The organism is Vibrio sp. Hal054 (assembly GCF_037162405.1).
Taxonomy (GTDB): Bacteria; Pseudomonadota; Gammaproteobacteria; order Enterobacterales; family Vibrionaceae; genus Vibrio; species Vibrio diazotrophicus.
In genome coordinates, this window is the sequence record NZ_JARLUT010000001.1 from 1,326,445 (window position 1) to 1,384,115 (window position 57,671).

The 57,671-nt window shown below is 41.2% G+C and carries 48 protein-coding genes and 4 pseudogenes (2 of these 52 only partly in view); 35 read left to right on the forward strand and 17 right to left on the reverse strand.

Annotated elements, in window-relative coordinates; translation table 11 throughout:
• The 4 genes and pseudogenes from P4S58_RS06150 to P4S58_RS06165 form a co-directional block, all read left to right on the forward strand.
• Nucleotides 1–213 carry the end of an alcohol dehydrogenase catalytic domain-containing protein gene (locus tag P4S58_RS06150; RefSeq protein ID WP_237292730.1) on the forward strand. It extends 729 nt beyond the left edge of the window, so the window shows 213 of its 942 coding nt (coding positions 730–942); the start codon falls outside the window, past its left edge; it ends in the stop codon at nucleotides 211–213.
• A 227-nt stretch (nucleotides 214–440) separates the two neighbouring features.
• Nucleotides 441–736 (forward strand): annotated as a pseudogene (locus P4S58_RS06155) (Dabb family protein).
• A 29-nt stretch (nucleotides 737–765) separates the two neighbouring features.
• The gene (locus P4S58_RS06160; RefSeq protein WP_237292729.1) at nucleotides 766–1,200 is read left to right on the forward strand and encodes a putative quinol monooxygenase; all 435 of its coding nucleotides are present in this window, start codon (nucleotides 766–768) and stop codon (nucleotides 1,198–1,200) included.
• 474 nt (nucleotides 1,201–1,674) lie between these two features.
• The gene (locus tag P4S58_RS06165; protein WP_337164525.1) at nucleotides 1,675–3,225 is read left to right on the forward strand and encodes a sensor domain-containing diguanylate cyclase; all 1,551 of its coding nucleotides are present in this window, start codon (nucleotides 1,675–1,677) and stop codon (nucleotides 3,223–3,225) included.
• Between the two features lie 714 nt (nucleotides 3,226–3,939).
• On the opposite strand, the gene P4S58_RS06170 is transcribed toward P4S58_RS06165, so the two are convergent.
• Nucleotides 3,940–5,601, reverse strand: a complete 1,662-nt coding sequence (locus tag P4S58_RS06170; protein WP_337163191.1) for a methyl-accepting chemotaxis protein — start codon at nucleotides 5,599–5,601, stop codon at nucleotides 3,940–3,942.
• Between the two features lie 147 nt (nucleotides 5,602–5,748).
• Here P4S58_RS06170 and P4S58_RS06175 point away from each other — a divergent pair, with 147 nt between their 5' ends.
• On the forward strand, nucleotides 5,749–7,065 hold the full coding sequence (locus tag P4S58_RS06175; protein ID WP_337163193.1) for a ferredoxin reductase family protein: 1,317 nt from the start codon (nucleotides 5,749–5,751) through the stop codon (nucleotides 7,063–7,065).
• Here the strand turns inward: P4S58_RS06175 and P4S58_RS06180 are convergent.
• Together P4S58_RS06180 and P4S58_RS06185 are read right to left on the reverse strand one after the other, a co-directional pair.
• Nucleotides 7,062–7,784, reverse strand: coding sequence for a GntR family transcriptional regulator (locus P4S58_RS06180; RefSeq protein ID WP_180980071.1), 723 nt, complete (start codon nucleotides 7,782–7,784; stop codon nucleotides 7,062–7,064). The two genes, P4S58_RS06175 and P4S58_RS06180, sit on opposite strands and share 4 nt — an antisense overlap.
• A 235-nt stretch (nucleotides 7,785–8,019) precedes the next feature.
• Nucleotides 8,020–9,639, reverse strand: a complete 1,620-nt coding sequence (locus P4S58_RS06185; RefSeq protein WP_337163196.1) for a PTS fructose transporter subunit IIC — start codon at nucleotides 9,637–9,639, stop codon at nucleotides 8,020–8,022.
• A gap of 380 nt (nucleotides 9,640–10,019) precedes the next feature.
• On the opposite strand from P4S58_RS06185, the pseudogene P4S58_RS06190 reads away from it, so the two are divergent.
• The 5 genes and pseudogenes from P4S58_RS06190 to P4S58_RS06210 all read left to right on the forward strand — a co-directional run.
• Nucleotides 10,020–10,481: pseudogene (locus P4S58_RS06190) on the forward strand (fructose PTS transporter subunit IIA); the annotation flags it as partial.
• Nucleotides 10,482–10,644: 163 nt separating this feature from the next.
• Nucleotides 10,645–13,290 (forward strand): mannosylglycerate hydrolase, encoded by a 2,646-nt coding sequence (mngB, locus tag P4S58_RS06195; RefSeq protein ID WP_337163198.1) that lies wholly within the window; start codon nucleotides 10,645–10,647, stop codon nucleotides 13,288–13,290.
• Nucleotides 13,291–13,351: 61 nt separating this feature from the next.
• Nucleotides 13,352–14,512: a glycerate kinase gene (locus tag P4S58_RS06200; RefSeq protein ID WP_337163199.1), complete on the forward strand. Its 1,161-nt coding sequence runs from the start codon at nucleotides 13,352–13,354 to the stop codon at nucleotides 14,510–14,512.
• Nucleotides 14,505–15,697: pseudogene (manA, locus tag P4S58_RS06205) on the forward strand (mannose-6-phosphate isomerase, class I). The gene P4S58_RS06200 and the pseudogene manA overlap by 8 nt, the downstream one beginning before the upstream one ends.
• A gap of 1,500 nt (nucleotides 15,698–17,197) precedes the next feature.
• Nucleotides 17,198–18,118, forward strand: a pseudogene (locus tag P4S58_RS06210) (IS5 family transposase).
• An 880-nt stretch (nucleotides 18,119–18,998) separates the two neighbouring features.
• On the opposite strand, the gene P4S58_RS06215 reads toward P4S58_RS06210, so the two are convergent.
• Nucleotides 18,999–19,199 carry a helix-turn-helix domain-containing protein gene (locus P4S58_RS06215; protein ID WP_242506669.1) on the reverse strand — a complete coding sequence of 67 codons (201 nt, stop codon included), beginning with the start codon at nucleotides 19,197–19,199 and terminating at the stop codon, nucleotides 18,999–19,001.
• A gap of 126 nt (nucleotides 19,200–19,325) precedes the next feature.
• Between P4S58_RS06215 and P4S58_RS06220 the strand changes: the two genes are divergently transcribed.
• The 8 genes from P4S58_RS06220 (at nucleotide 19,326) to P4S58_RS06255 (ending at nucleotide 23,840) form a co-directional block, all read left to right on the forward strand.
• The gene (locus tag P4S58_RS06220) at nucleotides 19,326–19,562 is read left to right on the forward strand and encodes a hypothetical protein (RefSeq protein WP_042482750.1); all 237 of its coding nucleotides are present in this window, start codon (nucleotides 19,326–19,328) and stop codon (nucleotides 19,560–19,562) included.
• Nucleotides 19,555–20,766, forward strand: coding sequence for an Arm DNA-binding domain-containing protein (locus P4S58_RS06225; RefSeq protein ID WP_337163201.1), 1,212 nt, complete (start codon nucleotides 19,555–19,557; stop codon nucleotides 20,764–20,766). Before P4S58_RS06220 ends, P4S58_RS06225 begins: the two co-directional genes overlap by 8 nt.
• On the forward strand, nucleotides 20,763–21,101 hold the full coding sequence (locus P4S58_RS06230; RefSeq protein WP_337163203.1) for a hypothetical protein: 339 nt from the start codon (nucleotides 20,763–20,765) through the stop codon (nucleotides 21,099–21,101). The genes P4S58_RS06225 and P4S58_RS06230 overlap by 4 nt, the downstream gene beginning before the upstream one ends.
• Nucleotides 21,102–21,109: 8 nt before the next feature.
• Nucleotides 21,110–21,580 carry a hypothetical protein gene (locus tag P4S58_RS06235; RefSeq protein WP_337163205.1) on the forward strand — a complete coding sequence of 157 codons (471 nt, stop codon included), beginning with the start codon at nucleotides 21,110–21,112 and terminating at the stop codon, nucleotides 21,578–21,580.
• On the forward strand, nucleotides 21,577–22,266 hold the full coding sequence (locus tag P4S58_RS06240; RefSeq protein WP_337163207.1) for an ATP-binding protein: 690 nt from the start codon (nucleotides 21,577–21,579) through the stop codon (nucleotides 22,264–22,266). The genes P4S58_RS06235 and P4S58_RS06240 overlap by 4 nt, the downstream gene beginning before the upstream one ends.
• A gap of 75 nt (nucleotides 22,267–22,341) precedes the next feature.
• Nucleotides 22,342–22,509 carry a hypothetical protein gene (locus P4S58_RS06245; RefSeq protein WP_337163209.1) on the forward strand — a complete coding sequence of 56 codons (168 nt, stop codon included), beginning with the start codon at nucleotides 22,342–22,344 and terminating at the stop codon, nucleotides 22,507–22,509.
• Nucleotides 22,510–22,701: 192 nt separating this feature from the next.
• A complete protein-coding gene (locus P4S58_RS06250; RefSeq protein WP_337163210.1) occupies nucleotides 22,702–23,193 on the forward strand; it encodes a hypothetical protein in 492 nt (163 codons plus the stop codon).
• A 509-nt stretch (nucleotides 23,194–23,702) separates the two neighbouring features.
• Entirely contained in the window at nucleotides 23,703–23,840 is a 138-nt protein-coding gene (locus tag P4S58_RS06255; protein ID WP_337163211.1) for a hypothetical protein, read from the forward strand.
• Nucleotides 23,841–24,035: 195 nt separating this feature from the next.
• Here P4S58_RS06255 and P4S58_RS06260 read toward each other — a convergent pair whose 3' ends face one another.
• The 7 genes from P4S58_RS06260 to P4S58_RS06290 all read right to left on the reverse strand — a co-directional run bounded on the left by P4S58_RS06260 (nucleotide 24,036) and on the right by P4S58_RS06290 (nucleotide 32,919).
• Complete coding sequence (locus tag P4S58_RS06260; protein WP_337163212.1) at nucleotides 24,036–25,913, reverse strand: tyrosine-type recombinase/integrase; 1,878 nt, start codon at nucleotides 25,911–25,913, stop codon at nucleotides 24,036–24,038.
• Nucleotides 25,862–27,211, reverse strand: coding sequence for a hypothetical protein (locus P4S58_RS06265; RefSeq protein ID WP_337163214.1), 1,350 nt, complete (start codon nucleotides 27,209–27,211; stop codon nucleotides 25,862–25,864). The genes P4S58_RS06260 and P4S58_RS06265 overlap by 52 nt, the downstream gene beginning before the upstream one ends.
• Nucleotide 27,212: 1 nt before the next feature.
• Entirely contained in the window at nucleotides 27,213–29,078 is a 1,866-nt protein-coding gene (locus tag P4S58_RS06270; RefSeq protein WP_337163216.1) for a hypothetical protein, read from the reverse strand.
• Nucleotides 29,006–29,710 carry a hypothetical protein gene (locus P4S58_RS06275; protein ID WP_337163218.1) on the reverse strand — a complete coding sequence of 235 codons (705 nt, stop codon included), beginning with the start codon at nucleotides 29,708–29,710 and terminating at the stop codon, nucleotides 29,006–29,008. The genes P4S58_RS06270 and P4S58_RS06275 overlap by 73 nt, the downstream gene beginning before the upstream one ends.
• Nucleotides 29,711–29,730: 20 nt before the next feature.
• On the reverse strand, nucleotides 29,731–30,300 hold the full coding sequence (locus tag P4S58_RS06280; protein WP_337163220.1) for a hypothetical protein: 570 nt from the start codon (nucleotides 30,298–30,300) through the stop codon (nucleotides 29,731–29,733).
• A 688-nt stretch (nucleotides 30,301–30,988) separates the two neighbouring features.
• Nucleotides 30,989–31,249 carry a hypothetical protein gene (locus P4S58_RS06285; protein ID WP_337163221.1) on the reverse strand — a complete coding sequence of 87 codons (261 nt, stop codon included), beginning with the start codon at nucleotides 31,247–31,249 and terminating at the stop codon, nucleotides 30,989–30,991.
• A 26-nt stretch (nucleotides 31,250–31,275) separates the two neighbouring features.
• A complete protein-coding gene (locus P4S58_RS06290) occupies nucleotides 31,276–32,919 on the reverse strand; it encodes a KAP family P-loop NTPase fold protein (RefSeq protein ID WP_337163222.1) in 1,644 nt (547 codons plus the stop codon).
• A 212-nt stretch (nucleotides 32,920–33,131) separates the two neighbouring features.
• Between P4S58_RS06290 and P4S58_RS06295 the strand changes: the two genes are divergently transcribed.
• From P4S58_RS06295 to P4S58_RS06315, 6 genes are all read left to right on the forward strand, one after another.
• On the forward strand, nucleotides 33,132–34,526 hold the full coding sequence (locus tag P4S58_RS06295) for a hypothetical protein (RefSeq protein WP_337163223.1): 1,395 nt from the start codon (nucleotides 33,132–33,134) through the stop codon (nucleotides 34,524–34,526).
• A gap of 5 nt (nucleotides 34,527–34,531) precedes the next feature.
• Nucleotides 34,532–36,922 (forward strand): hypothetical protein, encoded by a 2,391-nt coding sequence (locus P4S58_RS06300; RefSeq protein WP_337163224.1) that lies wholly within the window; start codon nucleotides 34,532–34,534, stop codon nucleotides 36,920–36,922.
• A 455-nt stretch (nucleotides 36,923–37,377) separates the two neighbouring features.
• The gene (locus tag P4S58_RS23680; protein ID WP_443089016.1) at nucleotides 37,378–37,581 is read left to right on the forward strand and encodes a GGDEF domain-containing protein; all 204 of its coding nucleotides are present in this window, start codon (nucleotides 37,378–37,380) and stop codon (nucleotides 37,579–37,581) included.
• Between the two features lie 194 nt (nucleotides 37,582–37,775).
• Nucleotides 37,776–38,102 carry a PilZ domain-containing protein gene (locus tag P4S58_RS06305; protein ID WP_146742601.1) on the forward strand — a complete coding sequence of 109 codons (327 nt, stop codon included), beginning with the start codon at nucleotides 37,776–37,778 and terminating at the stop codon, nucleotides 38,100–38,102.
• A gap of 438 nt (nucleotides 38,103–38,540) precedes the next feature.
• Nucleotides 38,541–39,452: a response regulator gene (locus P4S58_RS06310; protein WP_337163225.1), complete on the forward strand. Its 912-nt coding sequence runs from the start codon at nucleotides 38,541–38,543 to the stop codon at nucleotides 39,450–39,452.
• Nucleotides 39,355–40,311 carry a sensor domain-containing diguanylate cyclase gene (locus P4S58_RS06315; protein ID WP_269349863.1) on the forward strand — a complete coding sequence of 319 codons (957 nt, stop codon included), beginning with the start codon at nucleotides 39,355–39,357 and terminating at the stop codon, nucleotides 40,309–40,311. Before P4S58_RS06310 ends, P4S58_RS06315 begins: the two co-directional genes overlap by 98 nt.
• Nucleotides 40,312–40,380: 69 nt before the next feature.
• Here P4S58_RS06315 and P4S58_RS06320 read toward each other — a convergent pair whose 3' ends face one another.
• Nucleotides 40,381–41,283 (reverse strand): DMT family transporter, encoded by a 903-nt coding sequence (locus P4S58_RS06320; RefSeq protein ID WP_102967957.1) that lies wholly within the window; start codon nucleotides 41,281–41,283, stop codon nucleotides 40,381–40,383.
• Between the two features lie 226 nt (nucleotides 41,284–41,509).
• On the opposite strand from P4S58_RS06320, the gene pxpB reads away from it, so the two are divergent.
• The 4 genes from pxpB to P4S58_RS06340 all read left to right on the forward strand — a co-directional run bounded on the left by pxpB (nucleotide 41,510) and on the right by P4S58_RS06340 (nucleotide 47,564).
• Nucleotides 41,510–42,199, forward strand: coding sequence for a 5-oxoprolinase subunit PxpB (pxpB, locus tag P4S58_RS06325; RefSeq protein ID WP_269349867.1), 690 nt, complete (start codon nucleotides 41,510–41,512; stop codon nucleotides 42,197–42,199).
• Nucleotides 42,196–43,131 carry a biotin-dependent carboxyltransferase family protein gene (locus P4S58_RS06330; protein ID WP_337163228.1) on the forward strand — a complete coding sequence of 312 codons (936 nt, stop codon included), beginning with the start codon at nucleotides 42,196–42,198 and terminating at the stop codon, nucleotides 43,129–43,131. Before pxpB ends, P4S58_RS06330 begins: the two co-directional genes overlap by 4 nt.
• A gap of 276 nt (nucleotides 43,132–43,407) precedes the next feature.
• Nucleotides 43,408–45,648 (forward strand): EAL domain-containing protein, encoded by a 2,241-nt coding sequence (locus P4S58_RS06335; protein WP_337163230.1) that lies wholly within the window; start codon nucleotides 43,408–43,410, stop codon nucleotides 45,646–45,648.
• A complete protein-coding gene (locus P4S58_RS06340) occupies nucleotides 45,645–47,564 on the forward strand; it encodes a sensor histidine kinase (RefSeq protein ID WP_337163231.1) in 1,920 nt (639 codons plus the stop codon). Before P4S58_RS06335 ends, P4S58_RS06340 begins: the two co-directional genes overlap by 4 nt.
• 82 nt (nucleotides 47,565–47,646) lie before the next feature.
• Here P4S58_RS06340 and P4S58_RS06345 read toward each other — a convergent pair whose 3' ends face one another.
• Nucleotides 47,647–48,582, reverse strand: coding sequence for a DMT family transporter (locus P4S58_RS06345; protein WP_269349876.1), 936 nt, complete (start codon nucleotides 48,580–48,582; stop codon nucleotides 47,647–47,649).
• Nucleotides 48,583–48,968: 386 nt separating this feature from the next.
• Here P4S58_RS06345 and kduI point away from each other — a divergent pair, with 386 nt between their 5' ends.
• The 7 genes from kduI to P4S58_RS06380 all read left to right on the forward strand — a co-directional run bounded on the left by kduI (nucleotide 48,969) and on the right by P4S58_RS06380 (nucleotide 54,660).
• Nucleotides 48,969–49,805, forward strand: coding sequence for a 5-dehydro-4-deoxy-D-glucuronate isomerase (gene kduI / locus P4S58_RS06350; protein ID WP_102955410.1), 837 nt, complete (start codon nucleotides 48,969–48,971; stop codon nucleotides 49,803–49,805).
• A 30-nt stretch (nucleotides 49,806–49,835) separates the two neighbouring features.
• A complete protein-coding gene (locus tag P4S58_RS06355; RefSeq protein WP_373279107.1) occupies nucleotides 49,836–50,828 on the forward strand; it encodes a TRAP transporter substrate-binding protein in 993 nt (330 codons plus the stop codon).
• Nucleotides 50,829–50,903: 75 nt separating this feature from the next.
• Nucleotides 50,904–51,431 (forward strand): TRAP transporter small permease, encoded by a 528-nt coding sequence (locus P4S58_RS06360; protein ID WP_042482693.1) that lies wholly within the window; start codon nucleotides 50,904–50,906, stop codon nucleotides 51,429–51,431.
• Between the two features lie 9 nt (nucleotides 51,432–51,440).
• On the forward strand, nucleotides 51,441–52,748 hold the full coding sequence (locus P4S58_RS06365; RefSeq protein WP_042482691.1) for a TRAP transporter large permease: 1,308 nt from the start codon (nucleotides 51,441–51,443) through the stop codon (nucleotides 52,746–52,748).
• Nucleotides 52,749–52,942: 194 nt separating this feature from the next.
• Nucleotides 52,943–53,710 (forward strand): IclR family transcriptional regulator, encoded by a 768-nt coding sequence (locus tag P4S58_RS06370; protein ID WP_337163235.1) that lies wholly within the window; start codon nucleotides 52,943–52,945, stop codon nucleotides 53,708–53,710.
• Nucleotides 53,711–53,835: 125 nt separating this feature from the next.
• The gene (locus P4S58_RS06375; protein ID WP_042482686.1) at nucleotides 53,836–54,273 is read left to right on the forward strand and encodes a hypothetical protein; all 438 of its coding nucleotides are present in this window, start codon (nucleotides 53,836–53,838) and stop codon (nucleotides 54,271–54,273) included.
• A gap of 144 nt (nucleotides 54,274–54,417) precedes the next feature.
• Nucleotides 54,418–54,660: a hypothetical protein gene (locus P4S58_RS06380; RefSeq protein WP_042482683.1), complete on the forward strand. Its 243-nt coding sequence runs from the start codon at nucleotides 54,418–54,420 to the stop codon at nucleotides 54,658–54,660.
• Nucleotides 54,661–54,815: 155 nt separating this feature from the next.
• Here the strand turns inward: P4S58_RS06380 and P4S58_RS06385 are convergent, their stop codons facing one another.
• The 4 genes from P4S58_RS06385 to kduD all read right to left on the reverse strand — a co-directional run.
• Nucleotides 54,816–55,442 carry a bifunctional 4-hydroxy-2-oxoglutarate aldolase/2-dehydro-3-deoxy-phosphogluconate aldolase gene (locus P4S58_RS06385; protein WP_042482680.1) on the reverse strand — a complete coding sequence of 209 codons (627 nt, stop codon included), beginning with the start codon at nucleotides 55,440–55,442 and terminating at the stop codon, nucleotides 54,816–54,818.
• Between the two features lie 9 nt (nucleotides 55,443–55,451).
• Nucleotides 55,452–56,381, reverse strand: a complete 930-nt coding sequence (locus P4S58_RS06390) for a sugar kinase (RefSeq protein WP_337163236.1) — start codon at nucleotides 56,379–56,381, stop codon at nucleotides 55,452–55,454.
• A 211-nt stretch (nucleotides 56,382–56,592) separates the two neighbouring features.
• Nucleotides 56,593–57,231 carry an RpiB/LacA/LacB family sugar-phosphate isomerase gene (locus P4S58_RS06395; RefSeq protein ID WP_102963794.1) on the reverse strand — a complete coding sequence of 213 codons (639 nt, stop codon included), beginning with the start codon at nucleotides 57,229–57,231 and terminating at the stop codon, nucleotides 56,593–56,595.
• A 210-nt stretch (nucleotides 57,232–57,441) separates the two neighbouring features.
• Nucleotides 57,442–57,671 carry the 3' end of a 2-dehydro-3-deoxy-D-gluconate 5-dehydrogenase KduD gene (gene kduD, locus P4S58_RS06400; RefSeq protein WP_112404019.1) on the reverse strand. Its footprint extends 532 nt past the window's final position, so 230 of the gene's 762 nt are visible here — the last part of the coding sequence; the start codon falls outside the window, past its right edge — the gene reads right to left on this strand; it ends in the stop codon at nucleotides 57,442–57,444.

The window sequence follows — 57,671 nt, forward strand, 5'->3', positions numbered from 1 at the left end:
TCTTACCACGAAATAGCACTAGGAGCGTTACATGATTTTGGTGATAAAGAAGATTGGTATGTATTAATGCAAAACGGTGAAGCGTTACTTGAACGTATTTCAAAAGGTAGTGTTGAAGTTGGTTTACCAGTTACTTTTAAATTTGAACAATTGCTTGATGCATTGGAAAATAGCGAAGTTACTAAACAAAAAACGGTAATTACATTAAGCTAAGCTATATTGAGCACGTTCTTTTCATGGGGCAATTTCGTTAGGTCCCTTCAAGTTTGGTGTTAGTGCATTTAATGAACAGTGTATTTATCTCAATAAAACTAATTTAAGTTCTTATTATAAATATCTTATTATCCCCATTTTATTCGATGCTATATATTGCCAGTTAAATAGTCATATAAATCTTTTTTATAATCTAAAGAAGAGTTAGCTAATATCGAGGGATACATATGATTCGACACATTTTGCTTCAAAGGTTTAATCAATCATCAGAACTACCAGAAATAAATAGGTTAAAGGATGTTTTTGCTTCATTACCCAACAAGAACGAGGGCGTTCTCTCTGTTGAGTGGGGAGGAAATGATTGCCTTGAGGGCAAGAATCAAGGTACACACATTCTGTTTTGATGACGTTTGTTGATGATAAAGGTCGTGAAAATTATCTATATCACCCAGAGCATGATGCTCTCAAAAAAGTGTTTCGCCCATTACTTGATGAGATAGTTGTCTTTGACTTTACAGTCTAGTGCTTAAAAGTCAGCTATTTAAAATCAAAATGTCGCCTAATAAGGAGTCATGTCTGACCGGTGCTGACATCTCAAGTCATAAAAAAGAGAACCACTGTCCATTTGTTTTTAATGTTGTGTATTTTTTGCCGGATACGATTACCCGGCATTTTTCAATTGGTGATGTAATGATTCATGTATTAGTTAAATTGGTTGTAAAACAGGAAAGCGTGAGTGAGTTTTCCGATGCCCTAAAAAAACTAGTTACTGAGAGTAATAAAGAACTAGGAGTAATAAGATACGAAGCGTTTAAAGCAGATGAGGTGACATTTTTTATATTTGAGGAATGGGAATCTATTGAAGCATTGAATGAACATGAATCTTTGCCACACTTTTTGCACTTTGGTGAAATATCCAAAAAATGGTTGGATACCGTTGAGTTGTATAAAAATACATTACCTCTCAATTATTTTTTGAAAGAATAAGCTTAAACCATTTATCTAACTTATATCTTTTGAATATATAAGGGTTTTGGTCGTTGGAGTAGTACCACCTCGCTCAATTTTGAGTTGGTCGACCTGTAGTGCTAATAAGTACCACGTAAGTGTGGCAGATCCTCGGGAGGGGGAATCCATGTCATTCGTAATGAAAAAATAGGCGCTTTATATTGTATCTTTTGGGGAGAGAAGAATTTTGCCCAGCGTTTTAGCCATCAGGGTAGAAGACGTATCCGACTTTTGTCTATGGCGGGAATGTAGATGAAATGTTTCTCGATACTCCGTCACAATCATCAAGTAACGCTCAAGGCAAAATGCGATGATAGTTAGTCTGTTATACAGTTAGTCGCATTTTTTCATGAGTACGGTATAGTTACATCGTAATGCTTGTTATTACATATTTTTTAGTTCATTTAGAATGATTATTCTTCCCTTAAAAATAGGTACAGTAATTTGTCCAGAGTGGTTGATAAGTTGAATTTAAGAAAGTTGATACTTTTTTTATGTATGTTCAGTGTAGCTATTACTTTATTGAATGCCTTTTACACGGTTTATCGCGTTCAAAAAGAATTGATTCTTAGCAATACGATGGAATCCAATTGGGTTTATGCCGAAAAAATGGCGGACATGACCGATGCTTTTATTGATACCGCGATGTCTCAGTTGAACTTCAGTGCGAATATATTGAGTAAAAAGATTGGCGATACTCAAGTGTTAGACAATGAAGTGGAACGTTTAAGACTACAGACGAATGCATTCAATTCAGTGGTAGTAGTGGATTCTAAAGGCACTATCATTGCAATATCACCTGAAACATTGGCATTGAAAGGCGTTACATTAAAGCAAGACGCCGCTCGTCAATCTTTAAACGCAAGAGCGCCTCTCATTACGGACCCTTTTGTATCACCTTCTGGCAACTATATTACGAGTATCTCCCATCCGATTTATTCTGAAGCTGGCGAATACTTAGGGTATGTCAGTGGTACTTTGTATTTGGAACGCCAAAATATTTTGACAAGACTTTTGGGTAAACATAGTCATCAAGATGGTTCGTATATGTATGTCGTCGACCGTAATAAAACCATCATTTATCATCCCGATAAGAGGAGAGTCGGGCAAGTGATACTCAATAATGAGGCTATCAACGCGGTTGTTAACCGTGAAGATGGATATGGTGACATTGTCAATTCGCAAGGTGTTGATATGTTGGCTGGTTACGCGCCAGTAAAGAACTCTGGATGGGGCGTGATAGTCCAAAAGCCAAAGAATAATGCTTTAAACGGCCTTAATGAGTTAATGCTTCATGTTTTTTGGGAAGGTTTCCCGATAGGTGTGCTGACATTGATGTTTATTTGGGGAGCTTCAATTTTGATATCTCGACCACTTTGGCAGCTAGCCAGTGCTGTTACTAAAATTGGCAATCACAAGTCGACGATATCGGATTTAAACCGTATTCATGCATGGTACTTTGAAGCGTTGCACTTAAGACGGAGTTTTTTGAATGCTATGGGTGTCGTGTCAAATACCATTGATAAGCTCCATTCTGATACGTTAACGGATGCGCTTACTGGTATTTTAAATCGAAGAGGCTTAGATAAGGCGATTGAACAGTTTCAAGAGCAAAATAGACCATTTTCATTGTTGGCTTTGGACATTGACCACTTCAAGAGGGTCAATGATACATTTGGTCATCATATCGGAGACGAACTAATAAAAAGTTTATCCAAGATAATGAAAGAAGAAGCTCGAGCACAAGATGTTGTGTGCCGCTCTGGTGGTGAGGAATTTATTATTTTTCTTGCCAACACTAACCCGACTAGAGCATATGATGTAGCAGAGCGAATTCGCCGCTCAATAGAAGCCTATCATTTTGATACTGTCGGTAATGTAACAATTTCAATTGGTGTATCGCACTGGAAAGGACAAGAGGACTCTATACATGAGGCAATCAAAAATGCAGATAATGCGCTGTATAAAGCTAAGCGTAATGGGCGAAATCGCACTGAACTGTAATAGAAGGTCTTAGGTCATGGTTAGCCTCTCTTGTCAGACTATAAACTCTGGGGAGGTAAGTTCTGTCTGGTAGACTGGCTCTGTAAGATTTCTAATAGCTCAAATGATTGAAGTTTCGATTGCGCCTAGTTTAGCTACTTTGTTGTATCGAGAATCGCTATCTTCAGGGTTATTTAGCTATATACTAGGTAAGTGAACTATAGGTGACATAGGGTTCGTGAGAGTGGTTAATACAAATCTTAAAGAATATGATGATTTAGTAGATAAGTACTCAGGTGTTCTACTATCTGAATTAACAGAAGAGTTCGGAGATGAACAGACTGCACTATATGTAACAGTTTTGACTTTTGAAACTCTCTGGTTATTTCTGAAAAATAATGCTCCCCCTAACAACATTCTCAGGTGGCTACACATTCGCGCAAAATACATACAGGCGGGGAAAGTTAACAGCCACTAATCCTCTAGTCATTTGATTGTTCAAAGGTGCGACTACAAAGAATTGATGCCATATTTGGATAAACTCCCTACGCCTTCCCTTAAGATGTTGAATCGAGTTGTTAAGTAATGTATGACAATAAGTGAGCGCAGAGTTTCTGTGTAAGTGCATCATAATCAAAGACACAAAAAGTCAGCAATTTGGATTGCTGACTTTGCATACCCTATTTAGCACGAGGGAGCCGTCGTACTCCTATTTGGATTCATCGAGTTAGGGAGCTATACTTTGAAACGTTCAACCAAAGAGGATAACTCTTTAACCTTGATATTTAAGTCTTCGCTACCACGCTTATTGTCCTGAGCTAGCTTGGAAGCATCATCACTTTGTTCTGATATAACCACGACCCTCTGAGATATTTCTTGTCCAACTACACTTTGTTGGCTGGTCGCAGTGGCAATTAGAGCGTTCATGTCTAAAATGTCTTGCACAGATTCTTGGATTTTGCGAAGAGCGGAAGTCGCTGAGTTAGCTTGAGAGACAGTATCGATACTGCGTTTATGACTCTTGCCCATTACGGTAACAGCATCATCTGAAGCAGCTTTTAGGCGCTGTATGATATCGTGAATGTCTCCAGTACTGTCCTGCGTACGACTTGCTAGTTTACGGACTTCATCTGCCACTACAGCAAAGCCACGACCTTGATCTCCAGCTCGCGCAGCTTCGATGGCTGCATTCAGTGCTAACAAGTTAGTTTGCTCAGAGATCTCCTGAATAATATCAAGTGATGATGAAATGTTCTTTACATCGCCCTCAAGCTTGGATATTACAATACTTGCTTGAGCTACCTCTTCTGATAAAGCTGATACAGAACTTGCTGTAGCCACAACGACTTGATGCGCAACACTAACATTATCTTCTGCTTCCCGTGCAGAATCAGCAGCTTGACCAGCATTATTCGATATCTCTGCCGCTGTCGCTGTCATTTCTGTCATCGCTGTCGCTACTTGTTCTGTCTCTTTTTGCTGACCAGCAGAAAGTTGAGCTGAATCCGAAGCTCTCTGATTCATCGCTTTGCTCTCTTGAACAACTTGCTGACTTACATTTCTAACTTGGTTGATAATCTCTTGAAGGCTCGCTACAAATGTATTGAAATCTTCACTAAGAACATTAAATTCCCTTGCTTTAAAGCTTTCCATGCGAGCTGTCAAATCAGCATCACCACTAGCGAAAGAACGGATAGATTTACTAAAGAGTTCAAGTGGTCTCATAACGCTTCTATTCACTAGATATGCCATGAAAGCAACGCTCAGCATAACGACGACGCTAATTAGAATCAGTGTCCAAAGACTTTGATCTAATCTATCTAAAGCACTTTTTTCCATATGCATCAGTTCTTGTTCTACATCGTCGGTGTAGATACCGGCACCTAAAGTCAGATCCCATTGTGGAATATAAATAGAGTAACTAAGCTTGGGCAGTGGTGATGAACTGCCAGGTTTAGGGAAGTAATACGTTGTGAATTTTTCAGCCTTTGCATTCTTAATTAATTCTTGAACAAAATAGCTGCCATTCGAGTCCTTGAGATTATAAAAGCTTTGACCAATACCTACGTTACTTTTTCCTAGAAGTAGTCTTATGCCTTTTGAGTCATACCCAAATAGATACCCTGAATCACCGAACTTAACATTTCTCAAAAGAGAAATGGCATCTTCACGAGACGCTTTTGTTTGTTTTAGTGGAGCTAAGGCACTATCTGCGATTTCTAGGTAGGTTCGTAGTTCAGCCTTCTTCATTTCTATCATCGCTTCGTGGGCGCTAGTAATTTGATCTGAGCTTAAACGCCTGGCTTCAATCGAGGCCTCTAACATCATTGCGATAGATACAATGATCACTGGTAAGAACGACAAAACATAAAGCCGATGTCTAATGGTCAAATTCATGACGTATTCCTTTCATTATTTGTATTAAAATTTGTCCCTTAAATGTAAAGGTGGGTAAAGTCTGGTAAGCCTATGCAAATGAGCTTTTATGGGTAGGTTGTATTGCTATGATATTCACCAGTTATCATGTTGCTAAAGAATATCATAATGTATAAATTTGCCGCTATTCTAACCCTATTATGGCTACCAAGTTTGCCGATGAACTTGGAGGATTTAGACAATTTTTTCATCTGGCGCCACCACTTAACGATGTACACAGGCCTCATTGGTCTAGGTTATATGGGGCTAGCAGTTTTACTTGCTGCTCGTTTTCGTTGGTTAGAAAAGAAAGTTGATGGTTTAGATAAAGGATATAGACTACATAAAAACTTAGGGATTGGTGCAACAGTATCTCTATTTTTTCACTGGCTGATTATCAAGAGCGGAAATTGGTTGGTAGGGGCTGGCGTACTTGAAAGGCCAAGCCGAGGGCCAATCCCAGAACTTGACGGAGTCAATTGGCAGGCGGTAGCTGTACAAATTGGTGATATTTCTTTTAAGGTGTTTATTATCTTTAGTATTATTAGTTTATATAAAACAATTGATTACAATAAGTTCAAGTTTACGCACAAAATTGGTGGCCTTTTGATGATTGCAGGTATTATTCATACTTTCTTCTTGCTAGATTGGGATGTCGCTTCTGCACTCATGAACTTTGCCATTGTAATTATTTCGGTGTTTGGTTTCGTGGGGGCGTGGCTTTCATTGTCAGGTGGTATTGGAAAAAAGAACACATCTGAAGGTCATGTAGTTAGTATTGAAGACTTCTCTGCAACGTTAGAACAGAAACTAGCTGTCAGATTTTCTATTAAACTAAGTACAGATATTAGCTATAAAGAAGGTCAATTCGCATACCTGAACTTTCATGATGGTGAAGCTCCACACCCATTCTCTATACTCAACTTCGATATGGACAATCAAAGAATAGAATTCGGAGTAAAAGATTTGGGCGACTACACCCATAAGATGGTAAATAGTCTTAAAGTCGGCCAAAAGGTCACAGTCGAGGGAGGTTACGGTGCATTTCAAATTCCTAGGTATGGGAAGCAAGTCTGGATTGGTGCAGGAATTGGTATAGTGCCTTTTGTTTCTCGACTTTACTGGCTAACAAGAGAGAATAACAAACGGCAGTACAAGCTCGAAAAAGTGCACTTATTTTATTGTGTTAACTCAGAGAAAGAAGCTTTCTTTCGCAATGAAATTTTGTCTCTTTTGCAACGTTTCGATTTTGTTGAACTGCACATGGTAATTTCGGATTTAGGTGAGTTTTTGGATAGTAATCTGATTCTAGAAAAAATGAAGAGTAATAACTTTGAGACTTGTTTTTGTGGGTCACAACAATTTGGAAGTATGTTAAAAACAGAACTTAGTTCTGCCGGAGTTTCGCATGAACGTTTCCACACAGAGCTTTTCATGATGCGTTAATCTCGCTTCTCACGCTTGGCAATCAAAGTAAACTTATAATTGCTTGATTTGAAGTAATTGCGACTGTATTCAAACACGGTGTCATCCTGTAAATAACTACGAGTTCTCTTTTCGATTATTGGTTCGGCTGGAGCAATACCCAGCAAATCTGCAATATCCTGAGGTGGAAGTATAGGAATTATCTCTTGCTCGCTGCGATCAATTATTAAGCCTTTTTGTTTTTCAATGTACTCATATTTTGAACCCTGCATAACCTGATAGGTCAAATCAGGGAACATTGCAGTAGGCATCCAAGTTTCTTCTACTGTAATTGGATTGTCGTCAACGTACCTTACCCGTTTGATATAAAAAATGCGCTCGCCCTCTTTAACGTCTAAGTGTTCGGCCATTGTAAGAGATGCACATCGTATCTCAAAAGAGAGAACGTCACTGTGTGTTACACCATCCAGGTGGGCCCATTTTTCAGCAAAGCTACTCTGTTGATACATGTCGTAGTTCACCTTACTTTCTTTTACGTAGGTCCCACTGCCTTGAATACTTTTAAGTTCTTCGTTTTCAATTAAGAGTTTAAGCGCTTGTCTAACGGTTACTCTACTTACCGAAAATTCTTCACGTAGCTGAGCCTCTGTAGGGAGAGCTTCACCTACTCTGTACTCTCCAGTACCAATTTTATTTCGTATTTCATCGGCTATTTTGCGATACATGGGAAGTCTTGTCATGGATACCTCGACAGATTGACAAATGAACTAACGGTATTCAGTTGTACGTTAGGATGATTGTGATTGAACTAGATATTAAGTCACAACATGATACGAATTCAAAATAGATAATACAAATTGTATTCAATTTACGTCACTTCATATTTGAATATATAAATCATCCATGTTGCAGAGTTGAGGCAAAAAAACAAAGGCTCTAGGTAAACCGAGAGCCTTTGTAAGGGATAAGACAATTCTATGCTTTTGTTGTGGTTAGTCGTTTGTCTTTACCAACTGCTTTAAGCGCAATTGTTAGTGCAATAGACACAGCGATACCGACTAAAAAGTATAGTAACCATGACATTGGGTCCCCTATGACTGGGAGCATAAATACAGCACCGCCAGCAACAGTCCCGATAGTAATTTTGGACGATAAAATCAGTGCAGCAGCAACACCTCCACCGACCATATGAGCTGGAATGATACGCATCGGATCCTTAACTGCGTAAGGGATTGCTCCTTCCGTAATACCACAGAAGCCCAAAATAGCTGTCGAAGGGCCCGCCAAACGGTCTTCTTCATCGAAGTAGCGCTTAAACAGGACTGACATGATGCCTAAAGACATTCCAGGAATACATTTTGCTGCTGTGAACGCCGCGTAGAAGATGGAAGCATCGCCTGCAAAGTCACCACTAGTGCCGACACCGATACAGAACATATAAGCTGCCTTGTTTACGGGCCCCCCCATATCGAAACATGCCATTGCACCAAGGATAAAACCAAGGATCATAAGGTTACTGGTTCCCATTGACGTTAACCATTCTACAAGACCTGAATTCAACTCAGCGAACAGTTTACCAGGGCCTACATACATGAATAGCAGAGTACAGATACCAGCAAGCAGAGGTGTGATTATTATCATTTTAACGGATTCAAGTACTGCAGGCACTTTGATTTGGCGGATCAGCATAACAAATACAGCGGCAGCAGCACCAGCGACTAGTCCTCCAAGGAATCCACCTGTCATAACAGAGATGCTCCCGAATCCGCCACCCATAGCAACATAACCGCCGACAAAACCAGGTGCAAGTCCAGGCTTACCTACCATACCGTAAGCTGTAAAGGCGGCAAGAACGCAGACAAGTAGAGGGTTGAATGCCTTGAGCGTACTGTAATACAAAAAGTGAATGATACCTTGAAGAGAAGATTCAAACTGTGCTTTTGCTTCTGGCTGAGCAATAGCGGCGGTAACTTCTTTCTTTATTGCACTAATATCATTGTTTGCAAGGCCTTCAGACGCATTAATTATACCCAGGTCTGCATACGTTTTGCCTGTGTACTCGGTCAGAATTGCCTCATCATAAAGGTGAGTATAATCGTAGCCAAAGAATAGGTTTAAAAGGCCTACGCAGAGACCACCGATTATAACTAAAGGGATGATGTGAGAGACACCTGATAATGCGCCTTTATACCAGTCTTTGAGAAATTTAACGACAATGTTGTCATTACTAACTTCTTCTCGCTCTTCTGAAAAAGAGCTGGTCGTTTTTTTCTGAGTAACACCATCTGCTTTCACTTTTTGTTCGAGAGCATCAAGCATTTCATCCGCTTTTTTTATTCCGTCTTTCACTTTACCGTGGACTGCTGGAAGACCCTCAAAGCGCTCTGCTTCTGCAACGCCAACATCCGTCGCGAATATGATGCCGTCAGCTTCAGCGACATCTTGCGGAGTGAGCCGACCGTCAAGACCATTGGCACCTTGCTTTTCAACTTTTATTTGCCAGCCTCGGGCGGCAGCTCTCTTTTCCAAATTTTTGGCAGCCATGTAGGTGTGAGCCACACCGGCGGTACATGCTGTAATCGCTAAGATTTTCATCTGTAGTCCCTTATGTTTCGTTTCTACAACTATTGAATTAATAAATGTTTTAGCTTACCCAGAGCAATCATGTATTTGCTCGATGACTTATTATTGCTCACATTCTACCCTTCATCTGTGATGTTATTCACATATGTATTATAAATGTATTAATGTTGTTCCTACAAATTTCAATAAATGTTTTTCTGTTTCTTTGTTTTTTATTCAAAAAACAGTGTGTTATATTGATATTTCAATTTTTGTGGTTGAAAGTTCAGGCGGTGTAATCTTTTCTTTCTTTTATGAGATATGGATCAAAAAAATAATTGTATTGCAGTTGTATTATATTTGCATTGTTTGGTCGAGAAGAGACCAATGGACCTGATGACAGGAAAATGACTATGAACTTAACTACATTGACTAATCCATCGCTAATTAACCTCCAAATCGCTTTTGAGAGTCGTGATCAAGCGATAGAAGTGCTCGCTGAACAACTAAACCAGCAGGGCAAGCTCCATGATAAAGATGAATATCTTAAAGCCGTATTTGAGCGTGAAGCACACGGTGCAACAGCACTCGGTGAAGGCCTAGCTGTGCCTCATGGAAAGACCGATGCGGTAAAAGAAGCGGCTTTCGCCGTTGCGACCCTTAAACAAGAATTGAAGTGGCAAGGTATTGATGAAGAAGAAGATGTAAACCTCATTTTCCTTATAGCTATTCCAAACGCAGAGGCGGGATCAACTCATATGCAGTTGCTTACTGAGTTAACTAGTACGCTGGTCGATGATGACGTGAGAGAAGCAGTACTAGCGGCTACTACTGTCGAAGAAATTATGAGCTTGCTTCGAGATGAAGAACCCCAGCCAGTGGTTGATGGGGTGGTTGGCTCAGAGCTTGTTGTTGAGACGCCAAACCAAGATGAGCAAAAAGGCTTTTCTAAGTTTGTATCAAAACTATTTGGACGCTCTTGAGAGCAACTCATCACTCTTCGTATATCGTAAATGCATTAACTAAGGTATTCCCCAAATGATTAAATCACGTGTTCACATTACTCCTCATATGCACTGGGATCGTGAATGGTATTTCACAACTGAAGAATCTCGTATTCTTTTGGTCAACAATATGGAAGAAATCATGCATCGTTTGGAGTGTGACCCGCAGTACAAATATTACGTACTTGATGGTCAGACTGCTGTGCTGGAAGACTATTTCGCGATCAAACCAGAGAACAAGCAACGTGTTCAATCCTTAGTTGAAGCGGGTAGATTGATCATTGGTCCTTGGTATTCGCAAACCGATACGATGCAGGTCTCTGGGGAGTCGATTGTTCGTAATATGCTATACGGAATTCGAGATTGTATGTCGCTCGGTGAGCCGATGAAAATTGGCTATTTGCCAGATTCCTTCTCAATGAGTTCGCAATTACCGATGATTTATAATGGGTTTGGTATTGATACTGCGATGTTTTGGCGTGGTTGTTCAGAGCGTCATGGCACTAACAAAACCGAATTTTTATGGCAATCTAATGACGGCTCAGAAGTCATGACGCAAGTGCTACCATTGGGTTACGCAATTGGTAAATACCTGCCACAAGATGAAGCCAGCTTGCGTGCACGTTTAGATAAATACTTTCCTGTGTTGGAGAAACCTTCGGTCACAAAAGATATTTTGCTACCGAATGGTCATGACCAAATGCCAATCCAAAAAGATATCTTCGAAGTAATGGATAAGCTTCGCGAGATCTACCCAGAACGTGAGTTTGTTATGAGCCGTTTTGAGGAGGTGTTTGATCGTATTCGTGATGAGCGCGATAAGCTTGATACCATCAAGGGTGAGTTTAATGACGGCAAGTATATGCGTGTTCACCGAACCATCTCATCGACACGTATGGATATCAAGTTGATCCATGCAGAAGTAGAAAACAAGATCGTCAATATTCTAGAGCCGCTTGCTTCAATTGCCTGGACGCTAGGCTTTGAATATCACCACGGACTTATTGAGAAAATGTGGAAAGAGAGCATGAAAAACCACGCCCATGACTCGATTGGCTGCTGTTGTTCAGACAAAGTTCATGCTGAAATTTTGAATCGATACATTCTAGCTGACGACATGGCGACGAACCTCATCAACTTCTATAAGCGTAAGATTGTCGACCACATGCCTGCGCGCGAAGGTTGCGACAAGCTAGTGCTATTTAATTTGTCGCCGTATGAGCGTGATGAAGTGATCAATACCACGATAACCATTCGTGCAGAGTCCTTCAATCTGTTTGATGACCTAGGCAATTCTGTTGAGTACTACATTCAAGATCAGCGCGTAATTGATCCCGGTAAAATTGACCGACAAATTGTACATTACGGCAACTACGATCCGTTCATTGAATACGACATTCAAATTAAGTACGCCGTACCTGCGATGGGGTATACAACATTGCACATCGAAGCGAACCAAACTGGAGCACAAAAAGAAATTGATTTTGGTGGTGACGCAGCCATGATGGAAAATGAATTCTATCGTATCAACGTCAACTCCAACGGCACATTGACTATTTTCGACAAAGAAACGCAGATGACTTTTGATCAAGTCCTGCGTCTTGAAGATGGTTCGGATGATGGGGATGAATACGACTACTCACCGTCACGTAAGGAGTGGATACTGTACTCGGATGAGTATGATGCACAAATCTCAGTAAAACATGAGGGTTTCCAGTCGGTGGCAACTATCGAAACTCATATGGAGGTGCCTGAGGATTTAATAGAACGGGAAGCTCGTAGCGGCTTAAGTGGGTATGTCCATATTGAATGTCAAGTAATCCTTAAGCAAGGCTCACGTCGAATTGACGTTTGCATGGTTGTTGACAACCAAGCGGATGATCACCGCGTGCGTGTACTGATACCAACACCGTTTGTCTCTGAGCGTGTGGTTGCAGACAACCAGTTTGGTTTGATTACTCGTCCAACCAACGATCCTGCTATGCAAGTATGGGAGCAAGAAGGTTGGAAAGAAGCTCCAGTACCTGTGTATCAGCTTATTAACTTTGCTGCAGTGGAAAATCAAGTGGGAGGCTTGGCGCTCATGACTAATGGCTTGCGCGAGTTTGAAGTGATCGCAAGTCAAGGTGACGAGCAGCGTGATACCTTTGCTCTAACATTACTTCGTGGTGTTGGCGTGTTAGGTAAAGAAGAGCTGTTGCTTCGCCCTGGTCGTCCGTCGGGTATTAAAATACCTACTCCGGATTCACAAACTCGCGGTAAGTTGGAGTGCAATTTTGCGCTATTTGGCTTCGCAGGCAATCATATTGACGCTAACGTTATGGCTCATGCTCGAGATAACGTGACACCAATAGAGTGTTACAACAAGATCCCATATAACGCTATGAAACTCAATGTTGGCAAGCAAGATATTCCGTTAACTTATAGTTTATTCAATAAATCAATCGATGGTGCGGTATTAAGTGCGGTGAAAAAAGCTGAAGACGCTGAAGCCTTAATTATTCGAGTTTTCAATCCATCAGAAAATAAAGAGATAGTCGACGAAGTGACTTTCGAAGATGGAATCACGTCTTGGAACGAAACATTGTTGGATGAATCAATCATTTCGACAGCAACGCACAATACATCATTTGGCCTTATGAAACCGTGTCAGGTTAAGTCTTTCCTAGTGAAGTTCTAATGGAGTAGGTCGTTTTTGACGACCAACTTCAAGAGTATCAATAAGAAATAAGGTTAATTGAATGAAGATCGTAATTGCTCCAGATTCGTATAAAGAATCTATGAATGCTAAGCAGGCTTGTTGTGCTATTGAAGAAGGCTTTAGAGAAGTGTTCCCTAATGCCGAATACCAGCATCTTCCATTGGCTGATGGAGGAGAAGGAACTGTTGAAGTATTAACACAAGGCTTGAAAGGAGAACACCGAGTTTCTCTTGTTGAAGGCCCAATGGGAACCCCTGTTCATGCTAATTGGGCGTTGTTAGATAATGGGACAACCGCACTGATAGAAGTAGCAGCCGCTTCAGGTTTAGACCTGCTAAAACCAAGTGAGCGAAATCCGATGGTGGCATCTACTTATGGTACTGGCGAAATAATTAAAGAAGCGTTGGATATTGGTGTAAAGAAAATACTATTAGGACTCGGCGGAAGTGCGAGCAATGATGGCGGGGCTGGAATCGTACAAGCGCTTGGTGGCAAATTATTGGACAGTGATGGAAACGAATTGTCTAAAGGTGGTGCCGCATTAGAGCAGATTTATTCCATAAATTTAGCTAACGCTCATCCTCGATGTAAATATGTTGAATTGCAGGTCGCATGTGATGTGTCTAATCCATTATGTGGAGAGTTTGGTGCAAGTCATATTTACGGCCCTCAAAAAGGTGCCTCTGAAGAGATGATAATCAAACTCGATAAAGCGTTAGGGCAATTCTCAATGGTTGCAGCCCCAATTAATGGGGCAGATCATCGTCATAGTGCGGGCTTTGGAGCTGCTGGTGGGGTTCCTTTAGGTTTATCGATTTTGTTTGATATTCATCTTCAGCCAGGAATAGAAATCGTAATGGATGCCTTGAATGTTGATGAGCTTCTTAAAAACACAGACTTGGTTATTACTGGTGAAGGTCAGATGGACAACCAAACTCTGCAGGGGAAAGTACCATTTGGTATAGCAAAACGCGCAAAATTTAGAGGTATTCCCGTTATTGGTATTGCAGGCTCTTTAGGCGAAAATATTGATGAGCTATACGGATATATAGATACGCTATTTGGTACTGTGCGTGCTCCACAACCTTTAGAAACAGTTCTCGCTGAAGCAAAATCCAATTTAACTAGGACTTCTAGAAATCTAGCATCCGCACTTTGGTTAGGTATGAGTTTGGCAGATAAGGGGACGAACAATGGATAACTCTATATTCAAGCTTGACAATGTTGTTCAACATTACCCTTGGGGCAGCTCAACTGCTCTATCAGAACTCTTTGGTATTGATAATCCAGATCACGTACCACAAGCGGAAATATGGATGGGCTCACATCCCAATGGATGTTCAAAAATACTAACAAGTGGCAAGACTCTAGCAGAACTCATTCTTGAAGACCCTAACCAAGTGCTAGGGAATTATACAGCAGATCGATTTGGTGATTTACCATTTCTGTTTAAGGTACTGGCAGCAGAAAAGCCTCTTTCAGTTCAAGTGCATCCAAGCAAAAAGAAAGCAGAAGAAGGTTTCGAGAAAGAAAATTCTCTGGGTATCGCATTGGGTGCTAGCAACCGCAATTTCAAGGATGGCAATCATAAGCCTGAGTTGGTGTACGCACTGACCTTCTATAAAGCAATGAACGGATTTAGGCCAATATCAGACATTGTCAGTTTATTTAATCAGGCAAAAATAGAGTCATTGCGTAATGACATTGATACCTTACAGGCCAATCAACATGAGAAAGGTTTAAAGGCTTTTTTTCAGTTGTCATGAATCTTTCCGGTGAACGCAAACAACAGGCTTTATCTGAGTTATTTCGAGCGTTAGCTGATGGGGCAAAAACACTAAAAGCACGAGAAGCATTTTCACTTATCTCTGAATTTAAACGCGATTATGATGACGACATAGGACTTTTTTCACCATTATTGTTAAATGTGATTGAACTAGAGCCAGGTGATGCAATGTTTTTGCATGCGGAAACCCCTCATGCATACGTACGAGGGGTGGGTTTGGAGATTATGGCTAATTCAGACAATGTCCTTCGTGCGGGATTAACACCCAAATACATGGATGTTTCGGAGTTGATTGAAAATACTAAATTCATACCGACTCCGTCAGAGCGTATCAAATTACGGCCTTATCAAATGGAAAATAAGTTCGGTTATCCAATACCTGTAGATGACTTTGGCTTTGAGATTATTAATGTAGATTTGACCAGCAGAAAGCAGTACGTGCGTAGTGCGGAAATTTTGTTTTGTATTGAGGGCAAAGTCGATATCACTGTACTGAATACAACCGTTACATTAGCCGCTGGTGAATCTGCGTTTGTAAGCTGTAGCTCAAGAGGATACAACTATCGTGGTTCAGGCGTATTGGCGAGAGCTTTTAATTGATGCTTCCCCCTTAATAGGCATCCTTGAGTCTTAAAGACTATTTGCTCCTTAGCTCCCGCCTACTTGGCGGGTTTTTTGTATTAAGAGTTAGTGCACTTACCGTGTTCCGTATGTCGCGCAATATCAGTTGAGATGCCCGCTATAGGTGCGGAGAGTTCAACGATCACGAAAGAGCATGGGGCACTTTCCGACTCTCGTGCCTTTTGGCTAATGCGTATTAACCACGTCCGCTGTTTCGAAGGATAACGCACCTTACACGGATTCACATGCGTTCCTCATGCTGACTACCTAGCACTCACCCGACTTGTGTTTATCAGGAGGAGCGTCCTCTAACGATTTAGATCCCGATTGACAAATACCAATCTTCGTTACATTGTCAGAGCCGTTACTTTATTCAAGCTCCTAGGTTCATCTGGTGATACAGATGGTTCACTCGTTTAGCGGTGAACAGCGTTTCATACGACCTCACGTCGCACGCCCCGTTCCTTGTTTCAGCGCTGACTTTCATGATCTTTATCTACTCATTATGCTATGATTAATCTAATGTCATTTACGAGTCGAGATGTGAGCATTAATCGTACTCAAATAGCGTTGTACGAAATTTTCCAACAAGTCGAGCATTAAGATTTGCTACAATATTATCTAGGCATGGAATCAGAATAGGTTACGTATGAGTACTGAATTTATAATAGCAATGGGGATTCTTTTAGGTGGTTCGTTCGCGGTGGCTACGTTTGCTGTAATATATGATAAGAATCGAAGCAACAAATAGAAAAACATTAGGTTAGCTCTATAGCTTGTGTCTCTGAAAGTAACTCTGTTTGCACCGACTACATAGAGTTACTATAGACAGTGTTCAAATTGTATTAATACATACACCACGAAATCGCGTAAATTTCATGTCAAACATGACTGATATGGCTTCTTTGTATTCGCTAAATTCCACCAGATAGTCAAAAATCTCCGTTAGAACCTTCGCTTATCCTTTTAGCCCTTAGTATCAATTGGTGATGTTTATATCGTATTCGGATGTTTAATACGTAGTCTTTGTGCTAGAGAGGATATAGTATTCACAAGTGATTATCGGATTAGATTTTAAAGTCATATAAATCAACTGGTTAATGTTTTTCGGGGTCCCGTAAGTGCTGATGATTATCCAAAGATTTACATGAGGCCTACAAGATAGGAAGAATATATCATTCATACTCTATTTACAGACTTGATTATATGATAGAAAAATCAATTAGTTATGATTTTTCTGTAATATCACATAGAACACTTTCATCCGTGAATTCCTTGTTATAATCGAACGATATGGATGTCTAATACTAAATTGATAAATGGAAAGAATTAATCTTCAGCAATAAAGAACGATTCATTTAAAAAGCTGCAGTATCTACTTCAAAAACAACACATGTCTCGGGCTCTGTTTCCTAAATCATGGAACTAAATCATCAATCTACGATCTGATCAGCTAAGTTCATCCAAATACTTAGACTAATGGCCAAGCCTCGCTACAAAACAACCAATTAGAAACACTATAACCAAGCTTTAATCAATCGCGGTTCACTGACATTTTGGATTGATGAAGAAGCTATCCAGTTATGGAAACAAATCAAGCAAGGCAATCGTGGAAGGCCTCGTTTGTTTAGTGACTTAGCCATTACGACGGCTCTTATGGTTAAGCGGGTATTTTCAATGCCGTTGAGAGGTCTTCAAGGGTTCATTAACTCTATTTTTAAGCTCGCTCAACTACCGTTGTCATGCCCTCATTATTCATGCATTAGCAAGCGAGCTAAAACGGTTAACGTCGCATTCAAAACAAAGACTAAAGGAACAATCCAGCATTTAGCCATTGATGCAACAGGGCTGAAGGTCTACGGTGAGGGCGAGTGGAAAGTCAAAAAACATGGCACTGACGGGAAGCGCCGTATCTGGCGAAAGTTACATTTAGCGGTCGATACAGACACGCATGAAATCATTGCTGCTGAGTTAAGTTTATCGAATGTGGGCGACGGTGAAGCGCTTCCTAATTTGCTCAGACAGACACGCCGAAGAATCATTGAGATATCTGGCGATGGAGCTTATGACACAAGGTTGTGCTACGAAGCTATTCACCTCAAGCAAGCTATTCCGCTCATTCCGCCGAGGGAAGGCGCAGCCTTCTGGGAGCAGGGCCATCCTCGTAATCTAGCTGTCGGGTGCCAGAAACTATATGGTTCAAATAAGCATTGTAAAAAGAAGTACGGCTACCATAAACGTTCGCTCTCAGAGACGGCGATGTTCCGTGTGAAAAAACTGCTCGGTGGGACATTAAGCTTAAGAAATTACAATGCTCAGGTTGGTGAGACTTACGCCATGATAAAAGCGTTAAACAAGCTCACAGGGCTAGGTATGCCTGAAACGATGGTGATCGCATAACAATTAGCCATGTTAGGGGCGTTTTTAACTGAAAGCGAATTAGGAAACAAAGCCCATGTCTCGCATTTTTAATGTGGTTAAAGTGGTTGTTTATTTTTGTTCAAAGTAACAACTTTGTACTTACCCTCTTTAATTGCCAATTTACAGGCTTGGGTCAATTTACGCATTGATTCTACCTTGCGGTGATTTGTGATTATGGTTTTTCGTGAACCCATGCTTTTACCTATATAAAATAACCACTTTATTATTGAATAATACTAGATGATCACAAGCTGCCTTACCAGATATTTATAGCGCTACAAACTTTAGGTGGTTTGTAAGCTTTGTTTGTCGAACAGTTGGGGAGTATATCCAAAGCAGCCCATATCCTTGGTTGCTCCCGCCAATCCCTTTACACCTAAAAATAATGGCAGAAGAAGAGCCATTATGTCTGAAGCGGATTAATAAGCCTCTGAAACGCAGTAAGAATCCTATCCCAGAGCACGTAGAAGACAAGATTATAGAGCTGACGTTACAGAATACACACTTTACATTGATGCAACTAATGATGGAGTTAAAGCAACACGGCATCAATGTGAGTATCGGCACGATTAAAAATATCTGGAAGGAAGAGAAACTCAATACCAGAGAGCTTAGGATAATGAAAATCACAATCGCTGAATATCGATGTGTAAGGAGAGAAGTATTAATCCAGACCAGAATGTAAAGGCATGACAGAATCGGCTGGTACTTATCCCGTCATCTTCCCTCAGTAATGCCAGTACCGTTGATCAGATTTGGTCATCCGATAGGCTGGGTTTATAAGCTGAAATTTTCTTCTAGAAGAAGACAGGGAGAACTATTTCGACAATGCAAACACTGACTTCTGGCAAATCAAAACTCAATCACTATCGGGTAAATACTCGATCACATCTTCAATCTTACAGTCAAAGAACTTACACAAGGCTTCAATGGTGGTGACGCTGGTATGGTATCCGGTGTTATTAGCAATTTTTGACATAGCTGAACTTTGAATACCTACTTGCTCAGCCAAATAAGATAAAGTTATACGTCTCCCTTCGCGCTTAGACTTCTCTGCCACTAATTCCCTAATCTTATATCTAATCAAATTCTTATTACCAAATGTTCGAATAAATGTCTTGATAAGACGAAAAATGACTCGTATATTTGTCTTGAGAAGACGAAAATAAGTCAAAAGGAGGTCTCTATGAACCAGACACTATTAACGGTGAAAGAGCTCGCAGTTCGGATCAAATATAGCGCCAACTACATTAATGCAAAACTGCGAGACTCAGTATTTATCGAAGGTAAACACTACATTCGACCTTTCCATGGTAGAAAAATTCTATACATATGGGAAGAGGTAGAAGTGGAATTATACCAGAGTGCGACACGAAATGCGGTTTATATTCCGATGGCAGCAGGGAGAGTATGTTATGGGTAGCGTTAATGTGAGGGGAGACAAGCTATATATCGATTTTCGTTATTGTAACGTGCGGTGTAGAGAACAAACGTTACTCAATAACACAGCCGCTAATCAGAGAAAACTCACCAAACTGCTAAATCAGATTGATGCGGATATCAGGTTAGGGTGTTTCGTTTACAGCGAATATTTTCCTGACTCGAATCTTGCATCTAAGTTCGTCAAGCAAGACATCCTGGCTCGGCGGAAGAAAGAAGAGTTGCTCGGCGCTTATAAAACTGCTTCGCAGGAGCTGCAGGGAATTACCAGCATTCCCTTTGAAGATTTTGCCCACGAATGGTTCGGTGAAAATGAGGTTCGCTGGAAAACCAGTTATGTGAACAGCATGAAAGTGTATTTATTTGGTTATCTCGTACCTGAGTTTGGCGATGTGAATGTCGATCAAATTCAGCGGCCAGATATCCTCAAATACCGAGCAAAGTTAATGCAGACCAAACCGGATGGAACGAAGCTCTCAACCGATTTTGTCAATCATGTCATGACACCTCTTCGCATGATATTACGTGAAGCGGCTGACCGCTATGGGTTTCGGTGCCAGTTTGAAAACATCAAACCATTGCGGGTAGAAAAGCGCGATGTGAATCCGTTTACTTTGGAAGAAGTGATGGATTTCTTAAATGTGGTGAAAAACGAGTATCGCAATTACTTTCTGGTACGTTTTTTTACCGGCATGCGCACCTCAGAAATCGATGGTCTGAAATGGCGATATGTGGATTTTCGTTTAGGGGTAATTAGTGTCCGTGAAACCTATGTTCAGGGGAAGATGGATACCACGAAAACCTTGGGTTCTGCTCGTGATATTCATATGTCGAGTATAGTGGTGGAAGCGCTCAATGCTCAGAAAGAAGTGACTGGTGCAGGAGAGTATGTCTTTTGTAATGCCGAAGGTAATCCTTTGGATAAAGGTAACATTCGCGACCGGGTTTGGAAGCCAACCTTAAGGAAAATGGGCTTACCTTATCGTCGCCCGTACGAAACTCGTCATACTGCCGCGACACTCTGGTTAGCGGCTGGTGAGGCACCGGAATGGATTGCCCGTCAGATGGGGCATTCCAATACCAAAATGTTGTTCGAAATCTACAGCCGTTATGTTCCCAACCTGACTCGTCAGGATGGCTCAGCATTTGAACGCTTACTGACCCAGGTGAAGGAGAAAAAACAATGAAATACAACACCATGACCGTTCATTGTGCCAGCTTATGTCTAGACGTATTAAATCAGGGGCACTTCTTTCGTTACACCACGCCCGATATTCTGGCGTTTAAGTCGGAAGTGAAAATGCAAATTCGTGTGCGACTAGAGCCGGTATCCAGTGTCATAACGGATGAAGAGGGAATGATTGATGCGTTGGCGTCAGGGGTGATGAATGTACTACTGCATTATCACTTCACTGCGGGGCGTGTATCACCGGATTTAATTTTGGGCTTGATACAATATCGATTCGATGATTTTGTCAAAGAGCGGAAGGCTCGACGTGATACTCAGGGTACTTTTGGATAGGTGAACGCATGTTGGACTACTTAGACCGTCCCATTGCTTTTCATCGTGCGTTTGTTCAGTTGGGCATCGGTATTACCGGTGCTTTACTGCTCAGTCAGGCGTTGTACTGGTCAAAACGGACTAAAGACGCTGAACGATGGTTTTATAAATCGATTGAAGAGTGGGGTGAAGAAACGGGGATGACCCGCAGAGAGATTGATACGGCTCGTTCAAAGTTAAGAAAACTGGGTATTCTGGTGGAGAAAAAACAAGGGGTGCCGTGCCGGATTTACTACCGGATTGATGAGCCAAACTTGATTGGCTGTTTGGGGCAAACTAGTATGGCGGATTGCGCCAATCCAGAGTATACCCGTCTGCCATACTGTAGTGGCGAAATCCGCCGACCTATTACAGAGAATACACAGAGATTACTAAAGACTACAACAGAGACTGCTTCGCCGAAGAGTGAATTTGGTTTACCTTGGAGGTTAAAACGATGAGTCACTTCACGTCGATTCTCAAATATATTCCTGCTCATATCACGCCAAAGACGGTTGAAGAGATGGAGCACATTCGTCGCCATAGTCAGCCGAGTGTTGATATTACAGCCTCATCACGTTCAGTGATCGGTGAGGTAAGAGGGGTTGGTGCCCGTTTTAAACAATGCCGTTTGGAGAACTATAGGAGCCACACTCCAACTCGGGCAGACGCGGTCAGTACCTTACAACGTTGGATTGAATGGGTTAGCCAAGGTATGGATACCAACTTGGTATTGGCTGGTTATCGAGGATCTGGAAAGACGTATCTGGCAACGGCGGTGATGTATTCACTGAGTGATTTGGGACTAAGCAGTGAAATTATTTCTTTCCATGATTTGATACTAGAAATTCGCAGTACTTATCGCTCAAGTACCACCCAATCAGAATGGCAAATACTTCAGCGTTTAACTCAGAGCGATGTGCTGGTGGTGGACGACTTAGATAAATCCCGCTATTCAGCCAGTGAGCAGCAAACGCTTCAGACATTAATCGATAAACGATACCGCAATCAATTGCCTACGGTGTTAATTACTCCATTACCAGGTCAGGCATTTTGCTCTTTAGTCGGAGAAGTGGTGTTAACTCGATTACGACAAGGTCAGTTAGTGTGGATTGAGTGTGTTTGGGAAAATCATTATTTCCCCTGATAAACGAGATAAATTGTTTTACTCCCGTCCATCTCCTTGCTATCTTTTGGCTGTATAAATACACAGGTTCTGTAAATGAACGACGATATCATTGAAACGTATCTTCCTGGTTATACCCAAGCGGATGAAGCCACTCGTCAAATGCTTTGGGATGAAGCTTCAGCGGATACGCTCTACCAACTCAACGCTGAGATTCAACTGCTCCGGGGAAAGGGGGCGGATAAACTGTCGATGTGTGAATAGGTTAGAGAAGAGAAGGAAATTGGGCTATATGGCGACTTACTCAGCTATGACATTGAGTTTTGGCATCAACAGCAGCGTGCTATAGACAACCAATATAACCCTGATGAACCTGAGCAAAATCCACAAGGGTTGCGGGTTATGTCAACTACTCCCCACGATTATCTGAGTTTGTATCGTGGAGATTGGATCCGCTTGTTTTACCAGGGCCAGTTTACTTACGGTAATCTCTATTCCGCCACCAATTTTATTCTCGAAGAAGTGGAAGAGCGGATCGAGCAGTGGCTGGAAACGCACTATCCCTATCAGGTTACTATAACGGTAGAGCTGGGTAGTCAGGCACATGATAATCGAGCAACGTTCTTCAATGATAATCGAGTTCACCAGCGACACTACTTGGATGTGAAACGCTATCTTCAGGATCATTATGCCCAATTTCAACACCAATTAACGAGCAAGCTAAACAGAGAACCGGTAGCGACGTACCTTATCGAGCGCAAAGATGACGGTGGGCATCCAATTGTGGATTTTATCTGCCATAACGATACCACTTTACGTATAGTCCGGCCGTGTAGTTTTGTGAAGGATATGATGCGCTATCAGAAAAACGTTGATACGTTGACTCCTTACATCGACAAGCTTGAACGTACGTGTTTGCAATGGATTGATGAGCAGAAATGGTCTTAGCAGCAGAACGACTATGAAAACCTTAGAAAATGGCGCTAAGTTTATTGAGCATCCCGAATCCAGCGGTGATTGAGTGAGCAATTTTATAGCGTTCCCCATGATAACTTGACTTGAATTCATGATCTCATTTGTTTATTTGGAGTGTTAATTAATTATAAGTTCCAGGAAGGATTAATCGTCTGAGATACACCCTCGAATTTTTTCACTGTCATTAACACGTTCAAATATCAATGCCGTATCGGTACTCTCAGCAAGACTCACCCTAAAGATACCTACATATCTCAGCAAATTAAATCCAAGAGCACCCCGTCCTTTTGCAAAGACAATCATCTTTCCGTTAGGGCATTTACTAACATCTTCTTTTTTACTTAATTATTGATAGCTTGGCATCCTCATTATCATTTAAGGCCTGCTCATGAATTCTTAATCCATCCGCACTCAATTCGTTATGCCAAATACCGTGTTCGTAAAGTCTTGGAAACCAAATTTACACACTCCATGTATGCCGTTTGGATAAATGGCCTGAAGAAGTTGTTCGTACATTTGATGCTATGGATGAAGATCCAACGGTTTATCATGCCATGAATGGTCCCAATGAGTTCCACGTTATTGGTTCGATGAAAAATTGGGATGTGATCCCCGTTTAGGCAAAATTCAGGTACCAACACTACTTATTTCGGGGCACTACGATGAGTCGGCCCCTGAGTGCGTACAACCGCTTTTCAGCCATATTCAAGATTGGAATGGACAGTATTTCCTAAATCGTCTCACATGCCTCATGTTGAAGATTCATGATATAGGCAATGTATTTTATGCAAGCAAACTGCAAATCATTGGCGCCATCATTCGATAGTGATTGAATTGTCCTTAGCCTCTTTGGTTTTTGTATAAATTGCTAACAATCGTAAAAATGTAACAAACGCCCTAGTTCTTAGCGGCGTTTCAATGATGTTACCTTCACTATCAATGCGTTGATTATCAAATTTGCTTTGTAACAGGTGAATACTGACTGTGCCAGGTGGATGATATTTGAGGAATCTACCAGCATCACTGAGAGTGGTTGTAAATTTGGCGGATGTCTTTATATATTGCTTCAGAGCTTTCGGTACTAGGACTTCAACCGTTATATTGGGGAAAATTCGACTTCGGATAGTATCGTCCCAGAATAATAGATGTTTTTTGTACGTATCTATCTCATTCGCATCGAAGTAGGTCTCGCTCGGGAAATACCACTTGAGTTTGACGTGACGTTCTTTTAAGCCAATCAGTTGGATTAGCTTAAGTAGGAGTAAGGCTGCTTTTTGATTATGGGTTCGGATCAACGAATCTTGTGCCCCTACCAGATCGTTTAGTATTTCACTAAGCAACGTAAAATTGAAATCTTCTGGAATCGCATCGTTTTCAATGGCGTTTTCAAACATCTTGATAAGACTTTCAATCGTTTTTACATTCCCTCGGTTTAGTTTGGCATAGTTAGCCAGTGGTGGAAGTGTATACTTTGATCTGCACAATGATGATCGCACGATAGATTCATCGGATTTGACGATGGCCTCGACCGCTAATGTATCAATACCGGTTAAGTTGGCGATATCAGAAGATTGTTGATCCTCGGCTAATAATTGAATGATTTCCCAAACTGCACTTAAAGAAACGGTTTGTTTCATTTCAATCGACTTAGTTAGCCCGAGTTGTGTGATTGCTTCATCAAGGCTTGAAACCAGCGATGCTGGTTCATACGTGTCTGGAACGGCGGCCATGAGATTGTGTTTTGATGTGGGTACCGACTGGAGCCTACCTTGATCACTAATTCGTATGCCTTGGCCCCAAAATCGACGTAGCAAAGTATCGGATGGTTGGTGGTTGGAAAATTTAGTTCGTTGAATAAATTCACTCAGATGAAAATATGATGAGGTAGTGACTTCTGGTGAAGAATGACCTAGTAAGCCGGATAATGCCCAGAGCTTTTTACGTGAGAACGGAGCGATGGCGAGACGTTGACATAATCGTTGGTGATTGTCTTGGGCGAAAAATTTATGCTGGCTGAATGAAAAATCGGCTAATTGTGAATGATCGGCATAGTTGAGGCGAATCCAGGTCCAGTTGCAGAAGGAATGGCGACAATGGTGGTATCGAATTTCAGGTTCACCGGTAACAATTTTCATAATTTCTGTTAGCAGCGAAAATGCTTCATTTAATTGCCTGGTATCTTTAAAAATGAGTGATTTCTCCTGGGTAAATTTGGTTTTGGTCACGTTGAGATAGCCAGTTAACTCAAGTAGATATTTTTCAGGCCATAGACAATCAAGCGGTAGGTTTCTGGAGCTTTCACTTGATTTGAGTTCTCGATATTTGTTGGGCCGTACGTGAAGACTGGCATACCGAACGCCCTTAATCGTGAAATCGGCAAACTGCAGTCCGGCGACTTCACCGCGGCGTAATCCGCTATAAAATCCTAGGTAAAAACACAATTTGGCGATTTTGGCCGTAGGAGTACCGATTGAATTACAGGCTTCAATGATACGCTCGGCTTCGTAGTGAGTGATTAAATTGGCATTAACACGATGGCCAATTGAGGGAATATCGATATCAGATAAACACAGGTTTGTAACAATGTCACTTTCAATTAAGAACTCAGCGAAATAGAGAACGAAAGATTTTTTGGTTGAGGCTATTTGTTCCGCCACAATATTGAGTTTTTCCGCCCAATCCAGGCTCTCCATTTTTTTGGTGCACAACCGGAAAACTCTTGAATGAATGGAGCTGCAACATAACTAATATAGGATTTGATAGTAGTTAGACGTAGACGCTTTTTATGTTTTCCACCAAACTTAAGCAGATGATACATCCATGAAAGCACTATCCAGCCCCAGGGGGCACTTGCTGCTATATCATTACTTTCTAACCTCGGTCGAAGTTCATTTTGTAACTTGGTACTGATCCGAATGCTTTCGGTTAACGAAGTTTTAATGAGTTTGCCAGTATAATGTTCGATTACCTCAATTTGCTCAGCAGTAGTGAGTTCTTCTTGTTCTAGAATGGCTTTCTTTCTTAATCTTTCAGCCGATGTTGAACCAGTTGAAAGCCATGCGACCTTTTGCCGAACCGGCATTTTTCGTTGTTCATAGTCCTCTTCATCTTGTTTAACCCGTTGGTCGGTCAGTAGCCTATAGAGTGATGTCTGAGTTAATGAGGTTGTGGGTAGCGCTGCTTGGCAAATGGAGTATTCTGCCGGACTGACAGTAAGGACGAATTCATTTTTAAATGCGGAGCGCAGATCGACAAACCGTAGGTTGTATATTCTAGGCAACAGTCTGTACGCATGAAGTAGAGCATTTATCTCTGACATAACATTGATCCTGACTTTTGAGCTGTCGTTCCAATAAGCGGTTAAGAATAATTCCGCCATTGGGGACAACCAGTAGCGTTGCCCCTTGGTTTCAACTAACCAGTGTTCACCAATTCGATAGAATGTGCTCTTTTTCGTCAGTAACTGCTCTATATCTTTTGATTTTTTGATTCCTTCTTTTATTACTAGCCATAACATAAGAACGGCTTGGTTTTGCTTTGGATGATCCAAATAGCGGGCAGTCAATGATTCATTTTCAACCAGCTCATAGATTCTGGCCTGCAGTCGCGACATTAAAAAGTCATCGGGCTTGAGCAGCGGAAAATCTTGCCTGATATGACAAGTCTGGCTAATCGGTGGGGCGGTGATGCCTGTCTGTTTTTCTATGATACAGAGTAAAAGTTCCAACAATTTAAGCTGGAGATTGTGATCTTCGAACCCTTTGCGAAAGGTCTTCTGAATGGTATTTAGTGACTCGGATTGTATTTTCCCGTTTTCGACCAAACCATGTTTCTGGGTCAATGAATAAACATCATTAGTAATGTTTAGTTTGCTGGGCAAATCAAGCTTTTCATTGTTGGTTAACTTGAGATATTCGCCCGTTTCTGATTGAGCCGCCCGTAAATAAGCGCTTTGTATCTCCAAATTGAGTACGTCACTTAATCGGCGCATATCAACCTCTCTTACGTGTTATTAATGACGGAATGGCCTCCCAGCTGAGTTCTTCCAGCATTTCGTCCAAAACCGGTAGGAGCTGTTCTATTGCGACTTTATGGCTTAGAGAGGAACATTTTTCGAGTGGTGTTTCACCGTTTACCCAATGGCCCAATTGGAATTTTACTAATTCCTGATGGACATTCGATAGTTGTAGATAACGGCGCACGTAATGTCGCCCGAAATTTAGTGGCAAATTGATATATTCACTGAGGTAAGATGGTCCTGAATTTTTCGTCCGGAAAAAGGTGGGATCATCTTTATCCTGGATAAATAAAAAGAATAGTCCATCATTTGCGTGTGAATTCTTCGCGGTAAGGAACCATTCGATTCGGTCGTTTTTATGTGGAAGATCTATTAATTGGTGATCGCAGGTTTGCGCATAAAGTTGCGTTGATTGAGCCGGGTATAAATGGCTAATGAGATTTGCCAGTGTTTTCGTATGCCGTTGATAGTGCAGTAACTGCGATTTGAGAACGGTTGGGCACACGACAACTCGGGTATGAGAAAACGTCTTTGATGAATCTTTATCTGAAATACATAGGGCATGATAGCGCAATAGCAGCAAGTCAAAACTGGGCAGCGGATTGTAAACTGCTCTATAACCTGACGCATTCACTAACATGATCAGCGTATAGGCCGTGTATTGATTATGATAGTCGATCAGATTACTTAAATTTTTGACCACATCAAATGCAGAGAATTGTTTCAAGTGGGCTAAACGATGGTTAACCCAATCTTTTATTGCTGCTCTGGTTGGTGTGAATTGAGATCCAATTCCGGTGGTATCTAAATCTAGTTGTAATTCAGGCAATACTGGTATTTGAATGTCAGTATCGTAGCCCCTCATCTGATTAAACATATCCAACCATATTGCTTGGATTCGGCAATTAATTTCAGTTTCAGAATACCAGGCATAATGGCGAGGTGAACGACTATAGTAACTTAGCTCTCCCCTTAACATTTCCAGGATAACCGGATCGTGTTTTTCTGTAGCGATTAAGTTGTTGATGAGATAGTTCTCAATCCGCTTTAGACTGATTTGGCAACGATGGCGCTGATTGAGCTTTTTTAAATAGGACTCTATGGCTATTCTATAGGCATTGACTGATGGCTTTCCTGAGAACTTTGTATGGCCACGTAAGTTGCTTTTGATAAACATATTATAAAAATATTGGGGGAGAGCTATGGCGGCGACGGTTTGGTTTTTTAGTAGGTTGGGGTTATCTGAATGCTTGCCTCTTTTAGCTGTAGGCTTTGGAGCAATTTTTAAAATTAACTCCGATTCAGTAACGATAAGCCCGAGGTTGTCATTACTAGTACTGTGATGTACGTCTAAGTTGCAGACGTCGCTCAGATTTCGCCCTGTAATCAAGATGAGGTGCAGAATGCATTGAATATCGGTTCTGGGGATTTTGTTTATGAGCGTGGTACGTTGAGAACTGCGGTCATGCCATAGGTAACTGAGTTCATTAGGCTGTAGAAGGTTACGCGCAAGCGGCGTAATGTTATGACTCCTACTAACACACTTCGATATCCCACGGTTCTTGTGATTGATTTTGGCCTTGTCTTTAATGACGGATACATCGGGTAATTCGTGTTGTGGCTTAGGTAAAACTGGCTGTTCAGTTTTGATAATGCAAAGTTCTGGATAATCTTCATCAGCGGATACTCCAGCATCAACAAGTGGTTTACTCAAACCACGTTTGAGTAGTGAGGCGGTAAATAAGTTATCCGAACCGATTACTCGTTCTATTTTTTTCGGCTGTAGGATGAACGGATACTTCTTTGAGATATACGAGAAAAGCTCTTTCGTTTTTTCCAATTGAGCCGGTAAAAATGTTCTAAGTCTCGCAGGTAACCAACACGACTTGATGAGCCTGACTCTTCGTCATTTTCGCGTTCTTGATCCATCAGAATCTCACGAACCTGAAGGATCTGATTGGCCGTATCATCTATTGAATTTGAATTAAAACATCGTCGGTCGATGACCTCATCGGTATAAAGAAGCCTGAAAGAGCGAATCGAAGTTTCGGTGCGGTCTTCCGTGATTATTTTTAATTCATTATTGTAATAATGACTGAGAAAAAATAATAATGCCGAGGCGGCTTGTGGCGTCTGGTGGTCATCAAAAATAAATAGCAATGAATACAGTGGGCGTCGACTCATCCATCCTTTTGCATGAGTTGTATTGCTGTATTTCTGAAAGAAGGCTTCATTCACTTCTGAAAATAATTGGAGTAATTGACGGGCAATATCTTGTTGGATGTCGAACAACTCACAGAATTTCTGAGGATGAGTATCAAAAAGGTATTCAAGCAACGAATGTACTTTTTGTAAGCCCCGGAAATCTTCAGGGCAATCGATGGCTTCAAGTAATTTTTCGAGTGGGTTAAGAAGATGACCTAGAGCAAAAGGTAAAAACGCTTGTATATCTTCGACGGTTGGCGTTGACATGAATCTATATCCTTAGCGAGCTACAAATCGGCTTTAGAAATGGATAAAAAGTTTGCCACTTTCTCTGCTGAGTTAAGTTCAGGAAAAAAAGTTAGCCACTCATCTGATTGGTAAATACTGCGTTTGCCTTCGTCCTTTTTGAACCATGACCGTAGATAAAAGCTAATTTTTTTTGTGTCACTGATAAAGCATTTAGAGAGCAAGTCGTTAGTCAGATCGAATAAAACGATTGCTCGTTTTATGCTTGAAGATGGTTTCTTTTTAAGTGCAAATACCAATATAGAAAAGTCATCGGGTAGGTAGTGTTGAGCAATCGCACTGCGGAGTCTGGTGAGGGTAAATGAACCGGTCAGAGCTTTAAATTGTTTACGGTACCGATAACAAATAATCGGCGATTGCAGAGATAGCAAATTGAATAGGTATGCAGATTTATCATTTGCTTCATTTGAGGTTCTTAATCCACTTAAAGGATTCGCTTGGGCAAACAGATCTTGAATTGTATCGTCAGAGATGAGTTCTTTGACTGACACTCGGATGAGCTCTACATTGTCGAATAGGGTAGCATCAAATCCCATAATCTCGTCTTTCAAAATCGCCTCACATCAAAAATAATCTCCGATATAAGAACTTTAATTTCATGACCGTTTCGTGTCCACATTACGCCGTAAAGTTGAGATCTTCATCAAGGGTAGGAGTCATTTTTCTTGTTAAAACGAGGAAGTGCCGTTAGAGTGTATAAATAAAGTTTATTGTTAATGTCTTGACATGGTAGGGGTCGGCAGTTCGAGTCTGCCTAGACCCACCAAATTCGTTCCTTCGTGAACAAACAATAAAGCCCGCTTTTTAGCGGGCTTTATTGTATCTACGCCCCTGCGATTTTCCCTAAAGTTAAATTTAACCTTTTTATTTAGGTGGTTTCAAAACTCGTCCTTTATCCTCGCGCAGATAACTAAAGCACAAGTGGTAAAATCTTAGCTGCAGTTGCAGCGCATTTAACTGATGAGACAGAATTGCGACAGCGAGAACAGTTGCATAGTCTGCTTTGTATCGAGACCAAAGTGGTGATTACAAACTCACCTTAGATGTCATACCGTTTATCTCCTGCATACGGATCGAGCGAAACATCCTACTTCCGCACACACTTGAAAGGAGTTCAAAATCTGCTGGATGTGCAATAGCGTAAGAGAAGAGCTGGATGAGAACGGGCGTGTACTAAGCGGAGAGTTTGTTATCCCCAAACAGGATGTAGGGGATATACCAATGTTCAGGTAACTCCAATTATGGTTTGTAGTAAATACTTGCTAATTGACATAAAAAACCGATAACGACTAATGCCATCGCCAAGCGAGTAATCCTAACTCTCCACTTATACGATTGGACTTCTTTGTGTGTAGGGTCAGTTATGTGCAAAGTTGCATTGCCCTTGAGGAACTCTTTCTTATCTGCAAAACTGATTTCAGCAACGAAAATCCACAATAGGATAACACCAATAATATCTAGTGTGAGTCCAAGCACGCTAAGGTTTGTTGTATTGAACACTAATACTCCTTTTACTGTCCGGAAACTCAGTCAATTACTTCTAGAGACGAGGACAATTCTACTAGTTTTTTATACAAATTTAGGTCTTTGGATTTGGGACTGTTGGCAAAGAGTAAAAGCAAATTAACATTAACCCACTGATTACCCGCAGTAAACAAGCTTTTATTAGATGTCAGAAACCTTCCTAAATCGCTAGTATTAGATGACAATGTGCTTGTTATTTGTTTCACAGGGATATTTATTGCTTGGAAGGATGCCATTAAAAATTCATGGATCGAGCATTGATAAAAACCCACAGGATATTGAACTGCAATGTGATTAAAAGTTTGATTTTCACCTAACAGTGTAGGCTCAATATATATGTATAAATACTCGTTTCGATATTTTAACTTTCTTAACTCTATGTCCTTACTAGAATTTTGAGTCGTTTCGGAATAAATGCCATTGTAGAATAACTCCTCGTAAAATGTCGGATATTTTTCTTTTATGCATAAAAATATAATTAGCAATGGTAAATTAACTACAATATCCTTATGCATTGAACTAATTGTTGCTATTAGCTTGTTAGTTATTTGAATTGCTTGTCTTGGACTGAGCTCAAAAACCTTATATATAGTATTTATTAAATGAAAATTAGTTGCTGAGTTGTCTGGTTCTTCTAAACTCTTTCTTGAAGATAATGTAATTGGCCAAACATTTATTCCTTTTGTGCGGAAATAATCTGATGTGAGCTTGTGCATATCACAGTGAGTTCCAAGAAAACTATCAAAGGATGGGCTACTGAGAGTGCAGCGACTATTAAAAAAACGACCTAAGTAATTCCTTGCATCAAATCTCTCACCATAAATAGCCTTAACCGCATGTTGTAGTTGCTCTGTGTCCGTACCAACAACAAACACCACTCCAGGTATGTCAAAAATGTGTTTAATGGTTTCTAGCATTTCCACTGCATAGCTCGGTCGGCAGCGGTCGAGTTCGTCGATGAATATGAATGCCGGGTATTTTTTCTTTTCGAGACCAACTACGGCTTGAATCCATTGTTCAACTGATTTTTTCAAGCTAACAATAGCGTCACTTTTGGCTTCGTGTTCATCTAATAGGTATTGCACCGCTTTAGATGCGGCGATACCCATATCGATTTTATTACCCGATTCGTCTTCAATATCCACTCCAATAAAACCGTCTTCGGAAGCTTCCATTATTGCTACAGGATCTACCCCTAAATAACGCTTAGTTAAGGCTCCTGCGATGCTAGGTAGAGCAGTTTTCAGTAAGCCGATTGCCTTTCTGGATACTTTAAATACAGCCTTATCGACATCTTTCCCTGCTTGTTTCCTTAGCTGTGTGGTCATTGATGAAATAACTGCTAGTAGAGGATCATCAGAGTAGTCCTGCTTCCATGCATCAACGTAAACGACTGGGTAGTGTTGTTTTAAATCGTGATACCAACGCTTGAGGAAGTAGGTTTTGCCAGAACCCCATTCCGAATTGAGGTTGAGAACATAGTTCTTTTTTCTCTCACCTTCAGGTTTAGTTTCATCAAAGCCCTGGCCTGCAAGAAAGCCAGTTAAAAACTGTGCGTATTTAGCGCGGTCGAGTTTATCTGCAGGGCAGTGTTCGCCAAGAACGGTGGCATCTTCATCCCACAGCATCTCTATTGTCTTTGTCATAGCCAACCTCGTTCATTTATGGATTGAGCATGGCTTTTTTAACCAGTCTGTTCAATACGTTGAAAGTAATTGCCTTAAGTGTGATGTCAATAGTGTGTGCCAGTGCAAGCAATTGAGTTGTCACTAAATGCAAATCGGATACGGAAAGGGAGAGTAATTGACGGTGCAGTTTGTTTCATAGACACTTTGTTTGTAGCAAAAGGAGTTTCAAATTGAGCAAACGTCTGTCAAAAAAAGATCTGTTTTCAGAAAAAATGTTTCTTGGGGAAATCGAAACAAATATAGGTACCTTGGCTGTATTTTGTTATCGAGTAAAAAACATGGAGCGTTTGTATCGAAAGATAGGAGACGTAAAAGTTTCAGAGTTATCTCCTTCTGATTTTATCCGCAAATTAGTTTCAACAATGAGTTATCTCGCTGAAGATGTTGTCGAATTCGTAGAGCCTAAAGAATCACTAACCGAAGAACAGTTAAATGCGTTGACACTAGAAGACCTAGATGCATTCAGTACCCTGTTTCTAAAAGAAGGTCATGGTGATTACTTTTACAGAAAGATTATTCACATTAAGAATGAAGAAGATGGAACCGATACCTCAGATGAAAGGGATGAGATATTTGCGACTCAGAAAGAAGGTGAACGTTCTTATGAGTATCTTCATAGACTTTTTGTTCTTGAAGCTGAAAGGAATGAAGAAATATATAAGAAAAATTTCGGTAGTTTGGGATTATCTGAATCGTTAACTTCGCAGTTTGCAACATCGTCAATATTGGGTTTGACTTTAAATAAGCAGATAACTGAACTTTTTGAGCCATATAGAGCAGCAAGTGACGCTCTGAAGAGTGTTATAGAACCATATTCTGCAGTCACAGATACTTTAAACCGTACATTAGAACCTTACCGACGGATTAGTAAATCTTTAGAGCCGTATAAGAAGGCCAGTGATGTTTTAAAAGGTATTAATATCGGTGTTTCTACAAATGCACCTTTTGTGCAAAGACATAGCGATAAAATTTTATACTCGATACCGGCTGGTGCTGCGCCTGATGAAGATAATGATATGGGCGATCATGAAGAGGACGAACAACAGGAAGATCATGAACAGAGGTTAATAGAATTAACAGAAGCGCAGACAAAGCAATTATCTAAACAGATAAACGTTTTGCATGGCATGAACCTTCACATGCAAAACTTAAATGAAAACCAAGTTAAAGCAGCGACAGAAAATACATCTCACATGGCAGCTTTGGTTCAAGTTTCTCAAACCACTTCGACATATATGCGAAGCCTCAATGAAAACCAAGTTCAAGCAGCAAAAGAAAGTTCATTATCAAGTGCAAAAGCAGAGCGGCTAGCAACAAAAGGTCTACATATCAACTGGGCGGTTTTAGTCATTACATTTCTGGGTTCCTGTGCTGCGCTGTATTCGACATACTTGGCTTACCAGTCAACGCAGTCAGAAAGCGCCTTTCGAGTGGAAAATAAACAACTAAAGACTGAACTTGAGCAAAGGAATGAACAATTCGAATTACAGAACAAAAGAATTGCTGATTTGGAAATAGCTCTATCAAATTTGCAGAAAGAAGAATCAGCGGAAAAGGTTGAGTAGAGAAAATGGCAGATCCGACGATTTATGAAATAACTTTATCTACCCAGCTTATTGCGGTATTCACAGCATTCTCAGCTTTCACAATGCCTATAGCATTAGAGCTGTTAAACCGTGTTAAATCGAAGTTTGGTTCTCCATTCTATGTGGATACAGTTGAAAAAATATTAGGGTTCAGAATTACGAGCTTTATCAAACAGTTATTCATGTTTATTTCTGTATTTACAGTTTATAGTTTGCTGGCTTCTATTGCGAAGTATAAATTATCCTATCTATATGACTATTGTATTGTTGCAGAGGTGCTATTCTTTTCTTGGGCTGTGTTTTTACTATATAGAGAGTTTAACTTTCTTAATATTGTATATGAAGTGACTAAATCAGATATTATTGTCGAAAGATATATAATTGACCAGTTGAAGAGTGTTAAAGCAGAAGGTGCTGTTCCTGATGGCATTTACAATTTAATTAACTTGTGGGTGCAAATTGCTGAATATAATATAGAGTTTTCTAAAGTTGGCCCTTCAAAAAATACCCACTCGCGCATGTTTAAATTTATAGGTGATGCATGTTTAGATACAAGTATATTTAATTTGGATGTCGTAAACCAACTTTTGAGTGAGCTTTCCAAGATTTTAGTTAAAAGTAGGAGGAGTGAGGATAGGGTTTCTTATATTACTACGCAGCGTTCTTATGGTTTTCATTTGATAAACTACTGTGATTCTATTGATTCTGAACGAGTGAATAATATACCAACTCAAAATCTATATATGGAAACCATGAAAGAAATTGAATCTTCAGAACATTTTTTATGTACAGCTGATTTCTTGTTGTCTACTTCAGTTTTAATTTTAAATAAAGTGCAGACGCTATATTTCATTGATAAGTATATTAATGATTTGATAGGTTTGGTTGTGGATAGAAAACCAGAGATAATTTGTGAAATGATGGATAATTATAGGAATTTTAATAACTATTCTAGCTATTTCATAGAGGAGTTGGATAATTTTTACCATAACAATTACGATATCATAGAACATGATGAAAAACTAAGTTCATTAAAGTTTAAAATTGAAAATGATTACGAAAATATATTGATTGAAAATGCTAATAGTATAGTTAAAAATATTGAAACTTTAGTTTTTAATACCTTAGTTGCTAAGGATGGTGGCCTCGATACTAAAGCCTTGCAGGAAGAGCAAGACGGATTGAAAAGTGAACTGATGAAAGGGCTAGGTGTGCTTCTAGCAAAAAGAACCGCCAAAGTCGCATTAGCCAAACTAGCTGAAGGTAAGAGATGGAATGATATATTGTTATGTCTCAATAAATTTGACTACTCTGGCACAAACATCCATATGCTAGGGACTAGAATCTATCCTGATTCATATCAAGAAGTTCTATTTACACTTGCAGATCGAATTTCCGGACAATTTGATTTTCGTAATGAAAAAGTTGACGTTAATTATATTCAAGCCGTACCTTTGCTTGTAATGCAGCAGATTTATTCAGAGTTTATTGGTCAAGATGTTCCGGATTTTTCTTTGGTTAACAAAATTAATGTAAATGTTGGGCCTTTGACCTTACAGCAGTTGAATTATTGTAAGAAGAAATTGGAAAAAGCAAGGTATTATTCTAGAGCCGAAGTATACGCAATCAGTTTTTGTAGCTTTCACAATATTGAACATGAGTTTGATAATGTTTATTCATCCTCAATTTTGGTGTTTGATAAATTTATTGAGGTAATATCAAGTGAAATCGAAAGGAAGGAAAAAGAAGGAAAGATATCTTTAAGGCAGAAAGAACGGTTTATTAATGAGTTTGTTTCGGCTGAGTCTGATTCAGTTTCCGATTTCCCGCTTTTACAATTTTATATAAAACAGATAAAAGATAAGAAGCCAGAAATCCTAGAAGAGAACGACGCTCAATTTCCTAGATTTTCTGAAAATTATGCCAGACGTGATTTTATGGATAATACAGGTGTACATCATTCCTTTACGCATTCATATATCCTTAGAAATATCCATTACCAACTTCTATTCAATTTGATTAGCCAGAAAGGTAAGTTAATTGAATCTTTCGAACCTTCGGAGCTTCAACAGGGGGATTTCCTTGTTATAGGGTATTCAGACATAAATGACATGAGCGAGATGACAGGGCAGAGTCTTATGCACTACTATCGAAAAGATAATCTATTTACTCTTCTTACTGTCCCTACTAAAGAAAGTCTTGGACGATACTTTATCTATCGCCAAGGGAGAGATGGTGCATTATTGAAATTACACACAGAATCAACTGAAGATAGTATAGAGAAAGTGTATGCAAGCGTGCTTGATGTTGAGTTCAAAGAAGATTTAGGTACGGTAACAGCGATTAAAACTGCTGCAATAAGTTTTATTATCTAAGTTATCTGAATCAGTAAAATCGCCAGAGCTTAACTCTGGCGATTCACCAAATTAATCAATCAACATATCAAATGCGGCTGCTACGGCTGCGATGACGGCTTGGTCCGGTAACATATCCAACTCCAAGCGGCTTACTTGTCGGTACACCACGGCCACGACTCTAGCTTTCTGTTCAAAAGACAACTTTATTGATTTAAAAGGACACAAAAAGCGGAATGTTGAGTATTGGTAAAGCGTAATAGAGCCTGTTTAATTTGTATAATCAGTGAGTTACATAACTTTGCTGTCAGGCTTGACATGGTAGGGGTCGGCAGTTCGAGTCTGCCTAGACCCACCAAATTCGTTCCTTCGTGAACAAACAACAAAGCCCGCTTTTTAGCGGGCTTTGTTGTTTCTACTATCCTGAGATTTTCCCCAAAGTTAAATTTAACGTGAAAACAAACCCGTTTATCTGGGTGGCTTCAACAGGGGGCTTCAAAACGGTTTCAATAATCATTTCTTTGACTGCCAGCTTTGGTATTTCTAGCCGAACAAAAAATGAAAATCTCGATCAACTGTTTAGACTTGCAGATAAGCAACTGTATATTGCGAAAAGTCGTGGACGAAATCGTGTTGAGCCACATAGCGACAGTTGTTCCATATTTTCTCTTAGCAGTTAACGTTTTCTTTTATTTGGATTACACTCTTTGCCCTTATTCGGATGCTTCCGACAAAAAGAGTAGAACATTCACCTCTACATCCTACACTTTGATCTATATGGTGTAGCGCCTGTTTAAACAAACAACTAAAGCTTATTAAGTGCAGAGTGAAAACTTGTTGTTTAACTTTAATTGCCCAAATCTAGAGTAACGCCGTGTCAGTCACATCCTTTACCAACCGTCGAAAATCGTCCCGCATTGAACTTAAAGCAATGATTCCCGCCTCTTGTTTGTTTAACCGCTGGTTTAAGCCTGTAATCCAAGTTCAAGTTGTTGATGTTTCTAATCACGGTATGAAGCTTTTTACTAAAGACTATTTAAAGTTATCGAACGCGACTATTCGCATTGATGCATTAAATGAAGGAGTGAAAGGCAAAGTGGTATGGCGACACGAAAGGGATGGTGGCTATATGTGCGGCTTTATGGTGCAAGAAGGAAATGAAATTTCTGAGGAAGACATCGCGTACTTAAGCAATTTATAAAAGAATCAGATTTGGTTCGATATTTAGTTGCGCTGGTTGGAAATATCGCAAAGAGTCTGTCTTAAAAATGATACTCGATGCAAATTTATTCAATTAACGAAAGCGAAATGCTGAACAATTTCAGCTCGCTAGATCCCTTTGACAGAAGGACTTTAGTTCATTTTTTGTCTAATTCTATAGTTTAAATTCAGCAATTTCTGATTATTGACGACGGTGTTTTGGCATTGAAGATGACTTTCTAATGTGAGTATTATTTAACAGTTTTAACGAATGGCCCAATGTGCAACATTAAACTATGAACGTTCTAATCTGTGATGACTCTGCATTAGCTAGAAAATCCTTAAGTCGGACTCTTGTTAATTTTTACGATATTGAGATTTTTTTGCGGAAAATGGCAGAGAAGCACTAAGTGTACTCGCTCATAACCGAATTGATGTTTTGTTCCTCGATCTGACTATGCCAGTGATGGACGGCTATGATGTATTGGGCATGCTACCTGTTAATTCATATCCGACCAAAGTCGTTATTATCTCTGGTGATGTACAAAAAGCGGCGAAAGAACGTTGTTTTGCATTGGGCGCGTCTGACTTCATCGAAAAGCCTTTTAAAATAGAGCAGCTAGAGGCCGTTTTCAAAGGTTGCCATGTTGGAAATTCCATTCATAAAAGCATAACTTCAGAACCTTATATTGATTCAGATTCGAAATTTAGAGAACTGACCAATATCGCGTTAGGTCGTTGTGTTGCGCTTATTTCAGATAGCGTAGGAGATTTTATCAACATGCCTTTACCTACGGTTGGCATATTAGAGCCATCAGAGCTGGAGATGGCCGTTCACGATGTCTTATATAGAGACAATGTGAATGCCGTAACACAGCGTTTCACAGGCGCAGGTATTCACGGTGAGTCTCTGGTAACTATCAGAGGCAAAGAATTCGCCAAAGTGGGCGAGCGTCTTGGTTATCCGCTGCAAGATGCAAACAGCAACGAATCATTACTTAACATTTCCAACCTAGCGGTTTCTACCTTTCTGCGTGTATTGGCAGAACTCATTATGGTCAGCTTTACTCTACGTCAGCCAGTTTTAATTAACAGCTACGAAAAAGAGCTGCTTTCACAGCAAAAGATAACCAAGTCTGCTTTTACGGTCGAGTTTTCTTATTCCGCTGAAAATCTCGATTTCCAGTGTGACATCTTGCTGTTGATCGACATGGAATCCGTAAAAGTAATAGATAAATTGATGGAATCTTTTAATGCCGAGATTGACTGTAAATGTGCGGGATTTCCATTGGGGGATCCAAGCGTTAGACACTATAGACGTTGGGTTAGTGGTTATCGATATCAACTATGAAGTGTGCCTATGGAACAGTTTTATGCAAAACTATTCGGGCATTGTTTCTACCAAAATCATGACCAAAAATCTATTTGAAGTCGTTCCGGATCTTCCTGAAGAGTGGCTCAAAGCCAAAATAGATGCGGCAGTCAAATTAGACACAAGAACCTTCTCCAGATGGGAAGATAGACCTTACGTCTTTCATTTTAAAAACTACTCACCTTACACCAACAAAAGCACAATCATGTATCAGAACATGGTGGTCACTCCGTTGAAATCACTCAATGGCGATGTTTCTCATGTGTGCATTATGATTCAGGATGTTTCTGATATTGCTAAGAATAAACTGCATTTAGAACAATCAAATCAGCATTTATCTACCATGAGTCGTACTGATGGTTTGACGCAATTACTCAACCGTTCTTATTGGGAATCTCTACTGATGAAAAAGTACGAGAAAATCATTGCGACTGAAGCACCTGCGTCATTAGTTATTTTTGATATCGACCATTTTAAAAAGGTCAATGATACTTTTGGTCATGCTGCCGGTGATGATGTTATTCGCAAAACAGCGGAGGTGTTGCGTAAGACAGCGAGAGCTTCTGATCATTGTGGCCGCTATGGCGGTGAAGAGTTCACTGTGTTATTGCCAAACACCACTGTTGACCAAGCGAGGTACTTTGCTGAAAGGTTGCGTAAGCGTATTGAAGCTGAGGTTGTCAGTACCGAACAAGGTGAAATCCGATACACCATTAGTCTCGGAGTTTGCGCTTTTGATAAGCGGTTCCGTACACATTCGGAATGGTTAGAGCATGCAGATAAAGCGCTGTACGAGTCAAAAGGGCAAGGACGAAATCAGACAACAGTTGTGGCGTAAAGCCATTCTTCAAAAGCCAAACCGGATCTACAAGAGATGTAAGATGCGATTTGGCTTTTATTCTTCTCTTTATCTGGACATTAAACTGAGTCGTTTTGATTTCTTCTGGGATAGAAGTAGCCCAATGAATATCAGAGTTAGCGCGGTATAAGTTGACGAGTTTATTGGCTCTCCCAGCAAAATCACACTGATGATCATGCCAAATACAGGCACCAGATAGTTATTGAACGAAGTGAAGGTTGCCCCCACTTGTGCCAGCAAATTGTAAAGTAAGAAGTAAGCAAAACAGGTACAGGCCAGCGCCAATATCAATAGCGCGGAAAGAGAGCGAACGTTAAAAGTGAAGGTGCTGACGTCATCAACCAGTAGCGCAATCGGCAAAGAGAGTACCGCAGAGCAAATCAAAATACCTGCCGCATTCGCGAGAGGGTGGTACTGGGTAATTTTACTTCTTCGAGCATAAACCGCCGATAAACCATAGCAGCAAGCCGCAAAGATAACGGCCAGTTGTGCCAATATATGCGCGCCAAAACCTTGCAGAGCATCAACACCGATCAGCACAACCACACCACCTCCGCCTAGTACCACGCCCACTAGTTTGTTCAACGACATCTTCTCGTCATCCGTTAAGTAATGAGCGAAGATTAAGGTCGCGAGAGGAATCAACCCCATCAGCACGGAAGCTAACGCGGCATCTATATATTGCTCTCCCCACGTAATCAAAAAGAATGGAACAATATTGCCGATAACCGCCACGACAGCATAGTGTTTCCAAACCTTTAACTCGGCCGGAATACGCAATTTAAAAGCCCAGATAAATACGGACATAGCGATGGCAGATAGAGTTAAACGTATAGCAACCGTCAATATGGGAGAGTAGCTTTCTAGAGCTATCTTAAGGAAAGGGAACGAACTTCCCCAAATCGCCGCTAGAAATAGAAGCATCAGATAGTGCTTTGCATGAACCTGCATCTTATTAATCCGTTAATTCACTTACAAAGAGCGTACTGCTCGTGAGGCTTGTCACGCCAAAGACTCTGCGTCTTCGTGTTCACAATAACCATATCTAAACAAATTGACAACATGTTAAAAGTCATTACGATTTTGAAGACATACAGCACGTAAAGAACGAATCTGACGAGTTTTTGAGATAGGGAAAATCTGTAATGAAGTTGGAACTGACAAGAGTAAATGACCAATGAAGGTAGAGGTTTGTCGGGTTTCCGAAACAAGTTTAATTATCTACTTTGGGCACTCCATAGATTTGGAATTGATCGAGCGAATTGCTACGTTTAGTCAAATGGTGCAGGAAAGGTATCAAGACAAAATCTATGAAGTGGTTCCTTCATACACTACGCTGTTGATCGAATACCATCCTCTGAAAATAGATATCAAAGAGTTGATGCAGTGGTGTCAATTGCAAGCTGACCAAATAGCTAACAACAAAACATTGTCATCGAAATCTAAAACAGTGACGTTTCCGGTTTACTATCATCCTGAAGTTGCGCCGGATTTGCAGAATTTAGCTTCAGAAAAGCAATTAAGTGTCGAGCAAGTCATACAACTTCACAGTGAGATAGAATATACCGTCTGCGCAATAGGTTTCGCGCCGGGCTTTGCTTTTCTGGGAACGGTTGACGCGCAAATCGCAACGCCTCGCCATGCAGAACCGCGTTTGAAAGTAGCGAAAGGCAGTGTAGGAATTGCTGACCAACAAACGGCCATTTACCCGCAAGAAACACCGGGCGGCTGGAAGATTATTGGTAATTGTCCAGTTGAGTTGTTCAATATCAACAGCGAACCAATGATGCCATTTGAAGTGGGGGATAAAGTGCGTTTTGAACCTATTTCAAGGGAGAAGTTCTTGGATCTCGGAGGTGTTGTATGAGCGGCTTGCAAGTTATGTCGTCAGGTATGTTAAGCCTTATTCAGGATTTAGGTCGATACGGAGTCGCTCATCATGGGTTAAGTACTGGTGGGCCTGCAGATCTTCATGCGCACTGTTGGGCGAATCAATTGCTCGATAACCCAAGCAATACTTCCGTGTTAGAAATCACCATGGGCAATGTCTCGTTTTTAGCGCTCGATGACATCCTAATGTCGCTAACTGGTGCAGACACCAATCCGCAAGTCGATGGCGAGCCTATTGCTACTTGGCGAAGTTTTTTGCTGCGTAAAGGGCAAACACTCAAGCTTGGTTATGCAAAAACGGGTTTCCGTAGTTATTTAGCCGTTGCTGGTGGAATTGATGCGCCGAAGGTTTTTGGCAGTAGTGCCACTGTAGTGCGTAATCAACTGGGCGGCTTAGGAGTGCAATCGGGTAGAGCAGTACAGAAAGGCGACATTTTGCCAGTTTGCAAAACATATACAAATGACGGCAAGCCATTTAATTGGGTACCAAGGCTTTTTATTCCCAAATATTCCGATGAAGTGAGCTTATCTGTCATTGAATCTTATCAGTCACACTCTTTTAGTCGCCAAGCAAAACAGACGTTTTACGCCAATCCTTATCAGATAAGCGATAAATCGGACCGTATGGGCATTCGATTACAAGGAAATCCCGTTCAAATGGATTTAAGTGGCGTGATATCTGAAGGCATCGCCTATGGTTCCATCCAGTTTCCTTCTAACGGTCAGCCTATTATTTTGCTGAACGACCGCCAGACTCTTGGGGGATATCCAAAGATCGGTTGTGTTTCAAGAATGAGCTTAATGAAACTCGCTCAGGCACGACCGGGTAGTTTGATCCACTTTTATCGCGGTGATATTGAACGTGAGACAGAGGCGTACTGCGAGTTTATGAAGTTCTTCTCTCTTTAGTCTAATAGCATTACCTGAATCCTTTTCTTTACAGTGATAGCTTTGAGTGCGAAGCCATTCTTCACCCTAAAATTTTCCCTTTTATATCAGCGGGATTGTGGTTTGGATAGAACCAGAAAACCCGCTCTGTGTTAAATAAGTGTTACACCTAGCATATGACTATTGATACATATTTAGTCGTAATTACTTGCAGCCTTAAAAAATTGGAACTAGACGTTTATAGATACAGAACTAAGAAACCGCTCACCGGTTCATAAACTAAAGGCTTTAAAAATCATGTCAGATGGTCGCTTCGTCTTTGTAGACGACTCAAGTAGTTCTATGTCTATAAATGCTATTGAGTACGACATGCAACCTAGTTGGAAGGTACTCACGGTTGATGATGATCATGGTTATCAGCAATCACTTATCTATAGCTTGAGTGACTTAGAGGTAAACGGACGTCCGGTTGAAGTCCTTTCCGCTAGTTCAGCGGCAGAAGCCGCTTATGTCTTAACCCAACACAATGATATAGCACTGATTCTGCTTGATGTGGTGATGGAACACGATGATGCCGGTCTTCGTCTTGTAGAAACAATTCGCAATGTTCAGGGCAATTCACTCATACGTATTATTTTGCTTACGGGGCAACCAGGTTTTGCGCCGCGCAAAGATGTTATGTTGCAGTACGATATCAATGAGTACTGGAATAAGTCGGAAGTTGACCATGAAACCTTAAAGTCGATTGCAGCAGCCAATTTCCGCTCTTGGCATTCTATGTATGAACTGGATAAAGCAAGAATGGGGCTTCAATTGGTGGTGGATGCTTCTCGTAATATCGCGAGCAAATACGATACCAATACCTTTATTCAGGTTGTTATCAAAGAGATCGTTGGGTTATTTGGTGGCTTTGGTGAACCTATTCTTTGTGTGTTACGGATGGATAAGGGTAACACTATCGATAGCGCACCCATCGTTGCCTCATATGGAATACCCGACGTTGAACAAGGCGATACTCTGCCAGATAAGCTGAAATTGGAGTTTGAAGAGCTTATTCAAGAGTCTATTGCTCATCAAAACCATAAATTTAGAAGTAATCTATCCGTCCTGTATTTCTCCGGCGACAACCACGGTAGCTATAACTATCTGGTGCTAGCTGAAAGCAAAAAGTGCTTAAGTGACTACCATGTTCGCTTGTTGCAAGTATTTAGTGAAAACATCAGCTCTGGGTTTATGCAAATTGCGCTGGTGAATCAACTCTCCAAATTGGCATATCAAGATGTTGATTTAGACGTGAAGAACCGCAACTGGTTGCTACGTGAACTAGAGATGATTAACCAAGAAGAAATGGCTCAGTTAGAAATGCTGGTGGTAGAGTTGGATGACTACGACACCCACGCTATCTCATTTAATCAACAAGCTCTGATGGCGCTTGTGAACTCTGTTTGCCAGCGCTTAATTGAAACGTTCCATACATCATCTGTGGTTACTCGTGTAGGGTCTGATCGTTTTGCGATTTTGTATAACAAAAGTTTTGCTTTGTCAGACGATGAATTGATCAACCTTTCGAGCGTTTCACACAGCGTAGGGGACTATCAGGTGCGCTGTACGCTGACTTTTGCAAGAGTGGAATTGAGTCAACTGTCGGACTATCCCGCTCAACAAATCCTGCATATGGCTAGGAGCTTACTGTGCTGTGCAAGAGAGAATAAAGTTAAGATCATGGCGTACGAGCCATCTTATCGAGAAAGTCTGATGCGCGATTACCAAATCCTCGGGGACTTAAAAGCAGCAGTAGAAAACGATGAGTTTTATATCGTTTTACAACCGAAGTGCGATCTTAATACAGGGCGTGCTGTGGGTTTGGAAGCGTTGTTACGCTGGAAGAAGCAAGAAACCATGATTCCCCCGAATATTTTTATTCCCATTGCTGAACGCAGTGGTTTGATTAACAAGTTGGATGCGATTGCGGCGAAACTAACGTTTCAAGCACTTCATAGGCTAGAAGACGCGGGTTACAGCCTACCTACCTCAATAAATGCGACGGTGAAAGATCTCACCGATCCTGAATATATCGGTTTACTGCTGGATTTAGTGCGCGGAGAAAACCTGAACCCTGACCTAATTGAAGTGGAAATTACAGAAAGTCAGGCTATGGAATCTTATCTCGAAATTAAGCCTGTTCTTGAACACCTGCATCAGGCAGGTATAAAAATCAGTATTGATGACTTTGGTACAGGGTATTCTTCGCTTTCTCATATTTCTCAACTTGCTGTCGATACAATAAAAATCGATATCTCGTTTGTTCGACATTTGAATGAAGATATGGCGAGCCAACAGGTGGTTGATTTGGTAATGAGCCTTGCGAGCCTGTTTCATTTCACTGTTATTGCTGAAGGCGTTGAGACGGATGTGCAGCGTGATGCTTTGATAGAGAGAGGCTGCACCCTTGGCCAAGGATATTTGTATGCTCGACCTATGGGCGTTGATGAGTTATTGAATTGGCTCAAACAAAACAGATCTGATTGCAGCGAATGAACGTCAATAAATTAGAACAGTCGGCGCGACGAAATATCTTAGTGTTGTTCTTATTTGGTCTGATTATCAGCGGATTGTTGGGTGGTTTGTTGTATCAAAATGACATAAATAATCGCCTAGATTCGGTCGCTGTCGAACAACAACGGAAAATTGCTCAGGCAGAAGTTCTCTGGGGGCAAAAGATTGGCGATATAAGAAATACCATACAGATTCTATTTCGCTCTCCAGCATTTACCTATGCTCTTGCTTCGGACTCTCCATTAAATACTGATTTGATACGTCGGATCTTCATCTCGTTCGTAGAAAGTGTTGATCCTCTCATGCAGGTCCGTTGGCTGGATGAAAATGGAATCGAGAAGGTCAGGGTGGATGTCAAAGATGGAAATATCATCGTAGCTGACAATAATGTGTTGCAAGACAAAAGTAGTCGTTATTACGTCGAGCAAGGTCTGAACGCCGGTGATGGGAAAATATATCTCTCAAATGTTGACCTTAACGTGGAGAACGGCGTGATCGAAGTACCGTTCCGACCTACGATCAGAGCAACGATTAAAACCGGAGCAACTCACGGCCTTCACTCGGGTTTATTAGTTCTTAACTATGACGTCGGTGGCCTGCTTGACGTCATCCGATCCTTTGACTCCGACAGAGTGAACCTGCAGCTCATCGATACCGACGGGTACTGGCTAAAGAATGTAGATCACACATTGGAATGGGGGCGCGATCTAAAAGAGACGACTCACAATATCGCAGTCCATAATCCAGAAGTTTGGTCTCAAATAAACAAGCAAAAGTCCTTGAGTCGTTTCAATCACCCTTTGGGTTTTGCCAGTTACGAGTGCAATAACGTAACGGGCAACCTTTTATCCGAAGATATAGTACGTAGTCCCACGTTATGTTTTGTTGCCACCACATCGGTGTCTGTATTGAATAAGTTGAAGATTGAAGCACTGATACCCTCGCTTGCTCTCTGCGCAACCATTGTTTTGTTTGGTATCTTTATTCTTAGACGAGAATGGGATTTGAAAATGCAATTGATCAAGCTTTATCGTCAGCAAGAGAAAGATAAGAAGAAAATTGAACAGTCTTCTGAGTACAATCGGAACTTATTAAATCAGCAGCAGTTACTACAACATGACCTCGTGGAGTCACGTAAACTCTCGGCATTAGGCATGATGGTGGCAGGGGTTGCCCATGAACTTAATACGCCGATTGGTACTGCAATATTAGCGGCATCACGGCTTAGGGCTGAACATAAGCGATTAACACAAGCGGTTGAGGAAGGGTTGAGCAAAAGTGCGTTAGACCAATATTTAATCTCGACGGAAACAGGCTTGGAGCTCGTGGAAAACAGCCAGAAAAAAGCCGCAACACTCATTCGAAGCTTTAAACGTTTGGCAATAGATAGGGTTAGAGAAGATGTGGTGTCATATCGTTTGGATGTGGTAGTTGGCGATCTGCTTGCCACTTTGTCGCCACGCTTCAAAGAAAGCCAGATTGAATACGACATTCAGGTTGACCCGATTGATATGGTTGGACGACCGGGGAGTGTTTCTCATGTTCTGCAGAACTTACTGGTCAATGCTATGCAGCATGCTTTCAAAAAGGAAATTGGCGGAAAAATCTCGGTGAAGGCACAGCTTTGTGGTAATGGGCGTGATGTTGAAATACTCGTGTCGGATAACGGTAAAGGCATCGATCCTGATGTATTGCCAAATCTTTTTGACCCATTTGTTACCACTAATCGAGCGGAAGGAAATACCGGTCTGGGTATGCATTTTGTCCATCAATGGGTAACCAACTCTTTGAACGGCTCAATTAAAGTGGAATCTGAGCTGTTAAAAGGTACGACTTTTATCATCAAAATGCCTAAACAATGCCAACAAGAACGGCAAGCGAGTGAAGCGAGTAATTAAAAAAAGAGCAGCACCCGCATTCGCCAGTGCTGCTCTTTCGTGTCTTGTTCTGAGGCTGTACTTAGAGGACTGAAGTCGATTATTACGAACTTGGTTTTTTACTCTTTGTCACTAAATAGATACCGCTACACACCAGTATCAGTGCAACCATGTTTTTCCATTCTAAAATCGTTTCGCCCAGAAATATGGAAGACAAACTGCTACCAAAAACAGGGATCAGGAAGTTAAAAATGGTCACCATGCTCACAGGGTTATGTTTTAGCAATACGCTCCACAGCGCAAACGCCGCAGAAGACAAACAAGCTAGATAGATCAGTAGTGACAGGCTGGTAAAATCAAAGTCGCCAGAGTGACCACCGAATAGATACCCCACACAGAATAGCGCCAATCCACCGATAGCTAATTGCCATGCCGTCATAACCATAGCATCAATGCCTTGAGAGATTTTCTTACCGTAAATTGAAGCCGCGGCGAGAATGAACGCTGCAAAAATCACAGAACCTTCTCCCAATAAGCTGAACTGAAAATCGAGCAGTGACTGGTTGAAGTTAACAATGAACACACCTAGAAAACCGACTGTACAGCCAATCGCTTTTCTCTGTGTTAAGCGGTCATTGTGATAGATGAAGTGCGCCAGTAATACGCTAAAGAACGTGCCTGTCGCGTTCAAAATGGACGCTTTTACACCGGTTGCAAACGCCACACCTAGATAGAAGAAGATGTACTGCAAGCTGGTCTGAGTCAGACCCAGTACAACAATCTGACGTACTTTGGTTTTGGTGATGGTTCCAGTGTGACGTCTAAACAATACCGACAGAATAATCAGGAAAATACCCGCCAATAGAAAGCGTTGCCCCGCAAACACCATTTGCGATGCAACATCGTGTGCTTCGATGTTGAGCAGAGCATAGCCGGTTTTAATGGCTGGATAAGCGCTACCCCATAACACAGTACAGAGTATAGCTATGGCATATACGACCATTGGCCGCGAGAAAAAATGGGTTGATTGCGATGGCATATGGCAGGTTACCTAAAGGCTAAAAAAATCAGAAATTCGTTTTTGAAACGACAGTTTGTATTTTTTGAATAATGGATTCTATACCATATTGTGTACTTATTTAACCACTGTTGCATAAAAGATGTTCTTTTCATTTGTTAGTGGCTAATTGCACATCTGTTTGCATATCAATCAATGATTCCTGAGTGGGGGAATCATTTATCTAACTTACTACTAATCAGATTTCTCCCTTATTTGCCTTCATCTATCTGCATTTTGTTTGCGTTAGCTCAAAAAATAACAGGAACAGTGTTTCAAAAGTACCTAAATGATCACAAATCAAATATGAATGAATTTATTCAAATATAAACGAGTGTTAGATTTGCCCCATCTTAAAGGAGGGTGCTATGCACATTAATTACAACAACAATCCAAAAGACGCGAAGTCGTACGATACGGATCGTTTAAGAGAAGAATTCCTAACTGAAGAATTGTTCAAACAAGGTGAAATCACACTTGTGTACAGTCACATCGACCGTGTTGTGGCGATGGGCATCAGTCCTAGTAACGCAGCCCTTAAGCTGGAAGACTTTGTTGATAACAAAGCATTTGGTACTGACTATTTCTTGCAACGCCGCGAACTGGGCATTGTGAACTTAGGTGAGAAAGCGGAAGTTCGTACTCAAAACGGTGTTTACGTGTTAGAACACTTGGATGCGGTTTACCTAGGTAAAGGCGAGCAAGATATTGAATTCCGTGCATTGGAAGGTGATTTCGCAAAACTTTACTGTTTAAGCGCTCCTGCTCATCACACATATCCATCACGCACCATTTTACGTAGTGAAGCTCGCGTTGTTGAGTTGGGTTCATTAGAAACGGCTAACGACCGTGTGATCAATCAATACCTACACCCAGATGTACTTCCTACGTGCCAACTTTGCATGGGCGTAACACATCTGAAACCAGGAAGTGTTTGGAACACTATGCCAGCTCATACTCATGAGCGTCGTATGGAAGCTTACCTCTATTTCAATGTTCAGCCATCTCAAGTGGTATTCCACTTCATGGGTGAACCAACAGAAACGCGTCACATCGTAGTGAGAAACCACCAACTTGTGCTATCGCCAAGCTGGTCAATTCACTCTGGTTGTGGCACGCAAAACTACAGTTTTGTGTGGGGAATGTTGGGTGAGAACCAAACATTCGACGATATGGATTTCGTAGATATGAACGAAATTCGATAATAAGAACCTATTTGTATTTCATGGAGAAACATGATGCTTAAGAAATCTGCCCTAAAATTAGCTGCTATCGCCACTGTTGTAGGTAGCGCACTGAGCTACTCTTCAATTGCGTCAGCAGCAACTGAGATCAAAGCTGCTTTCAACCAATCTGACAAGCACCCACAATACCTAGCGCTTAAAGAGTTTGGTGAGAAGCTAAACAAAGAAACAGATGGTCGTTACAAACTAAACATTTTCCCTAACGAACTATTGGGCGACCAACGTGCAGCACTTGAGCTTGTGCAAAACGGTGCGATTCAAATGGCTGTTGTGGCTAACCCACTGGTTGAAAACTACGACAAAACATTCGCTGTAATCGGTATGCCTTACGTGTACACAGGTTCAGCACACCAAGAGAAAGTATTTACTTCTGGCGTACTCGATAACCTATTTGCATCGACTCAAAAATTCGGTTTTGAAGTACTAACAGCTTACACAGCTGGTGCACGTAGCATGTACACAAAAGGCAACTCTGTAGCAAACGTTGCAGACATGAAAGGTAAGAAAATCCGTGTAATGCAATCTGACACTATGATCAAGATGCTTTCTTGCATGGGTGGTACTGGTGTACCAATGAGTCAAGGTGAAGTTTATACTGCAGTACAACAAGGCGTTCTTGATGGTGCAGAAAACAACGAAATCACTTACGCTGACCTTAAGCAATACGAAGTGGCTCCATACTTCTCTGCGACACGTCACCTAATGGTTCCAGACCTAGTAGTAGCAAGCAGCTACTTCCTATCAACTATGTCTAAAGAAGACCAAGCGACGTTCAAAAAGCTAGCGAAAGAGAGCACAGTAAGCGAATTCGCTCTATGGAATGCTCAAATCGAAACAGCTAAGAAAACAGCGATGGATAAAGGTGCAACGTTCGTAGAAGTTGATATCAAACCTTTCCAAGAGTCTTGTAGCGCTCTACAAAAAGACCTAATCAAGACTCCAGAGCAAAAAGATCTATTCGAAAAAGTTGCAGCGCTGCAATAATTTTCATCGGTAATATGGCCGGGTATTTGCCCGGCCTCATTAGCCTTCGGCCTAGCCATATAAAGGTAAGATGTTATGTTAGACCATACGCCAAGTGGCTTATTTAAAGTTTTTTCTGTCGTTAAGCATTGGTTAGACAAGATTGTTTCTTGGTTTTGTATTTCCATAATCACCTTAATGACCATTCTTGTGACTTATCAAGTTATTGTCCGTTACGTATTCAATGATCCAAGCGCGGTGAGTGAAGTACTTTCTCGCTACCTGTTTATCTGGTTAGTGTTGTTCGGTAGTGCGCTTGTTTTCGGCTTGAAAGAACATATGGCTATCTCTTTTATCAAAGAGAAGTTCTCCCAAAAAACACAAATCATTGTTGAAGCGTTTATCGAACTAGCGATTGTCACTTTCGCTCTATCCATCATGATTTTCGGTGGTTACAGCAGTGCAACGCGCCAAATGTGGCAGTTAGATTCTGCACTACAAATTCCTATGGGAACGATTTACGCAGCGATTCCAATCAGTGGTGCGTTAATGGTTTTCTATTTTATTTACAACGAATTGCAGCTAGTAGAACGCTGGAAGCAATTACGTTCTTCGGCAGAGTAGGAGTGAGTCATGGACTTAGCATTAACAGCTGCCTTAATTATGTTCGCCGGTGTGGTCTTCTTCCTAGTGATTGGCGCACCGATTGCTATCGCAGTAGGTATTTCCTCTTTCGGCGCAATGATGGTTATTCTGCCAACTCAGGGGGCAATGGTAACCTCTGCTCAACGTATGTTCGTAGGCTTAGACTCCTTTGCTCTGCTCGCCATTCCGTTCTTTATTCTTGCTGGTAACATCATGAATAACGGCGGTATAGCAATACGGTTGATTAATTTCTCGAAGATTGTCAGTGGTTTCTTTCCGGGTTCTCTTGCTCAAACTAACGTTGTATCGAACATGCTGTTCGGTTCAATCAGTGGTTCTGGCGTAGCCTCTGCGGCGGCTATTGGCGGCATCATGTCACCAATCCAAGAGAAAGAAGGTTACGACAAGCGTTTCAGTACTGCGGTAAACATCGCGTCAGCACCAACTGGTATGTTGATTCCACCAAGTAACACATTGATCGTCTATGCGACAGTAGCGGGTAGTGTTTCTATCTCTGCATTGTTCATGGGTGGTTACATCCCAGGTATTCTATGGGGTCTAGGTGTAATGCTTGTTGCGGGTGTTATGGCAAAACGCCGTGGTTACATCGCTAAACACCGTATGACGCTAAAAGAGTGCGGTCAAGTAACGGTGGATGCCATCCCAAGTTTGTCTCTGATCATCGTGGTGATTGGCGGTATTTTAGGTGGTGTGTTTACAGCAACAGAAGCTTCGGCCATCGCGGTTGTTTATTCTCTGCTTCTGAGTGCAATGTACCGTTCTTTGGATTTCAGAAGACTGCCAGAAATCTTCTTACAATCAGCAAAAATGACGGCTATTGTTATCTTTATGCTGGCAACATCGTCAATCATGTCTTGGGTAATGGCATTTACACAAATCCCGGGAATGATTGCAGATATGCTATTAGGTTTGACGGATAACCCTATCATCATCCTATTGATCATTAACGTTATCTTGCTGTTTGTGGGTACATTTATGGACCCAACGCCAGCAGTACTGATCTTTACACCTATCTTCCTGCCAATTTGTATGGGCTTAGGTATGGACCCAGTGCAGTTCGGTATCCTATTAGTCTTCAACCTTTCACTAGGTACGATTACACCGCCAGTAGGACCGATTCTGTTTACCGGCTGTAAGGTGAGTGGTATCAGCATCGATTCTGTAATCAAAACATTGCTACCGTTTTTCTTCGTGATTTTTGCGGTACTGATGTTGGTGACTTATATTCCAGCCATCTCAATGACGCTTCCAGAAGCGATGGGTTTGATTAAGTAACTAGTATGATTTATCAAAAACAACCTCAGCTTAGTCTGGGGTTGTTTTCTTTTGGCTCTAAGCGAGTGCGCTTGTTAACAAAGTGAAATTATACCCATGTCAGTTTCAAAATAGCGGGCATCGGTATGAGACAAACAAACTTCATTTCGAGTATTATCGGCTCGTTTTCACGCACATGTATTGAGTAAAAAGTAATGGAATCAGTTAAGAAAACTGAATATAGAGCGCCCGCGCTTGAAAAAGGCTTAGATATTCTTGAACTGCTTGCTCAGCAAGATGAGCCACTCACTAAAAAGCAGATAGCGGAAAGCTTAGATAGAAGTATCAACGAAATCTTTCGCATGTTGTCTGTGCTGGTGGAAAAGCAGTTCATTGAATATGACAGCTACACGTCAACTTATGCGTTAACACTAAAAATGTTTGCGTTATCGAACCAGCATCCACCCATCGCTCAACTTTTGAAGCGCGCTACGCCATTGATGGAAGATATCTGCAACAAAGTAAATCAGTCTTGCCATATGTCGGCATACAGCAATGGTGAGATGACCGTTATCGCGCGCCAAGAGAGCCCGTATAAAATGGGGTTCAGCTTAAGACTGGGTTCTATTATTGATATCTGTTCATCGGGTTCGGGCATTGTTTTCTTGAGCTTCCTGAGTGAAGAAAAACGTCAATCTGTGTTAGACAGACTCGATGCAACACCAGAAGAAAAAGCGCATGCGCTAAGCCATGTAGAAGCAACGAGAGAGCGTGGCTATTACGTGGGTGAAAGTCCGCAAATTATGGGTGTGACTAATATCAGTCTGCCGATTTTTGGCGTGCTGGGTGATGTGTTAGCGACCATCACAATTCCGTATATGACGCTGAACTCGAACACTGTTCACCATCATATTGAAGATTTAGAAAATACCAAACGCGAATTAATTGAGCTAGCGAGCAAGTTGAATCAGAACTTGTCGTAAATGGTACGTTTTTATTCATTTCAAATATAAGCTTTCCCTTTTACAGCTCTGATATAGAGGGTGGCTTGTTTTTAGCTCACTTTACTGGCTGAGTTTAGGGATTATTAATCAAGGAGATTTAACATATGAAAAAGCTAGCAATGTTGACGTTGTTTTCTTTAGCTTTCTTTTCTACTAACACTTTTGCTAGAGACGATATCGGCTCTTATTCAATTGAAACGGCGTTGAATTCAGAAGTCGCTAAAGCGAAATTGGGTACGGACATTAAGTTTTATTTTGGTGAGCAGAAACATCCTAAAGTCCTTTCAGATTTTGGTGAGTTCAAAACCAACAAAAAAACCAACGCTTTTAACAAAACTGATCAGGAAGCCTGTGACTGGGTCTTTTTGTCAGCCATGATTGCATTGAAGGACAGAGCGGTAAAAGAAGGCGGGAATGCTGTCATTGATATCAAATCGAACTATAAGAGCAACCTAACTTCAAGTGAGAAAACCTTCCAATGTGGCGCTGGTACTATGGTTGCGGGCGTAGCTCTAACAGGTAAAGTTGTGAAGCTAAAGTAAGCACAATTATTGGTTAAGGTCGCTTAGTTTTCTTATTTCTAAGGTTACAAGGCAGACATATTCGGCTCAGATGCAACTCAGTCTGTTACTCGCTTTACAAGCGTATGAGTATTTTTTATGTGTGCCTTATTTTAGGGAGAGTATATGAACACTAGATTTTGTGAGCAATGCGGAGAGGAAACAACGCACAAAGAGGTAATGAAACAAAAGCCATCTAAGTACGGGAAATCTAAAAAAGAGCAGTTCAAAGCTTTTCTGGAAGGTTTTTTCAGCGGGTCTGCTGCCTCTTTGCCAGCAGGGGCTTCTTTGGAGTTAACAGACAGGTACATAGTGTGTACTAAGTGTGGCAAACAAACTCTGGAGAATCATGGTGAAGAGTTTCAGTAATTTACCTTCTCAATAGCTTATCGTTTGGATAATCGAAACATATGTTAGCCATTCTGAAAGTTAAATGTCGTTCGGATAAGTATGTATTCATACCCGAACGACATTGATTTCAAAGAGTGAGCTCTTTGATAGCGTTTAATGAGGAAGTTTGCAGATTACTTTGCAATAACGTTCGCTACGTCTTTAACCAGTGCCGCCAGTTCGTCCCATTTTTCGCCATCGATAAGATCGTTTGGCACCATCCAAGTACCACCACAAGCTAAAACGCTTGGGATAGCTAGGTAGTCGTTAACGTTTTTAGGGCTAACGCCGCCAGTTGGCATGAATTTAATTGGGTAAACGGCTGTTAATGCTTTAAGCATGTTAACGCCGCCTGAAGGTTCTGCTGGGAAGAATTTAAGAGTACGTAGACCCATTTCCATTGCTTGTTCTACTAAGCTTGGGCTGTTTACGCCAGGTACGATTGTCGCACCACGTTGTTGGCAGTATTTAACCGTTGTTGGGTTGAAACCTGGGCTTACGATGAAATCAACGCCAGCGTCGATAGCTTCGTCAACTTGCGCAGTTGTCAGAACGGTACCAGCACCGATCAGCATTTCTGGGAAAGCTTCACGCATGTTTTTGATTGCTTGTGCTGCTGCTTCTGTACGGAAAGTCACTTCTGCACATGGAAGACCATTTTCAATCAGAACTTCCGCAAGCTTCACGGCTTTGTTTGCATCTTTAATTGCAATAACAGGAACGACTTTGATTTCAGCAAGTTGTTGGTTTAAATCTTTCATCTTTTTTCCTTAAAGTGTTGGCATAGAGCTAGAGGGAATGATAGCACCACGGTACTGAATAACGGTTCCAGCCACTAAGTGGCCAGCAGAAGCAGACTGTTGTTCGCTGCCTCCAAGAATTCGTTTAGCTAGATAACCCGCACTGAACGAGTCACCGGCTGCTGTTGTATCAATCACGTTAGAGATCTTGTTCGCTGCCACAGTGTACAACTCACCATTCGAAATAACGAAACAGGCGTCGGCACCGCGTTTAACCACGATCTCTTCAACGCCGAAGCCCTGAGTACGCTCGATGGCTTGCTTCTCTTCGCTGTCGCCCCAAAGTAGCATTTCATCGTCGAAAGTGAGGAAAGCAATGTCCGTGATTTTTAGGATCTCAGTGTACACTTTCTTCGCATCTTCAATAGAAGACCACAGAGCAGGACGGAAGTTGTTATCAAAGGCAATCTTGACGCCTTTTGCTCGGCATTTAGTGAGAACTTCGATAAGTGACTTCAGGCAATCTTCAGGAAGAATCGCAACACTGATACCGCTTAGGTAAATCATTTGATGTTCGCAAAGCTGTGCTTCTAAAGCTTCGAGTTGCACATCACGTAGCCAGTATTTTGCTGCCGCATCATTGCGCCAATAAAAGAAACTTCTTTCGCCATCTGCGCGAGTCTGGATGGTATAAATACCCGGTAATTTCTTCTCAGACAGGAAGACCATATCGGTATTCAACCCTTCTTGTTTCCAAGCAGATAGCATTTCAGCACTGAAAGGGTCTTTACCAAGGCCTGTGACGTAAGATGTCGTCACGCCAGCAGACTGAGTAAGACGAGAAAGGTAAACAGCAGTATTTAACGTATCACCACCAAATCCTTGTTCAACTGCACCTTCGTTTTTTCTAAGCTCGACCATGCATTCGCCAATGATCGCCACTTTCTTGATTTGGTTCATAGGAAAACTCCGTATGTATTACATGCATGACTTTTAAGAGGTCATCGCACGTAATGAAACAAGGCGTAAAAATAAAACAACCATTCATATGGTTATATAAAACAGCTGATTTATAAAAAATTATAATATTTCGGCCATATTTAACTGAAAAAAGCCAACCAGAACTGGTTGGCTTCAAATCATCTATTCCCGATAAACGATTTGCATTCGATTAAGCAATAAGAGACTTAACGTAAGCTTCAATTTCTGCGTCTTGGCAGTTATTGAAGAAGCACTCTTGGAATCGAGCACCGCCAACCGCAGTTTTCACTAACTCTTGGTCGATAGAACGCAGAGCTTCAACAATGCTGCCTTTCGCTACTGCCGCTTTAACTTGGCTCAAGATACCAGCGTTACGTTGTTGTGGTTCTGCACGCTCTTTAGGGTAGCCTTCGCCACGTGGGCCCGTGAACGCTTTTTCGAACATGTAACGAACGTTCAGTTCGCCAGCCCAACCGAAGCCTTTCGCGAATGCTAGAGCAATAGCGTTACCGTTGTTGATTTGGTTGAACAGGAAAGCGTCAGATGGCTCTAAGCAGTAACCACAAACCACACCTGGGTGTAGGTTTAGCGACATCATTGCGCCTTGACCAGTACCACAACCTGCCACAACGAAGTCAACCGCTTTAGAGTTAAGAAGGATGCTCGCCATGATGCCTAGGTGGATGTAAGTCAGGTGGTGATCCGCTTCATCGCTCATACCCACGTTGAAAACATCGTGACCAAGAGGGCCCGCAACCGTATTCAGTTCATTAAGAACCATTGCGTTTTTGCCTGCCTGGCTGTTTTCCATCATCAATGCAATTTTCATCAGAATCTCCTGCAACCGTAGTTGCTTAAATTATATAAACTGTTAGCACGCTTCAATGAAGCTCACTAACGTTAACGTAATCAATACTGTTAGTTCTAAACACCGAAATACAATGTTCACAACTAACACTCTTAGCCTCTAACTCTATGATGTTGATAGAGTATAGAGACTAAGAAATCAGATGGGTTTATCTGATAAGGTCAGTCCGAATTAACGTGCTAACCAACCACCGTCAACAGCGATAGTGTAGCCGTTGATGTAGTCTGAAGCTTTAGAAGCGAGGAACACACATGGACCCGCAAGATCTTCTGGCGTACCCCAACGGTCAGCAGGGATGCGCTCAAGGATAGCTTGGTTACGTTCTTCATCAGCACGTAAAGCAGCAGTGTTGTTAGTAGCCATGTAGCCCGGTGCAATCGCGTTCACGTTAATGTTGTGCT

Excerpts from the sequence above, each read along its gene's own strand:
- P4S58_RS06160 (WP_237292729.1), top strand. The coding sequence starts at position 766 with ATGTCGCCTAATAAGGAGTCATGTCTGACCGGTGCTGACATCTCAAGT.
- P4S58_RS06170 (WP_337163191.1), bottom strand. The coding sequence starts at position 5,601 with ATGAATTTGACCATTAGACATCGGCTTTATGTTTTGTCGTTCTTACCA.
- P4S58_RS06175 (WP_337163193.1), top strand. The coding sequence starts at position 5,749 with ATGTATAAATTTGCCGCTATTCTAACCCTATTATGGCTACCAAGTTTG.
- P4S58_RS06180 (WP_180980071.1), bottom strand. The coding sequence starts at position 7,784 with ATGACAAGACTTCCCATGTATCGCAAAATAGCCGATGAAATACGAAAT.
- P4S58_RS06185 (WP_337163196.1), bottom strand. The coding sequence starts at position 9,639 with ATGAAAATCTTAGCGATTACAGCATGTACCGCCGGTGTGGCTCACACC.
- mngB (WP_337163198.1), top strand. The coding sequence starts at position 10,645 with ATGATTAAATCACGTGTTCACATTACTCCTCATATGCACTGGGATCGT.
- P4S58_RS06200 (WP_337163199.1), top strand. The coding sequence starts at position 13,352 with ATGAAGATCGTAATTGCTCCAGATTCGTATAAAGAATCTATGAATGCT.
- P4S58_RS06220 (WP_042482750.1), top strand. The coding sequence starts at position 19,326 with ATGAACCAGACACTATTAACGGTGAAAGAGCTCGCAGTTCGGATCAAA.
- P4S58_RS06225 (WP_337163201.1), top strand. The coding sequence starts at position 19,555 with ATGGGTAGCGTTAATGTGAGGGGAGACAAGCTATATATCGATTTTCGT.
- P4S58_RS06230 (WP_337163203.1), top strand. The coding sequence starts at position 20,763 with ATGAAATACAACACCATGACCGTTCATTGTGCCAGCTTATGTCTAGAC.
- P4S58_RS06235 (WP_337163205.1), top strand. The coding sequence starts at position 21,110 with ATGTTGGACTACTTAGACCGTCCCATTGCTTTTCATCGTGCGTTTGTT.
- P4S58_RS06240 (WP_337163207.1), top strand. The coding sequence starts at position 21,577 with ATGAGTCACTTCACGTCGATTCTCAAATATATTCCTGCTCATATCACG.
- P4S58_RS06245 (WP_337163209.1), top strand. The coding sequence starts at position 22,342 with ATGAACGACGATATCATTGAAACGTATCTTCCTGGTTATACCCAAGCG.
- P4S58_RS06260 (WP_337163212.1), bottom strand. The coding sequence starts at position 25,913 with ATGGAGAGCCTGGATTGGGCGGAAAAACTCAATATTGTGGCGGAACAA.
- P4S58_RS06265 (WP_337163214.1), bottom strand. The coding sequence starts at position 27,211 with ATGCGCCGATTAAGTGACGTACTCAATTTGGAGATACAAAGCGCTTAT.
- P4S58_RS06275 (WP_337163218.1), bottom strand. The coding sequence starts at position 29,710 with ATGTCAACGCCAACCGTCGAAGATATACAAGCGTTTTTACCTTTTGCT.
- P4S58_RS06290 (WP_337163222.1), bottom strand. The coding sequence starts at position 32,919 with ATGACAAAGACAATAGAGATGCTGTGGGATGAAGATGCCACCGTTCTT.
- P4S58_RS06300 (WP_337163224.1), top strand. The coding sequence starts at position 34,532 with ATGGCAGATCCGACGATTTATGAAATAACTTTATCTACCCAGCTTATT.
- P4S58_RS06315 (WP_269349863.1), top strand. The coding sequence starts at position 39,355 with ATGCCGAGATTGACTGTAAATGTGCGGGATTTCCATTGGGGGATCCAA.
- P4S58_RS06320 (WP_102967957.1), bottom strand. The coding sequence starts at position 41,283 with ATGCAGGTTCATGCAAAGCACTATCTGATGCTTCTATTTCTAGCGGCG.
- pxpB (WP_269349867.1), top strand. The coding sequence starts at position 41,510 with ATGAAGGTAGAGGTTTGTCGGGTTTCCGAAACAAGTTTAATTATCTAC.
- P4S58_RS06330 (WP_337163228.1), top strand. The coding sequence starts at position 42,196 with ATGAGCGGCTTGCAAGTTATGTCGTCAGGTATGTTAAGCCTTATTCAG.
- P4S58_RS06335 (WP_337163230.1), top strand. The coding sequence starts at position 43,408 with ATGTCAGATGGTCGCTTCGTCTTTGTAGACGACTCAAGTAGTTCTATG.
- P4S58_RS06340 (WP_337163231.1), top strand. The coding sequence starts at position 45,645 with ATGAACGTCAATAAATTAGAACAGTCGGCGCGACGAAATATCTTAGTG.
- P4S58_RS06345 (WP_269349876.1), bottom strand. The coding sequence starts at position 48,582 with ATGCCATCGCAATCAACCCATTTTTTCTCGCGGCCAATGGTCGTATAT.
- kduI (WP_102955410.1), top strand. The coding sequence starts at position 48,969 with ATGCACATTAATTACAACAACAATCCAAAAGACGCGAAGTCGTACGAT.
- P4S58_RS06355 (WP_373279107.1), top strand. The coding sequence starts at position 49,836 with ATGATGCTTAAGAAATCTGCCCTAAAATTAGCTGCTATCGCCACTGTT.
- P4S58_RS06360 (WP_042482693.1), top strand. The coding sequence starts at position 50,904 with ATGTTAGACCATACGCCAAGTGGCTTATTTAAAGTTTTTTCTGTCGTT.
- P4S58_RS06365 (WP_042482691.1), top strand. The coding sequence starts at position 51,441 with ATGGACTTAGCATTAACAGCTGCCTTAATTATGTTCGCCGGTGTGGTC.
- P4S58_RS06370 (WP_337163235.1), top strand. The coding sequence starts at position 52,943 with ATGGAATCAGTTAAGAAAACTGAATATAGAGCGCCCGCGCTTGAAAAA.
- P4S58_RS06375 (WP_042482686.1), top strand. The coding sequence starts at position 53,836 with ATGAAAAAGCTAGCAATGTTGACGTTGTTTTCTTTAGCTTTCTTTTCT.
- P4S58_RS06380 (WP_042482683.1), top strand. The coding sequence starts at position 54,418 with ATGAACACTAGATTTTGTGAGCAATGCGGAGAGGAAACAACGCACAAA.
- P4S58_RS06385 (WP_042482680.1), bottom strand. The coding sequence starts at position 55,442 with ATGAAAGATTTAAACCAACAACTTGCTGAAATCAAAGTCGTTCCTGTT.
- P4S58_RS06390 (WP_337163236.1), bottom strand. The coding sequence starts at position 56,381 with ATGAACCAAATCAAGAAAGTGGCGATCATTGGCGAATGCATGGTCGAG.
- P4S58_RS06395 (WP_102963794.1), bottom strand. The coding sequence starts at position 57,231 with ATGAAAATTGCATTGATGATGGAAAACAGCCAGGCAGGCAAAAACGCA.